Annotated in this window: 43 protein-coding genes (1 of these 43 cut by a window edge); 26 read left to right on the top strand and 17 right to left on the bottom strand. The window is 46.9% G+C overall.

Annotated elements, in window-relative coordinates; all coding sequences use genetic code 11:
• The first annotated feature begins 179 nt into the window (after positions 1-179).
• Positions 180-608 (top strand): OmpA family protein, encoded by a 429-nt coding sequence (locus GC130_RS19230; protein ID WP_151999977.1) that lies wholly within the window; start codon positions 180-182, stop codon positions 606-608.
• An 87-nt stretch (positions 609-695) separates the two neighbouring features.
• Here GC130_RS19230 and GC130_RS19225 read toward each other — a convergent pair whose 3' ends face one another.
• Both GC130_RS19225 and GC130_RS19220 read right to left on the bottom strand, forming a co-directional pair.
• Positions 696-1,229, bottom strand: coding sequence for a fungal transcription factor regulatory middle homology region domain-containing protein (locus GC130_RS19225; protein ID WP_151999976.1), 534 nt, complete (start codon positions 1,227-1,229; stop codon positions 696-698).
• A 336-nt stretch (positions 1,230-1,565) separates the two neighbouring features.
• Positions 1,566-2,357 carry a hypothetical protein gene (locus tag GC130_RS19220; RefSeq protein WP_151999975.1) on the bottom strand — a complete coding sequence of 264 codons (792 nt, stop codon included), beginning with the start codon at positions 2,355-2,357 and terminating at the stop codon, positions 1,566-1,568.
• Between the two features lie 1,190 nt (positions 2,358-3,547).
• On the opposite strand from GC130_RS19220, the gene GC130_RS19215 reads away from it, so the two are divergent.
• Positions 3,548-6,154, top strand: a complete 2,607-nt coding sequence (locus tag GC130_RS19215) for a glycoside hydrolase family 3 C-terminal domain-containing protein (protein ID WP_193217914.1) — start codon at positions 3,548-3,550, stop codon at positions 6,152-6,154.
• Between the two features lie 237 nt (positions 6,155-6,391).
• Here the strand turns inward: GC130_RS19215 and GC130_RS19210 are convergent, their stop codons facing one another.
• From GC130_RS19210 to GC130_RS19195, 4 genes are all read right to left on the bottom strand, one after another.
• The gene (locus tag GC130_RS19210; protein ID WP_151999973.1) at positions 6,392-7,429 is read right to left on the bottom strand and encodes an NAD(P)-dependent alcohol dehydrogenase; all 1,038 of its coding nucleotides are present in this window, start codon (positions 7,427-7,429) and stop codon (positions 6,392-6,394) included.
• Positions 7,430-7,524: 95 nt separating this feature from the next.
• Entirely contained in the window at positions 7,525-8,100 is a 576-nt protein-coding gene (locus GC130_RS19205; RefSeq protein ID WP_151999972.1) for a Crp/Fnr family transcriptional regulator, read from the bottom strand.
• A gap of 245 nt (positions 8,101-8,345) precedes the next feature.
• Positions 8,346-8,693: a hypothetical protein gene (locus GC130_RS19200; RefSeq protein ID WP_151999971.1), complete on the bottom strand. Its 348-nt coding sequence runs from the start codon at positions 8,691-8,693 to the stop codon at positions 8,346-8,348.
• Between the two features lie 271 nt (positions 8,694-8,964).
• Positions 8,965-9,276 (bottom strand): hypothetical protein, encoded by a 312-nt coding sequence (locus GC130_RS19195; protein WP_151999970.1) that lies wholly within the window; start codon positions 9,274-9,276, stop codon positions 8,965-8,967.
• Between the two features lie 330 nt (positions 9,277-9,606).
• Here GC130_RS19195 and GC130_RS19190 point away from each other — a divergent pair, with 330 nt between their 5' ends.
• A complete protein-coding gene (locus GC130_RS19190; protein WP_151999969.1) occupies positions 9,607-10,506 on the top strand; it encodes an AraC family transcriptional regulator in 900 nt (299 codons plus the stop codon).
• A 284-nt stretch (positions 10,507-10,790) separates the two neighbouring features.
• Positions 10,791-11,813: an aldo/keto reductase gene (locus GC130_RS19185; protein WP_151999968.1), complete on the top strand. Its 1,023-nt coding sequence runs from the start codon at positions 10,791-10,793 to the stop codon at positions 11,811-11,813.
• 157 nt (positions 11,814-11,970) lie between these two features.
• Here the strand turns inward: GC130_RS19185 and GC130_RS28655 are convergent, their stop codons facing one another.
• From GC130_RS28655 to GC130_RS19175, 3 genes are all read right to left on the bottom strand, one after another.
• On the bottom strand, positions 11,971-12,129 hold the full coding sequence (locus GC130_RS28655) for a hypothetical protein (protein WP_193217913.1): 159 nt from the start codon (positions 12,127-12,129) through the stop codon (positions 11,971-11,973).
• Positions 12,130-12,200: 71 nt separating this feature from the next.
• Positions 12,201-12,470 (bottom strand): type II toxin-antitoxin system RelE/ParE family toxin, encoded by a 270-nt coding sequence (locus tag GC130_RS19180; protein ID WP_193217912.1) that lies wholly within the window; start codon positions 12,468-12,470, stop codon positions 12,201-12,203.
• Positions 12,467-12,664: a hypothetical protein gene (locus GC130_RS19175; RefSeq protein WP_151999966.1), complete on the bottom strand. Its 198-nt coding sequence runs from the start codon at positions 12,662-12,664 to the stop codon at positions 12,467-12,469. The genes GC130_RS19180 and GC130_RS19175 overlap by 4 nt, the downstream gene beginning before the upstream one ends.
• A gap of 184 nt (positions 12,665-12,848) precedes the next feature.
• Here GC130_RS19175 and GC130_RS19170 point away from each other — a divergent pair, with 184 nt between their 5' ends.
• From GC130_RS19170 to rimK, 10 genes are all read left to right on the top strand, one after another.
• Complete coding sequence (locus GC130_RS19170; protein WP_151999965.1) at positions 12,849-13,925, top strand: sensor histidine kinase; 1,077 nt, start codon at positions 12,849-12,851, stop codon at positions 13,923-13,925.
• Positions 13,915-14,628, top strand: a complete 714-nt coding sequence (locus GC130_RS19165; protein ID WP_151999964.1) for a LytTR family DNA-binding domain-containing protein — start codon at positions 13,915-13,917, stop codon at positions 14,626-14,628. The genes GC130_RS19170 and GC130_RS19165 overlap by 11 nt, the downstream gene beginning before the upstream one ends.
• 101 nt (positions 14,629-14,729) lie before the next feature.
• Positions 14,730-15,236 (top strand): hypothetical protein, encoded by a 507-nt coding sequence (locus GC130_RS19160; protein WP_151999963.1) that lies wholly within the window; start codon positions 14,730-14,732, stop codon positions 15,234-15,236.
• Between the two features lie 87 nt (positions 15,237-15,323).
• Complete coding sequence (locus GC130_RS19155) at positions 15,324-16,460, top strand: outer membrane beta-barrel protein (RefSeq protein WP_151999962.1); 1,137 nt, start codon at positions 15,324-15,326, stop codon at positions 16,458-16,460.
• A gap of 64 nt (positions 16,461-16,524) precedes the next feature.
• Positions 16,525-16,857 (top strand): PadR family transcriptional regulator, encoded by a 333-nt coding sequence (locus GC130_RS19150; RefSeq protein WP_151999961.1) that lies wholly within the window; start codon positions 16,525-16,527, stop codon positions 16,855-16,857.
• A 3-nt stretch (positions 16,858-16,860) separates the two neighbouring features.
• The gene (locus GC130_RS19145) at positions 16,861-17,580 is read left to right on the top strand and encodes a M23 family metallopeptidase (RefSeq protein ID WP_151999960.1); all 720 of its coding nucleotides are present in this window, start codon (positions 16,861-16,863) and stop codon (positions 17,578-17,580) included.
• Between the two features lie 34 nt (positions 17,581-17,614).
• Positions 17,615-18,706, top strand: a complete 1,092-nt coding sequence (gene lepB / locus GC130_RS19140; protein ID WP_151999959.1) for a signal peptidase I — start codon at positions 17,615-17,617, stop codon at positions 18,704-18,706.
• Entirely contained in the window at positions 18,703-19,638 is a 936-nt protein-coding gene (locus GC130_RS19135; RefSeq protein ID WP_151999958.1) for a polysaccharide deacetylase family protein, read from the top strand. Before lepB ends, GC130_RS19135 begins: the two co-directional genes overlap by 4 nt.
• Positions 19,639-19,645: 7 nt before the next feature.
• Positions 19,646-20,086, top strand: a complete 441-nt coding sequence (locus tag GC130_RS19130; protein WP_151999957.1) for a DUF4440 domain-containing protein — start codon at positions 19,646-19,648, stop codon at positions 20,084-20,086.
• Positions 20,087-20,227: 141 nt separating this feature from the next.
• Entirely contained in the window at positions 20,228-21,136 is a 909-nt protein-coding gene (gene rimK / locus GC130_RS19125) for a 30S ribosomal protein S6--L-glutamate ligase (RefSeq protein WP_151999956.1), read from the top strand.
• Here rimK and GC130_RS19120 read toward each other — a convergent pair.
• The 4 genes from GC130_RS19120 to GC130_RS19105 are packed head-to-tail and all read right to left on the bottom strand — an operon-like array spanning position 21,133 to position 23,072.
• Positions 21,133-21,495, bottom strand: coding sequence for a phage holin family protein (locus GC130_RS19120; protein ID WP_151999955.1), 363 nt, complete (start codon positions 21,493-21,495; stop codon positions 21,133-21,135). The two genes, rimK and GC130_RS19120, sit on opposite strands and share 4 nt — an antisense overlap.
• 4 nt (positions 21,496-21,499) lie before the next feature.
• The gene (locus GC130_RS19115) at positions 21,500-22,009 is read right to left on the bottom strand and encodes a thioesterase family protein (protein ID WP_151999954.1); all 510 of its coding nucleotides are present in this window, start codon (positions 22,007-22,009) and stop codon (positions 21,500-21,502) included.
• A 3-nt stretch (positions 22,010-22,012) separates the two neighbouring features.
• The gene (locus GC130_RS19110; protein WP_151999953.1) at positions 22,013-22,555 is read right to left on the bottom strand and encodes a DinB family protein; all 543 of its coding nucleotides are present in this window, start codon (positions 22,553-22,555) and stop codon (positions 22,013-22,015) included.
• Positions 22,556-22,562: 7 nt separating this feature from the next.
• A complete protein-coding gene (locus GC130_RS19105) occupies positions 22,563-23,072 on the bottom strand; it encodes a gamma carbonic anhydrase family protein (protein ID WP_151999952.1) in 510 nt (169 codons plus the stop codon).
• 316 nt (positions 23,073-23,388) lie between these two features.
• On the opposite strand from GC130_RS19105, the gene miaB reads away from it, so the two are divergent.
• The 5 genes from miaB to secG are packed head-to-tail and all read left to right on the top strand — an operon-like array spanning position 23,389 to position 28,157.
• Positions 23,389-24,843, top strand: a complete 1,455-nt coding sequence (gene miaB / locus GC130_RS19100; protein ID WP_151999951.1) for a tRNA (N6-isopentenyl adenosine(37)-C2)-methylthiotransferase MiaB — start codon at positions 23,389-23,391, stop codon at positions 24,841-24,843.
• 30 nt (positions 24,844-24,873) lie between these two features.
• Positions 24,874-26,160, top strand: a complete 1,287-nt coding sequence (locus GC130_RS19095; RefSeq protein ID WP_151999950.1) for a sigma-54-dependent Fis family transcriptional regulator — start codon at positions 24,874-24,876, stop codon at positions 26,158-26,160.
• Complete coding sequence (gene lptE / locus GC130_RS19090; RefSeq protein WP_151999949.1) at positions 26,144-26,674, top strand: LPS assembly lipoprotein LptE; 531 nt, start codon at positions 26,144-26,146, stop codon at positions 26,672-26,674. The genes GC130_RS19095 and lptE overlap by 17 nt, the downstream gene beginning before the upstream one ends.
• A gap of 37 nt (positions 26,675-26,711) precedes the next feature.
• Positions 26,712-27,782: a hypothetical protein gene (locus GC130_RS19085; protein ID WP_151999948.1), complete on the top strand. Its 1,071-nt coding sequence runs from the start codon at positions 26,712-26,714 to the stop codon at positions 27,780-27,782.
• A gap of 6 nt (positions 27,783-27,788) precedes the next feature.
• Positions 27,789-28,157, top strand: coding sequence for a preprotein translocase subunit SecG (gene secG, locus GC130_RS19080; RefSeq protein ID WP_151999947.1), 369 nt, complete (start codon positions 27,789-27,791; stop codon positions 28,155-28,157).
• Between the two features lie 54 nt (positions 28,158-28,211).
• Here the strand turns inward: secG and GC130_RS19075 are convergent, their stop codons facing one another.
• The gene (locus tag GC130_RS19075; protein WP_151999946.1) at positions 28,212-28,925 is read right to left on the bottom strand and encodes a hypothetical protein; all 714 of its coding nucleotides are present in this window, start codon (positions 28,923-28,925) and stop codon (positions 28,212-28,214) included.
• Between the two features lie 288 nt (positions 28,926-29,213).
• Here GC130_RS19075 and groES point away from each other — a divergent pair, with 288 nt between their 5' ends.
• The 5 genes from groES (at position 29,214) to GC130_RS19050 (ending at position 37,736) form a co-directional block, all read left to right on the top strand.
• Positions 29,214-29,492 (top strand): co-chaperone GroES, encoded by a 279-nt coding sequence (gene groES, locus GC130_RS19070; protein WP_151999945.1) that lies wholly within the window; start codon positions 29,214-29,216, stop codon positions 29,490-29,492.
• Positions 29,493-29,538: 46 nt separating this feature from the next.
• On the top strand, positions 29,539-31,170 hold the full coding sequence (gene groL / locus GC130_RS19065; protein WP_151999944.1) for a chaperonin GroEL: 1,632 nt from the start codon (positions 29,539-29,541) through the stop codon (positions 31,168-31,170).
• Positions 31,171-31,327: 157 nt separating this feature from the next.
• Positions 31,328-33,685 (top strand): TonB-dependent receptor, encoded by a 2,358-nt coding sequence (locus GC130_RS19060; RefSeq protein ID WP_151999943.1) that lies wholly within the window; start codon positions 31,328-31,330, stop codon positions 33,683-33,685.
• Positions 33,686-33,688: 3 nt separating this feature from the next.
• Positions 33,689-34,594: a DUF4249 domain-containing protein gene (locus tag GC130_RS19055; protein ID WP_151999942.1), complete on the top strand. Its 906-nt coding sequence runs from the start codon at positions 33,689-33,691 to the stop codon at positions 34,592-34,594.
• Positions 34,595-34,727: 133 nt separating this feature from the next.
• Positions 34,728-37,736 (top strand): CHAT domain-containing protein, encoded by a 3,009-nt coding sequence (locus GC130_RS19050; RefSeq protein WP_151999941.1) that lies wholly within the window; start codon positions 34,728-34,730, stop codon positions 37,734-37,736.
• On the opposite strand, the gene GC130_RS19045 is transcribed toward GC130_RS19050, so the two are convergent.
• Positions 37,733-39,268, bottom strand: a complete 1,536-nt coding sequence (locus GC130_RS19045; RefSeq protein WP_151999940.1) for a peptide MFS transporter — start codon at positions 39,266-39,268, stop codon at positions 37,733-37,735. The genes GC130_RS19050 and GC130_RS19045 overlap by 4 nt on opposite strands.
• 254 nt (positions 39,269-39,522) lie before the next feature.
• Between GC130_RS19045 and pckA the strand changes: the two genes are divergently transcribed.
• Positions 39,523-41,094, top strand: a complete 1,572-nt coding sequence (gene pckA / locus GC130_RS19040; protein WP_151999980.1) for a phosphoenolpyruvate carboxykinase (ATP) — start codon at positions 39,523-39,525, stop codon at positions 41,092-41,094.
• 48 nt (positions 41,095-41,142) lie between these two features.
• Positions 41,143-41,811, top strand: a complete 669-nt coding sequence (locus GC130_RS19035) for a peptidoglycan DD-metalloendopeptidase family protein (protein WP_226940549.1) — start codon at positions 41,143-41,145, stop codon at positions 41,809-41,811.
• Here the strand turns inward: GC130_RS19035 and GC130_RS19030 are convergent.
• Both GC130_RS19030 and GC130_RS19025 read right to left on the bottom strand, forming a co-directional pair.
• Entirely contained in the window at positions 41,797-42,636 is an 840-nt protein-coding gene (locus GC130_RS19030) for a phosphoribosyltransferase family protein (protein WP_151999939.1), read from the bottom strand. The two genes, GC130_RS19035 and GC130_RS19030, sit on opposite strands and share 15 nt — an antisense overlap.
• A gap of 89 nt (positions 42,637-42,725) precedes the next feature.
• A protein-coding gene (locus tag GC130_RS19025) for a NupC/NupG family nucleoside CNT transporter (protein WP_151999938.1) crosses the window boundary here: on the bottom strand, positions 42,726-42,918 show its 3' end. Its footprint extends 1,097 nt past the window's final position; only the last 193 of its 1,290 coding nucleotides appear in the window; its start codon lies off the right edge, out of view; its stop codon occupies positions 42,726-42,728.

Below are 42,918 nucleotides of genomic sequence, written 5' to 3'. Positions count from 1 at the left end.
ACTAAACACACACCATATGAGACTTTGATAAGCCTCCTTGAGGCTTTGACCATTCTGTGCCCCGGGCCCCGAAAAATTCTTTTACCATTAGTCTCGTAATAATCAGTTTGAATGCGATTGCCCTGTTACATCATCTCCAATTGGGGAAACAAAACACTTTTCCTCGTATCTTTATCAATATGCGCTCCCTTCTGCTCATCGGCTTCGTCTTCCTCGGTTTGGCTGCCTCAGCCCAGGATACGCCTGCGCCCGCCCCACCCACCGGCCTGATCCAGAAAAGCATCTTCTTTGGCGGCGGCAGCTATTACGTAGACGAAGAACAAACACATGAGCTGCTACAACTGCTCGACACCATCCCCAATATTGAGCTTTACCAGATCAGCATCTACAGCCACACCGACAATATCGGCGGACAGCTCTACAACAAATGGCTCTCCGAAATGCGCAGTCAGGCAGCACTGCAAAAACTCATCATCATGGACATCCCCCTGGAAAACATCTCCATCAAAGCTTTCGGCCAGGAAAATCCCTACTTCGACAACAGAAAATGGGAAGGCAAACTCCTCAACCGGCGGGTTGATATTATTTTCTGGCCGATAGTGTTTTAGGACGCTAGTTCGAGCCTGCGGCTTTAGCAACTGGGCTAATGCCAGTCTGGCTTTACTGTCAGGACTAGCAGGACCTTAGTATACAGACTAGCGAGGGGCACTATCTTCTTGCTCTTCAGTATCGTCAATTGTGTAGACAATTTCCTCAGGGTCATCATGAACCTCTCTGTAGGGATTATGTATGCCTATCATGTAGGCAACTATCACTGCCCACACTTTTCTCTTTACATACATGGCGACCTGAACGTAGGTTGGTCTTGTCTCCGGGTGCAAATGATATAAAATGATTAAAATGACCAGTGTCTGAACAATCAGAACCAGAGCGTTCCACTCTCCTTTGGCAGCCAAAACAACTTGATTAACTAGCACAAGAGCAGAATAGGTGTACAGGCCCCATTTTTTGCTGCTCCATAGTCCTATCATACATATTAAATTGACTACGGCTACGAAGCAGGCATATGGGCCAAACCAGGAGCCTATTTGTCTCGCAATTTCTGACAAAATCATAGGAACCGATAAGCCCACACCAATGAACCCAAGTACACATATAACAGTGATGGCGGCGGGTCGCTTTACTATTTCGCTATTTGGCTGGCTTAAAACTCCTGTTTGTGCGGTCATTTATCTTCCTTTTATCAAGCGTCGAAATTAAGCATTAACATTTGGTAAAAATAGGAATAGTTTCTGCCGCAATATGCGTAAGTGACAGCCCCTGGAGGGAATCTGCGATGATCAGTCCGGAAAATTACCAGTTGGCAACATCACTCAGTGCCAGTTTCTGGCCTTGTGGCTTGGACTGGCACTTTCTGGCCGATTGTTTTTTAGGTACGAGCAGGGTGGTCTTTTTTGAAAGACAGCCTGGTATTTGTCACGACGCTGAAGTCCGCAAATAGCACTGACCGCCGTAGCTGTGATTCGTCGCTGAGGAACGACCAGGCCAGAAAAGTATCAACATCTTTATTTCAGGGAATATTCCTTGCGCAGCGCCAGCAATATGGCAGCGTTCACATCCATGTAGGTATTGAAAGGAATCATACGAGTAGATTTGAGATTATTGGTGTGGTAATAGCCCAAAGCATTGGTTATGTCGAGCCTGTCGATTTTTTCCGGCTGGGAGAGATGGAACGGAATATATTCGTCGCTGTTTTCATACTCGGCCATCCTGTCAAAAATACCGTTGCTAAGCAGTTGGTATTGAAAATCGTAATCCATGTGGTTGATCATAATAGGTTCGATGTATTCATGATAAACCGACGCTTCCAGGGCCTGCCTTTCCATGAGGTAATCAATGGCCACCGAGAGATCGCCCACCAGCTTTTGTAATTCCCTGCTCTTGAAGTACCTGAGGGAGCCCGAGCTTTTTAACTGCTCCAACACCACCGTTCTGGGTGTAAATATCACAGGTGTCCTCACCGTAGTGGCCCAAAGAAAATTGATTGAAAGATCCTTCGAGGTGGAGGTAAGGGCACTGTCCTTGAAAAACCTTACCATGTATTCAATCGCCTGCTCTTTTTTGATTCTGCCCGCCACTTTCGCTACCACCGTGACTGAGTCATTTTTTAGCTCCTCGTAAAAGCTCTTGGCCAGCTCGTTTGCCTGCTGACGTTCAAAGTATTCCTCCCGCAGATTGTCGGCAAGGAATCCGAAAAAGACAGCCAAAAACAATAAGACAAACTCGAAAACATATTTTTTCCAACGCTGGGGCCCATTGATTGGGTTGAGCGGATTGGCGATTTCAGAGGAGCTCATGAGGGTGTTAGGAAAGTGAGTTTAGAAAGGCTAATAAAGGAGGTTCGGGCACAGCTGGTTTGCTATCAAAGATAATAAGGCACCCAATAATATCTCACTGGCAGGACGTAATTTAAACTTCCCCGCCGTGGCTCGTGTCTTCACCAGCGACCTCCTGCGTTAGTCATCATTACCGCTCCGCCATCGGCGGGTAGACATTATCTTCTGGCCGATTGTGTTTTAAATATATCCTGCCCTCACCAAGCCCACAATTCTCCGCTGACCGAAAACGATAATTTCACAGGACTTTACTTTAACGTGAGTTCGACATAAGAATGTAACAAAACATCACCGAGGGGCGTCATTGCGGAAATTTTCTTCAAATATTTTTCTGATCTGAAGAAAATTATCCGTTCCACGTCGGCGCAATCTCCGCCTCAAGACATATGAGATTCCGGGCTGCCCGCCTGAGATAAATATTGCCCTTTCTGAATTTAGGACAATATTTTCCGAAATGACGACGATTATTAGTCGAGATGATGTTCTCTCTCCGAAACTACCCTATCTACTTCCCTCTTTTTTCTTTCTGACTCATGTTATCAGCTATCTGCTTCTCTTCGTTTGGTTTTCAGTTCGCCTTTAAAGGTATCTCAGTGCCCATTTTCTAGCAGTAGCTCATCTTTCCGACTACCTGGTTTACCTTCATCGTATTTCGGTTTGGCATTTGCCTTCATCATTTCCATTCTCTTGCTAACAAGAGCCAAAATTTTGGGTACTACATACAAAAATTCGGGTATTACATAGGAAATTTCGGATGTCAGTTGCGGATTTTTGGATATCACATAGGAAAATTCGGATGTCGGTTACCCATTTTTGGTTTCCAGATAAAGAAATTCGGATGTTGGTTACCAAATTTTGGTTTCCAGATAGGGAAATTCGGATGTTGGTTACCGATTTTTTTGAGTGAGATAAAAAATTTTTGGTATCATATACGAATTTTTGGATGTTAACTAACATTTTCAAAGCATGTGAAGACACATGCCTTAACCGTGGATGTTAACGAACATCTTTCAAGCATGTGACGACACGGGCCTTAACGCTAGGTGTGTTTAGGGTTGTGTCTTCACAACCCGTCCATGCCTTTGGCAGGCGAGTCCCACACATATCTCCAAAGGATTTACTATTTTCATTTTTTAACCTACTACCTACCTATGAAACTACTGCATCGTTTACCTCTATTTGTCAGCCTGTGCCTTGGCCTGTCGGCCTGCCAGGAAAAGTCTCCTGACGCCAGTCTGCCCCCCTATCAAAACCCCGCCCTGCCCATCAGCGAGCGGGTGGATGACCTGGTGGGCCGAATGACGCTGGCACAAAAGGTATCGCAAATGACCAATGCCTCCCCCGCTATTGATTTCCTGGGCATTCCGGCCTACAACTGGTGGTCGGAGGGCCTCCATGGCATGGCCCGGGCAGGAAAAGCCACGGTGTTTCCACAGGCCATTGGCATGGCGGCTACGTGGGACGATGACCTGATCTTTGATGTGGCCACGGTGATTTCGGATGAGACCAGGGCCAAGCACCACGACTTCGTGCGAAAAGGCAAGCGATTTCTTTACCAGGGCCTCACGCTGTGGTCGCCCAATATCAATATTTTCAGAGACCCCCGCTGGGGCCGTGGGCAGGAAACTTACGGTGAAGATCCCTTTCTCACGGGCTCCCTGGCTGTCCCCTTTATTAAAGGCCTGCAGGGCGACGACCCCGCTTACCTGAAGACGGTGGCCACCATCAAGCATTTTGCCGTGCACAACGGCCCCGAGCCCGAAAGGCATGAGTTTGATGCTATAGTGGGCCTGAAAGACCTCAGGGAAACCTACCTTCCTCAGTTCAGAATGGCCGTGCAGGAAGGCCACGCCTACTCAGCCATGTGTGCCTACAACCGCATCAACGGCGAGCCCTGCTGCGGCAGCAAAAGCCTGCTCACCTGCACACTGAAAGGCGAGCTGGGCTTCGACGGCTTTATCGTGTCGGACTGCTGGGCCATTACCGACATCTGGAAGTTCCATCAGGTGGTGGAAACCGAAGCAGAAGCGGCGGCCATGGCAGTAAAAGCGGGCACAGACTTGAGCTGCGGGGAGGAATACCTGTCGCTGGTGGAAGCTGTGGAGAAAGGGTATATCACCGAAGCGGAAATTGATGTGTCGGTGAAGCGCCTGTTCAAAGCCCGCTTTAAGCTGGGGATGTTCGATCCCATTGAGACGGTGAAATACGCTCAAATTCCCTACAACATTGTAGACCAACCAGCGAACCAGGCCCTGGCATTGAAAACAGCCCGGGAAAGCATGGTGCTGTTGAAAAACGACAACCAAACCCTGCCGCTCAAAAAGGACTTGAAGAAAGTGGCGGTGATTGGCCCCAACTCCGACCAGTGGCTGATGCTGCTGGGCAACTACAACGGCGTGCCCTCCAAAGCAGTCACGCCACTGGAGGGCATCACCAACAAGCTGGGAGCCAATACGGAAGTGGTGTTTGCCCAGGGCTCGGAATACGCTGAAGGCCTGCCCATGTTCTATACCGTGCCTGCCAATGCCATCAGCGGGCCCATCAAAGCCAGCTACTTCAACAACAGCAAGCTGGAAGGAGATGTGCTTTATACGGAAGAAATCGATGCGCTGGATGTGAACTGGAACGATGGGGCGCCCAGAGAAGACCTGGATGACGACAACTTTGGAGTGCGCTGGGAAGGACAAATCACGGCGCAAAAGACGGGCTACCACCAGCTGGGCGTGATCACTACCTGCAACACACAGCTTTACTTTGAAGGCAAAGAGGTAGCCAAAACGGTCTATCACTTTGGCGATGAATATGGCGATCCCCGGCTGCGGAAGTCGGAGCCGATCCATCTGGAAGCGGGAAAAACCTATAGCTTCAAGGTGGATGCGGGCGAAAACTACGCCGATGCCATGGTGCAGCTGGTGTGGGCCGAGCCCAAGCCCGACCTGATGAAGGATGCGTTGGCTGCTGCCAGGGGTGCCGATGCGGTGATCATGTGCATGGGCCTTACACCCCGCATGGAAGGCGAAGAAATGGATATTAAGGTGGATGGATTTAACGGTGGCGACCGTACCAAGCTGGGCCTGCCAGCGGCTCAGCTCGATTTGATCAAGGCCATCCATGCCCTGGGCAAGCCGGTGGTGCTGGTGCTGCTCAATGGCAGTGCGCTGTCTATTCCGTGGGAAAACGACCATATTCCGGCCATTCTGGAGGCCTGGTATCCGGGCCAGGCCGGAGGCACCGCCATAGCCGATGTTCTTTTTGGCGACTACAACCCCTCGGGCAAGCTGCCGGTTACCTTTTACAAGTCGGTGGCTGACCTGCCTGCCTTCATCGACTACCACATGACCACCCAAACCTACCGCTTCTTCAAGGGCGAGGCGCTGTATCCGTTTGGGCACGGCCTGAGCTACTCTACGTTCGGCTTTGCCGATTTGAGCCTTCCGGCCGAAAGCAAGCCTGGCGAAGCAGTGCCGGTGAAAGTTACCGTTACCAACACAGGGTCAGTAGATGGCGACGAGGTGGTGCAGCTGTACGTAGCGAACAAGAACCGACCAGCCGATGCGCCGATCAAGAACCTGGCGGCCTTCGAACGGGTGCACCTAAAGGCAGGCGAAAGCAAAACGGTGGAATTAACGATTAGAAAGGAGGCTTTTCAGACCTTCGATGCTGAGTTTAACCTGGTGAATGTGCCGGGAGAGTTTGCCATTTCGATAGGGAACTCTTCGGCGAAAGATGATTTGAGGATGGGGTTGGTGGTGCGGTGAGTGAGTGAAAAACCCTCCAAGGGGTTGTCCGTTGCAGGTCAGCAAGCTGTCAATGCGTACAGGGAGAAGCTGGCTGAAAAGAACCCTTGGAGGGTTTTATTACAAGCGTTCGCTAAATGCGGAACCCCTGCTTCCTTGGCCTGTCCCCTGACAGGCCAACTTTCAGGTCACTTATAAATAGCGCCTATATTATTCTTTTCGATAAGATGCTGTCGGGGGACAGCCCACGGGAAAAACCTACACTGATATTTTAAGATCGTTGACCGGGCGGCTCACATGGCCTCCCTGCTCATCGCCACACACCACCACAGCCACATTGCCCACCTTGCGCCCCGACGCCACATAGGCATGCGCCTCAGCGATGTCAGCCAACTCAAAGCACCTGTCGACCACCGGCTTGTAATGCCCTTGCTCAGCCAGCTGTTTTAAGAAGGCCAGGTCTTCCTTTTTCCAATAGAAGTTCGACGACGCTATCACTACCTTTTTGCGCCTGAAAAGGGAGGTGTACATGGCCGCCAGCATGTGCCGCAGGCCAAACTCGGTCAGCAGGTATTTGCCCTTTGGGGTCAGCAGGTTCATGCACTCTTTCATGGAAGTTTTGCCGACGGTGTCAAACACTATGTCGTACCGTTTGTTGGTGTCGACGAAGTTTTCTCTGGTGTAGTCAATCACTTCATTTGCGCCAATCGACTTCACCAACTCAAGGTTTTTGGTACTGCACACCCCCGTTACATGGGCGCCAAAGTACTTCGCCAGCTGAACGGCGGCAGTGCCCACCGAGCCCGATGCTCCGTAAATGAGCACCTGGTGGCCTTTTTCTATTTTGCCCTTTTTCTTCAAATACACCAGCGCCGACAATGGGCCATTCACCATGGTAGCCGCTTCTGCAAACGACAAATTTTGTGGTTTCAGGTACATCAAAGCATTTTCCGGAAGGCATTTGTATTCGGCATAGGCACCAAAGCTGAGGCCGGTGTAGCCAAACACCTGGTCGTTTATCTGGTAGTTTTTCACTTTGCTCCCCACGGCCTCCACCACCCCCGAAAATTCGATACCCAGGACTGGTTGCTTTGGTTTTCTGAACCCAAACATCAGGCCCACCGGCAGCTTCAGCAGCGGCGGATGATCGAAGGCTCTCATCTTGGGGTCTTCGGCGGTCACCGAGGTAGTGTATATTTTAACGAGTACCTCGTCGCTCTTTGGCACAGGCTTTTCAACCTCAGCCATTTGTAACACGTCAGGTTTTCCGTACTTTTTGAATACTACTGCTTTCATGCGAATGGTTATTTTGTTTTGAAAGCCACCTGCTCCGGGGCCCTTTTCAAAATAACGGGATTCGACAAGGCAGGAATTTGACTTAGGTCAAATAATCACTCGGACGAAACCTTTGCCCTGATGCGGGACAGCGTTTCCAGCGAGACGTTCAAATAAGAGGCAATAATGGTGACGGGGAGGAATTGAACGATCTGGGGTTCCTTTTCGAGCAGCTTCAGGTAGCGCTGGGAAGCATCCAGGGTTTGAAACTCCCTGAGCCGTTGTTCAAACCAGACGGCATAGTACTCGATAAACATTTTGTCGAGCATCATTACTTCGGGGTAGGTATTTTTCACTTTACCAAAGCGGCCGTAGTCAATAATAGTCACCTCCAGTTCAGTCAGTGCCTCCACATACACATCTCCCGGCTTTTGCATGATGTAGCTGTCAAGCGATACCGCCACGTCGTCATGAAAGTAGATCTCAGTCGTAATCTCCTTATGGTTGTGGAGATAAAACTTCCTCGCTATACCCTCCTTGATCAGCAAGTGAGCGGTGCATACCTGCCCGGGTCGCAGCAGGTGGGCGCCTTTTGAGAATTTTTTATCGACAAATACCTTTTCCAGCTCTGCATGAATCTCAAGATCGAGCTTGTAGGATAAGTCTTTGATCCGTTTGATGTATGGGTTCATTTGTCGCTCTCCGGTTTTATCAAAATAGCGTGGCTAACGAATATACGGAATCATCCTGACCTGGGGTGTCACATCTAAAGGACGGGTGGCAGGGCCAAAAGCCCCTCAGTTACCATTTAAATGTTAAAAAAACGTTGCAGACTCTTTGATGGGGCTTTTAAGCAAAACACACACTGTGGCGGGCTTCCAGTTTCTCCCTCCTCCGGTTGCAAACCAGAAAGAGCACAGCCCTTACTATGCATTGTTTAAATTGCTAAAATTAAATTGCCGAGAATGATACTGACAACGATCGCAAGCATCATATAACCAACCGGAGCCCACTTGGTTGGCTCATTCGATTCATCATAGCCTGGGTTGACTGACTTGATTTTTCTCCGAACAAATTCGACTAGCTCCACGTCCTTCAACCCATAAAAGTTGAAGGTCGCCAGTTGACTACTCCAGCTTGCCAGGGTGTAAAATTTTTTACGTTCACCAGTCTCTTCGTCAATGTATTTAATACCTATCATAGTTGGGCTGATAAGTGCGATCTGATAGATATAGAGAATGCTTTCATAGGGAATTGTTTCTTCATATGTAATTGTTTCAGTCAACAATTGGCTATTTGATGCTTTAACTCCTCTCAGCTTCCCAAATGTTCGAACGTACGCTACGGACAGAAGAAAAAGCAATACTATAGGAAATATCAGTTCGACTGTCGTTTGTTCTGCATTGAAAATTGCCAACAACAATGACGTACCAAAAATGATTGGAAAAAGGTACTTAACGAATAATGTCAGTGATGAACTTGAATGCATGACTCATGGTGTATATGTCAAGGCAAATATCTTTGGCCATTCAATACTATGATCCTGAACAACCCTCCTAGCTGTATTTCCTCTTCAAAAAGTTGGTTATCTTCCTTTCGAAGTCAGGCCAGGCTGTGAAGGGAAAAATCGTGCTGGCAGTGAGCAAACTCATGATAGCTGCGATAAAAACATTAGGGTAACAAGCATCAACAACTATCTCCCCCTTGCGGGACGTTATTTGTGCCCCAATCAAAGCTGACTTCCGAACGATAACACTTTTCTTTGGCTTTGAGCCAAAAGCCGTACATGAGCAATTGGAGAATTCGCTCTTTAGCGCCAGCACCAAGTCGTCGACGCCGGGGAGCACTTGTGTTGCCTGAACTATCATAGTAAGTTGTTTCTATTCTGCATGTTTAAGTTACAAATAAATAATGGAACTGCAGGGCCAGATTAGCAGAAAGGCTATTTGGTTAGGAGTTTCAGTGACCTAATTCAATTTGGCTGACTTTCAAATCCAATCACCCTCTGTTGCCGTGGCTCGTGTCTTCACTAGCGACTTTTTATGTTGGGCGTTACCGAGGAAAATGTAAAGATGAGCGTGTTGTAGGTGCATGGGACACGACCCAAGGCGGAGGTTTTCTAACTTCATCATCTGAAAAAAGCATCTTCAAATAGGAGCACCCCACTCAATCTTATTTGATTTTTATAACTTTGACAGATGATAAAGCCTCTAACTCTTGATGAACTCTACGAGAAGAAACTCCACCGCCAGCCCGGGACTATCCAGGGGGGCGTTGGTCAGTTCAATGTATTTAACTACGAGGACTTTATTGGCCCCGACCCCAAGCCGGTGCCCTATAGCAGGCGGGAGTATTACAAAATCAGCTTCCTGATCGGCAGCATCAGGTACTTCTATGCCGACAAAACGGTAGAGGTGAAAAACGCAGCACTGGCATTTGCCAACCCCATGATTCCCTACAACTGGGAGCGCCTGAGTGAGAATCAGTCGGGGCACTTTTGTGTGTTTACAGAGGAGTTTTTTACCAACTTTGGGGCCATCAGAGACTACCCCATTTTCCAACCCGGCAGCACGCCCATTTACGAAGTAGACCCGGGCAACATTGAAGAGATCAACAGGTTTTACCTTCAGATGATAGAGGAAATCAACTCTGATTATACCTACAAGTACGATCTCATCAAAACACTGGTGATCCAGCTAATCCACAAAGCGATCAAGCTCCAACCAGCTGAGGCCTCCCTCCACTCCCAGTCCAGTGCCAACGACAGGATCTCATCCCTTTTTTCTGAACTGCTTGAACGCCAGTTTCCGATTGAGTCTCCCATCCAGCGAATGAAGCTCCGGTCGCCCAACGATTTTGCCAATAACCTCTCGGTGCACATCAATCACCTGAACCGGGCATTGAAAGCAACGATGGGGCAAACCACTTCGCAGCTGATCTCCAGCCGCATTATGCAGGAAGCGAGGATTTTGCTGAGGCACACCAACTGGCAAATCTCAGAGATTGGTTACTGTCTGGGTTTTGAAGAGCCATCGCATTTCATCTCGTTCTTTAAGAAAACTGAAAACATTACCCCCCGACTCTACCGCACGCAGTAGCAATTGTTTGATTTTTGATACTTTTTGATTGAAGCGGGCTATAGCTAATCCACCTGCGCTGCGCACCTTTGTGAGGCTGCTTCATACTGCATGCGCACAATGTAGTTTTGTTAAGAGGTTCAGTTGCTCAATTCAATTTTTCACCCCAGCCCTAAAGGGAGACGAATCATAATTAGTAGGGCCCTTTAGGGAATAAAAGGGTAGAATGCTCTTAACAAAACTACATTGTGCGCACGGTAGCTGATAACGCAGTCAAACTAACTTTTAACACAAAACCAATTACAATGAAATACAACTATATCGGCGATACGGGACTAAGAGTATCGGAGCTCTGTTTTGGCACCATGACCTTCGGTGGGCAGGATGCGGGCATGTGGAGCAAGATAGGGCAGCTGCAGCAAAAAGAGGTGAACGACATGCTGGGCGCTGTCATTGAGTCTGGCATCAATTTTATCGACACGGCCAATGTCTATTCCTTTGGGCAGTCGGAGCATCTGCTGGGCAAGGGGTTAAAGGACGTGGGCGCCAAAAGAGATGAGGTAGTGCTGGCTACTAAGGTGCTGGGGCCTATGGGCTCACAGGCTAACAATGTGGGGCTGTCCCGCTACCATATATTCAATTCGGTAGAGGCCAGCCTGCAAAGGCTGCAGGTAGATCACGTCGACCTGCTGTATGTGCACGGCGTTGATCCAAGGACATCCATTGAAGAGATAGTAAGGTCGCTCAACGACGTGGTAGACAGTGGCAAGGTGCGCTACATCGCTATTTGTAACTGGCCTGCATGGATGGTCGCCAAAGCACAAGCGGTGGCTCACTATAACGGATGGCACAAGTTCATTGGCTTGCAATACCATTACTCGGCTGCGACCAGGGACATTGAGCACGAGCTGGTGCCGATGGCCGCTGACCACAAGCTGTCGATCTTTCCATGGAGTCCTCTGGCAGGCGGCTTCCTCTCCGGCAAATACACCAGAGAGGGCAGCAGTGATGCGAACGGAAGACGGGCCAATTTTGATTTTCCCCCACTGGACAAAGAAAAAGCTTATGATTTGGTAGAGGTTATGGACCGCATAGCAAAAGCACATGGAGTAACCACGGCGCAAATAGCCCTGGCATGGGTGCGGCATCAACCCGGCGTCACCAGCACCATTATTGGCGCCAAAACCCCTGACCAGCTAAAGGCCAATATCGACTCTACGGAGATAGTGCTCACAGCCGACGACCTGGCCAAAATAGAGGAGGTCAGTCCGCTGGCATCCCAGTATCCGGGCTGGATGGTGGAGCGGCAAGGTGAGTACAGGAAGTAGAAGTGCGGTTAGTGAGAGCGCTTTTGGTTAAAAACAGGAAGGCTGTCAATGTTGGCAGCCTTCATCTTTTCAGTGGGTGGGCGGCTGAGGCTTCGGATGTTACCGGGTTCCTGCTCTTCATGCTCCAAAAACCGCACATCCCCAGTTCTATGATATTTTATGAAGTATGCTGTGGAGACTTTCTTTCCTTCATATCCGACAGATAGGCCTTCATTTGTTCAAAGGTCATATCTTGCATATCGATATTCATTTTGTCTCGTATCTCCCGAAGTTTTTTGACGAGCCCTTTTTCAGTTTTCACTTTTGCTTTAGTCATATCTCAGAAACTAAGTAATGATCCTTTGCCAGCCTGACAATCCTCATTGCCAGTGCAGGTGCGTTAAATTGTTATGGAAAAAGCTTGTATATGTCTTTTCTGTGAGCAACAATTAGAAAGCGGAAAGTGTTTTCGTTGATCTTCTCGAGTCCAATCCGGTACTCACCAATTCTGATCCTGTAGTAGCTTTTAAAGCCTGTCAGCTTCTTTATGCTTGCCAAATCTTGTATCGAGTCTGACTTCTCGAGTTCGAGAATAAGCTTTTCTATTTTGGCATAGAGCGACTTGTTCTTGATTTTGTCAAGCGATTTCGCAAATGACTTATCAAATTCAATAGTCACCGAGCCCTCAATTTGGCTAAAATTGAATTACGGTCAACTGTTTCGCCTGTCTTGACAGCGTCCATAGCTGAGCCAATAGCAAAGTCCTCAAACTGCTCGTCGGCAAGGCTTATTACATTTCCGCCTAGTTTTTTGGCAAGGTCTGACAAGAGCTTGTTGCTTTTTTTGTCTGCCTTAATAATGATCGCTCCCATTTCGATAAGTTTCAATAAAGATATGAATAATTGCTGAAGGTTGGGCTTTTTGCGCTATCAACACCAGACCAAACCATCGATTTGCCATTATTTTGCGGAGACATCAATCTTGCTGTTTCACTCAAAACCTTACACTGGCGCAACCATTTCTGCAAAATCCGTTAAACACCGCATATAGCACATTATGCGTCGACTGGCACCCAATTTATTTGATGTTAACAATCGGTTGTATGCCCACCTGCTGTTTTGGGTGGCGTACTATTTCTACCGGGTATATATGTATATTGAGTACTATGAGTACTCCCCCATTACCCAATTTGTGGAGCTCCCTGTAAAAGTAGCCGTTGTTTACGTGCATATGTACTTCCTCATGCCGAGGTTACTTAGGCACAAAAAGTACTTTTACTACGGCATCAGCCTGATTTCCCTGGTATTTGTGGCCACGGTTTTGCAATCGGAAGTCGTCAGGGGAATGATCGCTTCAGGCATCTATCAGTTTAACCCCGAGTTCCTCTATTCGCCCCGAAAATTCAGTGCCACAGCCAGCCATATCACGATGATCCTCTTCGTGACTTCAGCCATCAAAATCATGAAGGACCAATACCTGCTACAGCAGAAACTGCAAAAAGTGGAAAGCCAGCGGCTGCGAAACGAGCTGACCTTTCTCAAGACCCAAATCAACCCTCACTTCTTTTTTAATACCCTCAACAACCTCTATTCTCTAGTATTGAACAAGTCGGACAAAGCAGCCGATGCAATACTAAAGCTCTCTTCGCTAATGGAATACGTTATTTATGAATCAGACAAGAAGAAGGTAAGCCTCCAATCGGAAGTGAAGCACCTGCAAGACTACGTGGAGCTGGAAAAGCTCAGGTTTGGTACCGAGTTAAAGCTGGAGATGGTGTTGCCGGAAGAGGTTGCGGGATATGATATTCCACCCATGTTGCTCATTCCCCTGGTAGAAAACTGCTTTAAGCATGGAAAGCCTGACAAAAACGGGCTCTTTACGATCAACATCGAGGCAACTATAAAAGGAAAGCACCTGTGTTTTAGCACCTACAACACCAAAGTATCCCACCCTATCGAAAGGGGAAAAGCCACCTCGCACTACGGAGTGGGCCTTCAGAATGTCATGCGTCGCATCGAGCTGATATATGGAAAAAGAGCGGATTTTAACATTAAAGAGCTCCCTGAGAGCTTTTCGCTGACGGTGCAGCTACCACTGGAAGACCAAAGAAAGGAGGTGCCCCTTGAAGCTTAACTGCCTGATAGTGGACGATGAGCCGCTAGCGATTGAGGTCATTCATAACTACCTGGAACGACTCGACAACCTACAACTTGTGGCCAAGTGCAGGCATGTAGCGGAGGCCAATACCTGGCTGAAAAATACGTCAGTCGATGTAGTATTTCTCGACATTAAAATGCCGGAAGTTACCGGGCTCGAGTTTGCCAGAACGCTGGGAAAGACCCCTCTGGTTATTTTCACGACAGCCTCCAGGGACCTGGCCGTGCAGAGCTACGACACCCACGCTGTCGACTACCTGATCAAGCCGATTAGCTTCGAAAAGTTTCTCAAAGCAGTAAACAAAGCGTTTGATAGAAAGAAGGAGCTCGATCTGCTGGCCGGCTCAGTGCAGCACAAGACGCTGCTTGTTAAAGCCGAAAACAAAACCTTCAGAATTGACGCTGACGAGATCCATTTTGTGGAAAGCATCCGTGACCACGTGGTTTTCCATCTGGCAAATGGGGCCTCGGTTATGTCTTATACCTCCATCACTGCCGTTGAAAAGGATTTGCCTGAGCTGGACTTCGTGCGAATCCACCGCTCCTATCTGGTGGCCATCAGGCACATAAAAGCCTTTAGCAATTCTCACATCGAACTACCCAACACTACCCTGCCCATTGGCCGCACCCACAAAGACGACGTGCTTCAGCGGCTAACCCTGCAACACATTCATTTGTAGGGTGAAACTTGTCGTTCTCCAGCGAAAACCCTCTCTTTAAAGGTGCGCTGAAGCAAATACTCGCCTGCCACGTTCATTGAGTATGGTCAACTCAGAACAACATGAACTGGATTTTTTCATCTTTAGCCGCAGCACTTATATGTAGCAGCGCAGCGGGCCGACAGCTAACCATCTACTCAACAGGCTTCGGCAACAATGCAGAGCAAATCATCGAACAAGCCAGGTTTTATGCCGATGAGCTAAACATTGCATCCGGGCAGCCTCTCATCGTTATGGTGATGCTTTCCGACAAGCTGCCGGACAATATCAGCGGCATGATGGTGCACGATGAAAATGAGGTGCTGCACCTGCGAAACGTAATGATCAAGCTGAATGCAGCACTGCCTGCCGACGACCTGAGCCGGGCGCTGGCCCACGAAATGGTGCATGTGGCGCAATACGCACGTGGAGATTTGATGCGGATAAACAACACCATGTTTCGCTGGCAGGGGCAGCTGATATTTGATTCGGCAAGCATCCCCTACCGACAGCGGAAATGGGAAAAGGAGGCTTTTGCCAAAGAAGAAGAATTGAGAAAGGCTTACAAAAAACTAATCTCTCGCCAATAGAAGCCTATTAACCGGAAATGACAATTTTTTTTGGTTGTTAGATGTGATGTGACATAGGTATATTCAGCGTTTAGTTGTTAATATACCATGTCACAATCACTGAAACCTATCCTGGCGCTATTGCTGCTCGCACTTCCTTACATGCTCACCGCTCAAAAGGAGGCTTACCTGAAAACAAAAGACATCCTCTACTACGGCGCTATTCACGGCCTGGAAAAGCCCAATCCCAACAAAGTAACCTTCGAGTTTAACAACGGCAATAAGAAAGATTTTACGCCGGAAGAAGCCCTCGAATTTGGCCTGGCTGATGGCAGAAAGTGGGTATCGAGAGAATTTCAGGGCAAAAAACAGTTTTTCGAGGAGCTTGAAAATGGGAAGGTGTCTTTGCTGCTTCAGGAGCAGGGCAAAAGCAAATCCTATCTGCTTGAAAAAGATGGGGAAATAATTGCCCTGGATGAAGAAAATGGCTCCGATAATTACTATAAAGACGTGCTTTCAACGCAATTGGAAGATTGCTACCTGACAGAGAAGACGATTCGGCTGGCCAAATACAAGTCGGCCAACCTTACATATTTCATTTCACAGTACAATGACTGTGTGCACAAGCCCTTCCCTAAGTTCAGGGTAGGCCCGGCCGTCGGCGTCCGAATGTACCAGAACGTGATTGAAAGCAAATTCTTTCCTAATGTTCCCGAAGAGCACATCGCTCCGTCAATTGGCGCTTATATTGAACTGCCGCTTTCCTATAGGCCTCAAATTTTCTTAGTCACCCAGCTAACTGTAGCCCATTATTCATTTAGTACCCAAAACCAGTTCAGCAATATTGAAACTGGTATCACCTCTCAAAACACGCACTACCTCAAACACACGGACCTCGACATCCCGCTGATGTTGAAGTACCGGTTTCCCTACTATAAAATCTCACCCTATATCCAGGCTGGTCCCGCCTTTCAAATGGGCCTTTCTACCAAAGCTTACTCTCTTACCGACCGTTACCAATTCCTCAATGGACAAAACACCCTTATTGAGGAAAATGGCTATGTCGACTCCGGGGCGCTCAACAACAAATATTTCGGAGCCATGGGTGGCGCAGGTGTTGAAATCCCCATCAACCCCTATATAACCTCCGTTATTGGTGTCAACTACTCTGTCTACACAGCCGATGTAAACACGGGAAGCAACAAAAAAACCTACCCTGAGTTCTTTGTAGCCATTACTTTTTAGGTAATACCTAATTTTCTTAGGCATTCACTTGACAATACATAAGACTTCTATATATATTTGCCTTATGTATTCGAAAGAACTATTAAAAGGAACACTTCAAACCATCGTTTTGAAGCTGCTGGCAGAGAACGGCAGGATGTACGGTTACGAAATCACTCAAAAAGTGAAAGAGCAAACTGAGGGTAAAATACAACTTACCGAAGGTGCTTTATATCCTTCTTTGCACAAACTGGAAGCCGAAGGGCTGCTGGTCACCGAAACCGTCAATATTGGCAAACGTATCAGAAAGTACTACTCTTTAACACCGAAAGGCGACGTACAAACTGCCAGTAAACTTGAGGAGTTTGCCAGCTTTATCAGCACCATGCAATTTTTGTTGAACCCTAAAACCTCTTAAGTCATGAGAGAACTCACAGAAGCACAAATCAAAACCGTAGAGCAGGCAATCGCTGCTCAGTGCGGTAAAACAGTCCTTGGCAACGAGCTGCTTGATCATACTTGCTGCGCCATTGAAGCATACATGGAGGAAGGGCATTCATTTGACTTCGCTATGAGTATTGCCATCAGCACATTTGGCACCAACGAAATGAAAAAAGTAAGCAAGCAGGTGAAGAGAACTCGCCGGTATTACCAGTTGAAGAAACAGCCGCTGGGTTGGATCACGCCTATGATGGCCATAGGGCTGCTTTTTATTGTAGTAAATGTTGGTGCCAAAGACAGGCCCGACAGAAAGCCTACTGATAAGGATTTCAGGGTTAGTTCAGCTTTTGGGCAAAGAAAGGACCCCTTTGATAAAAAGACCAAGATGCACCTTGGTATCGATATCGTAACGCCTACGGGCACTGCTATTGTAGCCACGGCAGAGGGTATGGTTGAAAAAGTGATCAACGACCCGGATGGCTATGGCATTATGGTCACCCTCAAGCACCACGAAGGCTATCAGACAGTATATGCCCAGCTTTCTGAAGCCAAAGTAAAAGTGGGCGACAGTGTGAAAAAAGGGCAGTTGATAGCTTTATCAGGCAGCTCTGGAAGATCCACAGCCCCCCACCTCCACTACGAAGTGATACACAACGGAAAAAGAGTTGACCCATCGCAATACTTCGGAGAAGCAAAATAAGCCGCATATTCTTCACTGATTAATCAAGTTTCCGATGATTGATACCATGCCTGCAAAAGCGGGTAAACAGAAGAAGTCTGCCCTTAGAGATTGGGGAGAGTCTATCCTGTTTGCCGTCGTGGTGGCCACGCTTTTCCGCTGGCTGCTGTTCGAGCAGTTCATTATTCCCACGCCCTCCATGGAAGGAACCATGCTGGTGGGGGACGTGATTGTAGTGAGCAAGCTGCATTACGGCACCCGCACCCTGGCCACTCCTATCCAGTTTCCGCTCACTCATCAAAAGTTCTGGGGCACCGAAGTCCCCTCCTACCTCAACTGGATACAACTGCCAATGTACCGGCTGCCCGGTTTGAGAGACGTGAAACGGATGGAGCCTGTGGTGTTCAACTATCCTTACGAAGACCAGCACCCCACCGACCTGAAGTCGCACTGGGTTAAGCGGTGCGCAGGCCTGCCGGGCGACTCGCTGAAAGTAATAGACGGCCTGCTTGTGGTAAACGACGGCGTCATGCCGTTGCCAGCTCACCTGCAGTCAAGCTATTTCATTGCGGGCAAGCAGCCACTGAAAGACCGTTTCTTTGAGGCCAACAACATAAGTGAGCATCAGGAAGTGAGGGGTGGCTACTATGTGCAGACCGAACCCGCCACCGCCGAAGCGATCAAAAAGCTCCCGTTCATTTCTAAAGTAGAGCATGTAGAAATGAACTACAGCTCAGGTGAGTCGGCCAGCTTTCCAAAGGCAGCACCACATGGCTGGACAACAGATAATTTTGGCCCGGTATGGGTGCCGGCAAAGGGAGACACGATTGAAATCAATGAACAAAGTCTGCCGGTGTATGGCGGAGTGATAGTCCGCTTCGAAGGTTGGAAAAATGCAGAAATCATAGACGGAAAGCTCTATATTAACGGCTACGAAACGAGCACTTACACTTTCCAGCAAAATTACTACTTCATGATGGGCGACAACCGGCACAACTCTGAGGATTCCCGCACCTGGGGCTTTGTTCCGGAAGACCACATCGTCGGCAAGCCTGTCATGGTATTGTTTTCTTCGGAGGAAGGTCCCTGGTACACATTGCCGGTGAGGATTCGCTGGAACCGACTATTTAACCTGATCAAAGAATGAAAAACAAACTGCTTGCCCTACTCCTTTTTGCCACCCTTGGTGCAGTAGCACAACCTAAGACAATGGCTATCACCATCGACGACCTTCCTGCACAAATGGGTGGTCATGATTCCGTTGCGTTGGTGGAATTGAACAAAAAACTCCTTGCTCAACTCACCGAAAGAAAGGTACCTGCCATTGGGTTCGTTAACGAGCAGAAGCTATACCGTGGCGGCAACATCATTGACTATCGCTACGAAATGCTGGCCGCCTGGCTCAGCAGCGGGCTCGAGCTGGGCAACCACACCTACAGCCACAAGGACTACAATCAGCTGACACCAGAGCAATTCTTCAAGATCATTGAAAAAGGTGAGCCCGTTACCAAAAAGTTAATGGCTGAGGCTGGAAAAACCTACCAATACTTCAGGCATCCCTACTTGCATCGGGGAAACACCGAAGACAAGGTAAAAGCTTTGGAGGAGTACCTGTCGGCACAAGGGTACATCGAAGCGCCCGTTACCATCGACAATTCAGAATGGATTTTCGCCAGCGCCTTCGACAAGGCATTCAAAGCGTTGGACAAGGCCATGATGGACAAGGTAGGCACTGCCTACATCAGCTATATGGCCGAAAAAGTAAAATACTATGAGCAACAAAGCCTGAAGCTTTTCGGCAGGCCCATTGCCCACACCTTGCTCATTCACGAAAACATGCTGAACGCTCACTACCTGGGAGAACTGCTGGACGCTTATCAGGCTTTAGGCTACAGGTTCGTCAGCCTTAGCGAGGCACTGAAAGACGATGCCTATACTACGTCAGATCATTTTGTAGGAAACGGCGGCATCTCCTGGATGGACAGATGGGCAGTTACACAAGGCAAAAAAGGCGACTTTTTTAAGGGTGAACCCCGCTGCCCCCAGTTTGTACTCGACTATTCCGGACTCTCAGAATAAGAAAAAAATGAAAACCATATTTCTTCTCTTTTTACTCTCCTACTCGGTAGCGGCCTACGCCCAAATCGATGACGAAACGATTATCAGGAAGAATATCGCCGCCTTTTCTGACGCCATAGTTCACAGGGACACAGAGGCCATTGCCAATGCCTACACTCCAGACGCATCGATCTTCCCAAACGGGTTTGACATCATCAAAGGAACCAAAGACATTAAGTCATATTGGACACCAAGGTCAGGCACTACTACAACCTTCCACAAAATATATCCGGTGGAAATTGTCGTCAATGGCAGCACTGCCTATGACCATGGCTACTATGAAGTAAGCGGCATCAATGATGGCAACCCGTTTCAGGGCGTGAGGGGAAAGTATGTGATTGTTTGGAAAAAGATGGATGGGCGATGGAAAATCTACCTGGACATTTGGAACCGGGCTGTTTCAAAATGATTTTTCCAGAGTGGCCCGCTGCTGCCTTCCTTCAGCGGCTGGCTCATATATTTTCATCAGCCTCTCCAACTTTTTTGGACTATTGGTGAATTAGCCTACCTTTCGGCGACATTAACCACATTAGAAAAAAGTCTCTGTTTGATGAAAATTGCCATCCTGTCTCGCAATGCAAAACTCTATTCTACCCAACGACTGGTCGAAGCTGCCCTACAACATGGGCACGAGGTGGACGTGATCGACCATCTGAAATGCATCATTATCACCGAGCAGAAAAAACCAGCCATTTACTACAATGGAAAATACCTGGAAAACTACGATGCCGTCATTCCAAGGATAGGTGCATCGGTGACCTTCTATGGGTCGGCGGTTGTCAGGCAATTCGAAATGAAAAAGGTGTTTTCAACTGTGGAATCTCAGGCGCTTATCCGATCCAGAGATAAACTGCGCAGCCTGCAGATACTCTCCAGAGACGGACTTGGCCTGCCTAAAACAGTCTTCACCAACTACAGCATGGATGTGGATGAGATCATCTCAGAGGTGGGAGGTGCGCCTGTCATTATCAAGCTTTTGGAAGGAACTCAGGGGCTTGGAGTAGTGCTGGCCGAAACAAAAAAGGCTGCTGCGTCGGTTATCCAGGCTTTTCACAACCTGAAAGCCCGGATCATTGTACAGGAGTTTATTAAAGAATCTAAAGGAGCTGATATCAGGGCGTTTGTGGTAGATGGCAAGGTGGTGGGCGCCATGAAAAGGCAGGGCAAAGAAGGTGAGTTTCGTTCCAATTTACACAGGGGCGGCAGCTCCGACATCATCAAACTGAGCAAGGCAGAAACTGCAGCAGCCATCAAAGCAGCCAAAGCACTTGGGCTTCAGGTAGCTGGTGTCGACATGCTGCAGTCATCCAGAGGACCATTGATTATTGAGGTGAATTCGTCACCTGGTCTCAAAGGCATTGAGTCTGCTACCGGGGTTGACGTCGCCGGCAAAATCATCCAGTACATCGAAAAGAATGCGCCTCTAAGCAAAATTCAGAAAGACAAAATCAACGCCTAACGACGACGGTCGGGGTTGTCTGATTTGGCGCTCAACTCATTCAGCATAGAATTGATGATGGAGAGAATAAGACTGAACGCAAGGGCCCACCAAAAGTTATCTATGTAGAAACCATCGATAAAGTAGTCGGCAATCATAATGATCAGTGCGTTGATCACCAAAAGAAACAGCCCCAGCGTTAAGAAAGTAATGGGAATAGTAAACAACACCAGAATTGGCTTTAGTGTGACGTTGAGCAACGAAAGAAACACAGCCACCAGAAATGCAACCCAAAATCCTTCGACAGTAACCCCCGGCAATAAGTAAGAGGTAAGGATTACTGAAATAGCTGAGAGTAGAAGCTTGACAAGGAAATTCATATGGCTATAGTCCGTCCTTTATTTGTTTAATTCTTTCGTTAAAAGTAATCAAATTATGGTCAAATCCTTCAATGGAAGCGGCTTTCAAATAGTTTTCGATCACTTCCGGATGATCCGCCGACCTACCTTTCATTACATCAATATAGCGAAGATGCGTCCATAGCACTGTCTTGAGCTGCGTCTTTTCCTTGTTGAGCATCACATATTCTACCAGCACATTCTGTTTGTCGTGCCATATAATCCTGGAGATCAGCGTTACCCACTCCCCCATCATCGCCGCCCTCACATAGGCGATCTGGTGATTGTACACCACCCACGATTGTTTGTATTTGATGAAGATTTCAGATGGTTCGATATCGTAAAGCTTCGGTACCTGGTCTTCCCTTGCATTGAAGAAATAGTCGAAGTATTTGGCATTATTCAAATGCTGTAGCGGGTCGCAGTCCTGAAAGCGAATCACCGCCTTCATTTCTGTCTCCTTAGGGTATTTCCTATCGGGGTCGTACTTAAACATAGGCTACAGGCCGTAACGCCCTTTCAATATGTTCATGTGGTGCTGCAAATGGCCCGCAGTAATGAATACGATCGCTGCCACACTGGCCGACTTCCCGTTTGAAATCCCCGTCCTTGCAATGGCCTCTCTCGTGAAGGAAGAATAAAGCAGAATGTTGCTCTTCCTCAAATGGCTAAACTGCAACAGCAGGCTTTCAGGGTTGACCTCGGCAAGGTCACTTTCTTCAACATAGCCGTTTTCATCAAATCCCGGAAGCTCGTTTTTATCACCTCTGGCAAACGTGGCCGCTCTGAAAGCAAACACTCTTTCGGCGTCGACAATATGGCCGAGCACCTCCTTTACCGACCACTTACCTTCGGCATAACGGTAATCCCATTGGCTCTTTTCAATTCTTTCCAGCATGAAAGTAAATGCATGCAGTTGATCCTCAAGAATATGAAACAAGTTGCCTGAAGGGAGAGCATCCACATACTTGTGATAGAATGATGGATACTCCTCATAAGCTGGTCTTTGATCCAGCACCTGCGAAACTAAATAATGACTCATAGCAACTCTATTTAAACCATTCTGAATACTTGATATAATTACCAGCCGTGCGTGTGAATATCTGACGAAGTTCTTCGCTTACAGGCTTTACTTTCCTGGCAGGCACGCCGGCATAAATAAAACCACTTTCCACTCTTGTTCCCTCCAGCACTACGGCCCCTGCGGCAATCAAAGCCTCCGACTCTACCACCACGCCATCCATCACTATCGCTCCCATGCCCACCAGTACATTGTCGTGTATTGTGCAACCGTGCACAATGGCGTTGTGCCCAATCGAAACATTGCTACCAATAGTGGTTCCAAACTTCTGGTAAGTACAGTGAATCACTGCACCGTCCTGGATATTCGTATTGTCACCTATTTTAATGACATTCACATCACCCCGAACCACCGCATTGAACCAAACCGTACAATTGTTACCCATTTCTACCTCACCCACAATGGTTGCATTCTCTGCAAACCAACAATTAACTCCGAAGCTGGGGTATTTGCCTTTTACGGCCTTGATTAATGCCATAGGAATGACTTTGATCTACTTTCTTTTACAAGTAATAACATAATAACGCAAACATAATTGCGCCCGGTTAGTTTACCAACCAAGCGGCTTTCTATTATAGGGAACATGCGATAAGAAATTGCTCTGTGGCTTTTTGCATAGCAAGCGAAACAGAGTTTTAGGTAGGTTTAATTATTTGATGTATGAAAATAAGAAGGAGGCTTTTTGTCTCCTTTTTATTTTACTGCCATTCTGTCATTTTCATGCCCAATTGTTAACTTTGCACACTTATTGAATGAGGTGCTGCTTTTGCGCTCCCAGTTTGTGTTTAAAGCATATGGATCAAATAATTAACGACATAGACATCATCTCTCCGGAGGAAGCCGCCTGCGAGACTGTCAAAATATCGAAGGAGTCGAATAACCCCACTGCAAGAAAAATGTACATCGAGTCGTACGGCTGTCAGATGAATTTTTCAGACAGTGAAATAGTGACTTCTATTCTAAAAAAGGACGGCTTTGACACCACTTCTTCTTATGAGGATGCTGACCTCATTTTGCTAAATACATGCTCTATCAGAGAAAAGGCGGAGCAAACTGTCAGACACCGCCTTGGTCAGTTTCAAACCGTAAAAAAACGCAAGCCGGAAGTGCTCATTGGGGTGTTGGGCTGTATGGCCGAGCGACTAAAGTCAAAGTTGCTGGAGGAAGAAAAGATCGTGGACCTGGTAGTGGGCCCGGATGCCTACAGAGACCTTCCTCTACTGGTGGGGCTGGCTGAAGAAGGCGAAAAAGGCGTTAACACATTTCTTTCGAGAGAAGAAACCTATGCCGACATCAGTCCGGTCAGGCTCAATTCCAACGGTGTAACGGCCTTCATCTCCATCATGAGGGGCTGCGACAACATGTGCTCATTCTGTGTGGTGCCGTTCACCCGTGGCCGAGAGCGCAGCCGTGACCCCTACTCTATAGTAGCTGAAGCTGCTCAACTGTTCAACGACGGCTACAGGGAAGTGACGCTGCTGGGCCAAAATGTAGACTCCTATAAGTGGTCACATCTAGAAAACAATAAGGCAAGGCTGGAGAAAGAGGGAATAGCCGACGTTGTCAACTTTGCACATCTGCTCGAAATGGTAGCGGAGGTGCACCCAGATTTGAGGATCAGGTTTTCGACCTCTCACCCAAAAGACATTACCGACGAGGTGTTGCATACAATGAAAAAGTATGACAACATCTGCAAATACATTCACTTGCCAGTTCAAAGCGGGAACTCAGCCGTACTCGACAGGATGAACCGCACCTACGACCGTGAGTGGTACATCAACCGGGTGGGTGCCATTCGCAGGATACTGGGTGAAGATTGTGGCATTTCGTCTGACATGATTGCAGGCTTTTGCCACGAAACCGAGGAAGAACATCAGGATACACTGTCGTTGATGGACTACGTGACCTACGACTTTGCCTACATGTTTTACTATTCAGAACGGCCTGGCACATTGGCAGCAAAAAAGTATGTAGACGACATAGCTCTGGAAGTGAAGAAACGCAGACTACAGGAGATCATCGATAAACAAAGGCTCCATGCACTGGAAAGAAATCGGCGGGAGTTGAACAAAGTACACACTGTACTGATTGAAGGAGCTTCCAAAAAGTCTGATTTACACCTTCAGGGTCGCAATTCAGCCAACAAAGTGATCGTTTTTCCAAAGGAGCATTTCAAAAAAGGACAGTATGTAGATGTGCTCGTAAAAGAATGCACAGGCGGAACACTTCTTGGCGAGGCAATTAAGTAATCACACTTTTATTTTTGTTCACAGACGTTGATGGCAGTGAGAGACGAGGAAATTCAAAGTATAAAACAGAGGTTTGGTATCGTTGGCAGTAGCCCTTCGCTCAATCATGCCATTCAGGTAGCCTCGCAGGTGGCCCCCACCGACATGAGTGTGCTCATCACCGGAGAAAGCGGCAGCGGCAAGGAGTCGTTCTCGAAAATCATTCATTCGCTCAGCCACCGCAAGCACGGCCAGTTCATCGCCATTAACTGCGGCGCCATTCCGGAAGGCACCATCGACTCTGAGCTTTTTGGGCACGAAAAAGGCTCATTTACTGGGGCGCACGAAGCCAGAAAGGGATATTTCGAAGTAACCAACGGCGGAACAATATTCCTCGATGAAATCGGCGAAATGCCCATGAGCACGCAAGCCCGACTCCTCAGGGTGTTGGAATATGGCGAGTTTATTAAGGTGGGGTCTTCGAAGGTGCAAAAAGGCGATGTGCGGGTGATAGCGGCCACCAACGTTAACCTGCTTGAAGCCGTAGAAAACAAAAAATTCAGGGAAGACCTGTACTACAGACTAAACACCGTCCCGATTTACGTGCCAGCGCTTAGAGAGCGAGGCGAAGACGTCGACCTGCTTTTCAGAAAGTTTGCTGCTGATTTCTCCGAAAAGTACAGGGTCACCCCTATTAAGTTAACCCCAGAGGCTAAAATCGTTCTACTCAAATTCAGGTTTCCCGGCAACATCAGGCAGCTCAAAAACCTGGTAGAGCAAATGTCGGTGCTGGAAATGGAGCGGGAAGTAACCGCAGAAAGGCTGGCCACTTACCTGCCACAAAATGAGTCGAGGCTTCCGGCATTACTGAGGTCGCAGGTGAATGGCGAAAGCTCATTTTCCGAAAGAGACATCCTCTACAAAGTGCTTTTCGACATGAAGAAAGACATGTCGGAGCTCAAAAAACTTGTTTTCAGGTTACTTGATGACAGCGAAGGCAGCAAGAATGACATCTTAAGAGATCATCAGAATCTATTCGAAGATATGGACCAGGAGGTTGAGGAAATAACCGACGAGCCCTCTACACCCTATCTTATTCAACCATCTCAATCTTCTTCGGGCCATTCGGGCAAGTATGACCCCAACAGGATCGAAGACATTACCCACGAGGCAGAGGAGACGGAAAATGAGTCACTTTCTTTAGAGAAGAAAGAAAAGGAAATGATCATTCGGGCGTTGTTGAAAAACAACAATAAGAGAAAATATGCAGCACAGGACCTTGGCATTTCGGAAAGAACACTCTACCGCAAGATCAAACAGTATGAGATTGAAGAATAGTCACCTGCTCTGTTTGCTGCTATTGCTTGGTGGTCTGTCAGGCTGTGGTGTCTATTCATTCACCGGTGCCAACATTTCACCTGACGTAAAAACGGCGTCCATCCAAACCTTCTACAACAACTCACCACTTGGGCCATCCAACATGAGCGTGTTGTTTACCGAAAAACTGAAAGATTACTTCACCAAGAACACAAGCCTTACCCTCGTGCAGGACGAAGGAGATTTGCAGTTTGAAGGCACTATCGAAAATTACACATTAACGCCGGTTGCACCGCAAGCCAACAATACGTCCGGGCTGAGCTACTCTGCCTTGACCAGGATCACAATTTCAGTGAAAGTTTCCTACACGAACACCAAAGACGAAACCTTCAACTACCAAAGTAGAAACTTCTCTTTCTACAGGGATTTTGACCAGAATAGCACCAACCTCTCATCCGAAGAGCAGTCATTCGTTGAAGAGATATTTGACCAGATCGTTCTCGATATATTTAATAGTTCTGTGGCTAATTGGTAATTTTTCATAACTTTCAATTGCCATAAACCTATTTACTGTGAACAAAAAAGAGGTACTGCAAATCATTCGCAATCCTAAAGCCATCACGATCGGTCAATTGAAAGACATTGAGGAGATGGCTGCAGACTACCCCTATTTTCAGGGAGCCCACACCCTCGTTGCGATTGGCAACAAGAGCCAATCATCCCCCGACACTCAAAAAAGCGTTGTGAAAGCTGCGCTGTACGCAACCGACAGGCTGTACCTGAAAGAGCTTCTTGCAGGCAACATCAGCCAACCGGAGACCGCCGTTGTAGAGTCTCCCCCGGTCGAGGCTTCGCAGGAGGAGGCACCTGCCGAAGTAGTTAAAGAGCCTGCCGCAGAAGCACAGCAGGCTCCTCCAGAGGCAGCGCCAACAGCAACACAAAAAGAGGAAGTTGAGGAACCGCCTTTCGAGCCAGACCCTGCACCATCCGACACCGACTACAGTTCACATGAGCACCTAAGCGACTCCGAGCACGACGATCTTCTGAAGCAAGTGTTTGCCAACCTCGAGGCATTAAAAAAGACCAAGTCGCACTACCTTGAAGTGGAAAGAAAGCTTGAAGATGCAGAGTTTGAAGAGGCCCAGGCCAAAGCAGTAAAAAAAGCAACCAGCAATCAGGCGAAACCTAAACCCAATCAAAAAAAAACGGTTAAAACTTCCGCCAGGGACGCTTCGGCTGCCAAAAAAAAAATAGCTAAAACTGCCACATCAGGGCAGGCAAAGCAAAAACCAACGGGAGCTGCTAAGACTAAGGCAGCGGGCTCATCAACTTCAAAAACAGCAACGGCCGATGCGGTTGCTAATCCAATAAAAAAAAACGATCAGGCAAGCATCATTGACGCTTTCATAAAGACCAACCCATCGATCAAGCCACAAACACAGGAAAGCCAGAAGGTAGATGCGAAAGACCTCTCGGAGCCTTCACAGAAGCTGAAAGACGAGTTGGTAACGGAAAACCTGGCGCTCATTCTTACCAAGCAAGGGAAAAATGAAAGAGCCGTTGAGGTTTATGAGAAATTAATTTTGAAAATTCCTGAGAAAAAGGCGTACTTTGCGGCTCGTATTGCAGATTTACAAAAATAACCCTTCATGTTAGCAGTAATAATAGGTTTAACAATACTCGCAGCACTATTGCTTGTATTAGTAGTATTGGCACAAAATTCTAAAGGTGGCGGTCTTTCCAGTCAGTTTGGCGGAGCAGGTGCCAGCCAGGTAATGGGTGTGAAGAAGACTGGTGACATTCTTGAAAAAGCAACATGGGGACTGGCTATAGCTATTATGGTTTTGAGCCTATCTACCAACTTTTTCCTTGACACAACGGCCAGAGATTCTGGAGTAAATAGTCCAAACATTAACAGGGCACAGGAGAAAACGATCATACCTGGTATGCCAACGGACGGTGGCGCTGAGGAAGAGGCTCTTCCTTTGAACCTGGACACTGACACTACCCAGCAGTAAAAAACACCAAAAAAAATAGAAGCCCAGTCGACTTGCGTTGGCTGGGCTTTCTTTTTAAGAGACACTGATATTTCGCACAAGTAGTCTTTTGGCTATTGGAAGTAGTGTTTCCGGCAACGGGAAGAATTGTTTGCTGACTATGGCGTAAGTGGCCGGATTGGGCAAGTTGGCAAACTTCTTCACAAGCTTGAGCTTGATGTGTTCGAAGGTATTTGAAAGAGTTCTTTCTTCTCTCTTCAGAAAATGAGTATTGATTCCCCTGAACTTCTCATTCGACTGTTCAAAGAAAGTGAGCTGATACTGGTATATGTTCACGTCGCTGCTCACATCCTGACTCAAAAACAAATAACCTTCGTTGGTGTAAATGGGCGTAACACCCACTGGCAGAAACTCCAGGTTATTCTCCACAAACTCATAAATCTCCTTCCCAACCTCCAGGGCATTCTGAAACTTTGGCATCGCAAACTCCACAATGCTCTCTATTTCAAGCATCAGGTCGTCGTCCTCCACCAGCTTTTTGTAGGTAAGCTTCAGCTTGCTAAAATCAGCTTTGGAGATGGATTTAGGGAAGTTCTCATACAGTAATGACTTGTTGCTCTTTATGGTCATCAGGTTTTGGTAGTGAAAAACCATGTCTGACATAAACGGATAGAGCTTTTTGTCATCGAAATGCGCCTTTACGTTTTTGAGATACGCCAAAAGCACGTACTTTTTGTACTCAAAATCAATCAATCCATCGGTTAACCAATCCACTTTCAATTGTTCCATATTCGTTGATTTTTTTGTCACACATCAAAATATAAAAAGCTTGAAGCAACGAGTCAAGTAGATGCAGAAATGAAGCCAACTTTTCCGCTTCCTGGCTGACACGGTAGACGGGATTATGTCAGGCAATGAAAATTTGTCAGGCATCCTGTCATCTTTTCAAACCAACACTGACAGTTGACGGCCAAAATGGTGCAATTTGGCATGACTTGGCAGTCAAAACGTGAGTGGCACAAGATGTGCAAGCGGTGGTACATAGAATTTAAATAACCACTAAAATTCAAAACCAATATGTCAAAAGTAAATTTCAAACCATTAGCAGACAGAGTGCTGGTGGAGCCAGCACCTGCAGAAGAAAAAACAGCTTCTGGTATCATCATTCCCGACACTGCTAAAGAAAAGCCACAAAAAGGTCAGATCGTGGCTATTGGCACTGGCAAGAAAGATGAGCCTATCAACGTAAAAGTTGGTGATCAGGTACTATATGGCAAATACTCTGGCACTGAGATCGCCATTGATGGCAAAGACTACCTTATCATGAGAGAGTCTGACATTTTTGGCATTATCTAATTAGACAACAAAAAATTATCTGTAAAGAGTAAAAACACAGAAAACTATGGCAAAGGAAATTTTCTTTAATACCGACGCAAGAAACAAACTGAAGAAGGGCGTTGACACACTTGCAAATGCAGTGAAGGTAACGCTTGGACCTAAAGGTCGGAACGTCATTCTTGACAAGAAATTTGGTGCTCCTACCGTAACAAAAGACGGTGTGTCAGTAGCCAAAGAAATCGAATTGAAAGACCCTATCGAAAACATGGGTGCTCAGTTGGTGAAGGAAGTGGCTTCCAAAACTGCTGACGCTGCTGGTGACGGTACTACCACTGCGACTGTTCTTACACAGGCGATATTCACAGTAGGTATCAAAAACGTAGCCGCTGGTGCTAACCCAATGGATCTTAAGCGTGGCATCGACAAAGCAGTATCTGCGGTTGTTACACACCTTAGAGGCCAGTCAAAAACTATCAATAACTCTAGCGAAATTGCTCAGGTAGCTGGTATCTCTGCTAATGGAGATGCTGAGATCGGTAAAATGATTGCCGATGCAATGGACAAAGTAGGTAAAGACGGTGTGATCACTGTTGAAGAAGCCAAAGGAACGGAAACTGAAGTAAGAACTGTAGAAGGTATGCAGTTTGACCGTGGTTACCTTTCTCCATACTTCGTAACCAACACGGAGAAAATGGAAGCTGACCTTGAGAACCCTTACATCCTGATCTACGACAAAAAGATCAGCAGCATGAAAGAGTTGCTTCCAGTACTTGAAGCAACTGCTCAAACAGGCAAGCCTCTTGTGATCATCTCTGAAGATGTAGACGGCGAAGCATTGGCTACACTTGTAGTAAACAAAATCCGTGGTGCACTAAAAGTGGCCGCTGTCAAAGCCCCTGGCTTCGGTGACCGTAGAAAAGCGATGTTGGAAGACATTGCTATCCTTACTGGTGGCACCGTAATCTCTGAAGAAAGAGGCTACAAACTTGAAAACGCTACACTTGACTCACTTGGAAGAGCAGAAAAAATCAACATCGACAAAGACAATACTACTATTGTTAATGGTGCTGGTACTGCTGCCGACATCAAAGGTCGTGTGAACCAGATCAAGGCGCAGATTGAAGCTACTACTTCTGACTACGACAAAGAGAAACTTCAGGAAAGACTTGCTAAGCTTTCTGGTGGTGTAGCTATCCTTTACATTGGTGCTGCCACTGAAGTGGAAATGAAAGAGAAGAAAGACAGAGTAGATGACGCTCTTCACGCTACAAGAGCCGCCGTTCAGGAAGGCGTAGTAGCTGGTGGTGGCGTTGCACTTATCCGTGCCATCGAATCTCTTGACAAACTGAAGACAGACAACGAAGACCAGGCGATTGGTGTGAACATCATCCGTGTAGCTTTGGAGTCTCCTTTGAGAACCATCGTTGAAAACGCTGGTGGCGAAGGTTCAGTGATCGTTCAGAAAATCAGAGAAGGCAAAAATGACTTCGGTTACAATGCTGCCACTGACACGTTCGAAAACATGTTCAAGGCTGGTGTAATTGACCCAACCAAGGTAACTCGCCTTGCCCTTGAAAATGCTGCTTCTATCGCTGCTCTTCTGCTTACTACCGAAGCTGTAGTAGCTGAAAACCCAGAGGACGAGAAGGGAATGCCTCCAATGCCAGGCGGCGGCGGAATGGGCGGAATGATGTAATCATTCATCAACATTCATATATTTGCAAAGGCGCTGAAATTCAGCGCCTTTCTTTTTTTCCCCTGACCAAAACGTCAACGGCATAGGTTTTCACAACTTATCTGGTATAATTTGTGTCATTTTTCAACGTTACCTAACGTCAACCTACTTTTTTACCATGAGATACCTGCTGCTTTTTAGCCTTTTTTGCGTTACAAGTATCGCCTTTGCTCAATCGAACACTATTTCAGGTTACGTAAGAGACCGTGAAACAGGCGAAAGCCTGATTGGTGCCAATGTGTTTGACAAAAGCACTTTGAAGGGTACCACCACCAATCATTTCGGCTACTACACGCTGCCACTCTCCTACTCAGAAGTTCACCTGGTTTTTTCATACGTCGGCTATTTGCCGATAGATACGCTCATCACTCTCAAGGGCAATGTGGAGCTCTCCATCCGGCTGATCCCACAAAGCATGCTTGATGAGATAGTGGTGACTGCCGAAGAAGACCTCGTCGACATGCCTCAAATGAGTAAAATTGGCATCCCGGTAGACCAGATCAAATCGCTTCCCGCCCTGGCTGGCGAGGTCGACATTTTTAAAGCATTGCAGCTCATGCCCGGCATTCAGTCCGGTTCCGAAGGCAGCAGTGGCCTGTATGTGCGGGGTGGCGGACCTGACCAAAACCTCATCCTCCTCGACGGAGTGCCGGTTTACAACGCCTCCCACCTCTTCGGTTTCTTCTCCGTTTTTAATGCGGATGCCATCAATAACGTGGAAGTAATAAAAGGTGGGTTTCCTGCCAGATATGGAGGCAGGCTATCCTCTGTGATTGACATTTCGATGAAAGAGGGTAACAACAGAGAATTAAAAGGAACCGGCTCTATTGGTCTTATTTCGTCAAAGCTTACGCTGGAAGGCCCGCTGAAAAAAGAAAAATCCTCATTCATCGTTTCGGCCCGAAGAACCTATATCGACATTCTGGCAAGGCCCCTTATTAAAGCGAACACTGATGGCGATGAAACGGCTGGCTACTTTTTTTACGACCTCAACGCCAAGGTCAACTACACCTTCTCCGACCGTGACAGGATTTACCTCAGCACCTACACAGGTGACGATAAAGCCTACGCCAGAAGCAAAGACTTTTATGTATCGGACAATACGAGGTACGACTACAAAGATGAGTTTGGCCTCAAGTGGGGCAATATCACTTCGGCCTTCAGATGGAACCATGTTTTCAGTCCCAAGATATTCAGTAATGTGACGGCCACCTACAGCAAGTACCAGTTCGACATCTTCCAGGAATACTATAACAAAACAACCACCCCCACCGAAACTACCGAAGACAGCGGTGCTACCCGGTATTTTTCAGGCATCCAAGACCTGGCCCTTAAAACAGACTTTGAGTTCACCCCTCACGTCGATCATCAGTTGAGAGCGGGAGCCAGCGCTATTCATCACACCTTTAATCCCGGTATTCTGGCCTATACTGCCTCCAACGATGCAGACACAACGCTGGGCTCCACCAAAACCAGAGGACTTGAGCTGGCCACCTATTTTGAAGATGACTGGACTATCTCCAAAGCGATCAGGGTCAATGCGGGAGTTCATTTCTCAGCCTTCAATGTCAATAATATTTGGTACCAAAAAGTGCAACCCCGGATCAATGCCCGTTATTTGTTCGGCAACGGCCTGGCTATTAAAGCTTCTTATGCCACCATGGCACAGTTCATTCACCTGCTCACCAACAGCAGCATAGGGCTGCCCACAGACCTGTGGGTGCCTGCCACCAAAAACATCAAGCCTCAATACTCTTCCCAGGTGGCAATAGGTGTAGCCAAGAACATCACCAAAACCTATGAGGTGAGTATAGAGGCATACTACAAGGACATGACCAACCTGATCGAGTACAGTGAAGGGGCCAGTTACATCGATCCTCAGAAAGACTGGCAAAGCAAGGTCTCGACAGGCAATGGGGTAAGTTACGGGACGGAATTGCTTATCCAGAAAAAGACTGGGAGATTCTCGGGCTGGATCGGTTACACATTGTCTCGAACGGAAAGAACGTTCCCCGACTTGAATTTTGGAAAAACCTACCCCTACAAATACGACCGGCGGCACGATGTAAGCCTTGTTGGTATTTATAAAGTTCGGGACGACTTTGAGTTCAGTGCTACCTGGGTATATGGCACTGGCAATGCAGTGAGTTTACCTGAGGAAAGATATGCCGGGCAGGGGCATTCGTATAGCACCGGGCCAGGTGGCCAAACCTATTATTACTACAATGAGCTTCTGGACTATCCATCCCGCAATAATTATAGGATGCGTGCCTACCATCGGCTGGATATAAGTGTGAGTAAGACAAAGAAAAAGAAGTGGGGCCAGCAGACCTGGTCATTTGGCGCTTACAATGCTTATAGCCGATCCAACCCGTTTTTTATGGACATTGGGTATGATAGAAGTGGCAACAAAAAGTTCAAGCAGTACAGCTTATTCCCAATTATCCCGTCTGTTCGTTACAACTTTGAATTCTAAGCTATGAGATATTTATTCGTCCTACTCGCAGTTTGTGCGATATCGTGTGAAGTTGTGGTTGATGTGGATATTCCTATTAAACCCGCTTCCATCACAGTTCATAGCACTATCAACCCCGACAGCACTTTTCAGGTGCAACTTACTGCTAGCCAAAATATCCTGAGCAACAATCAGTTTTCGACAATACCGGAAGCAACTGTCAATATCTATGACGGTGAGATCCTTGTGGAAACCCTCGTGCAGAATAGCGAAGATGGCTACAAGGGCACATTAAAACCTTTAAAGGGGCACACATATACCATTGAAGCATCGAAAACCAACTACAAAACTGTAACTGCCACTGACGTCGTTCCCAGCCAAAATGTGAAGCTCAACAAAGTAACATTCGCCAAAAACGCTAATGACGAGTATAACCAGCAGCAATACAGCATGACGATTGAATTCGACGATCCAAAAGGCGAAAATTATTATGAAATCGGCTTGTACGGACCGGAGTTGCATTATGAACGGGACGAAGATACCGGAGAGTATGTTGTTGTTGATACTGTGATGATTCAATACCCTATTGATAGCGAAGATGGAATCTTCACGGTTGAGCAATATTACTCGGATCGATTCTGGTCTTTTTCCGATGATGTTGTAGACGGCAAAACAGTTAAAATCAATTTCAACACCTATATCTACCCGTTTTGGAATGAGACAGTTGATGAAGTGGAAGTTTTGGTTGCCGTGCGGGAGATATCCTATTCTATGTTCAAGTACAAGCAAACGGCCAATCTTCAACGATCATTGGACGGAGACCCCTTCGCCGAGCCAGTACCTGTCTACAATAATGTTAAGAATGGCTACGGCATCTTTGGCGCCTATCAACAGACAACAAGCACAGTTACAGTTCGCAAAGAAGAGTAGTCCGACCCGAAACGGCACTTATTCAGTATCCAGTCAGGGGGCAAACCTCCTGCTTGCTGCAATACCTGATTTAGAACTAGTCTTACTTGCTCACCTTCGCTATTCTGGCTACCTTTCTACCTGAATTCTTCTTATGAGAGCCAAGTTAATCACCCTCATTGCAATAGCATTTACCTGCTTTCAGGCAAAGGCTGCCGACGACCCCGAAAAGGATACCACCGAAGTGCTAACTGAAATAGAACTTCAGATGCTAAAGGCAGATTCGTTGAAGCAGATGAATCAGTTTGAGCTGGCGCTGGAGTATTGGGAATTTGTGTTGACCGACTTCACCAGCAGCCATATGAATCGGCTGAGAGCCCTTAACGAGAGTGCAGACTTGTATAGGGAACTTGACTTAAAAACTAAAAGCAAAGACCGGTTAACGGAGGCCAGGGCGCAACTTCCCTCCAATACAGAACATAAAAACCTCAGAAGTGAAAACCTGCTCTTTTGGGGAAGGTATTACAGTGACACTAACCAAAAAGACTCTGCGCTGCAAAGCTTTAGGAATGCTGCATTTTTGGCGGAAGAAATAAACGATAATAGACTCAAATTCCTCAGTTGGGTTGAGCTTGGTAATTTTTACAGAAACACCGTCAACAACGACTTAGCGGCTGTCTATTACTACAACAAAGCCGTCTCCCTATCGGAAGAAGGTAAAGTTAACATGCCAATCATTGAAGCTCGTACGAGCTTTGCAATGGCGGAGACTGCCAATGAATTGAATGAAAAAGAAAAGGCCATTGATTACAGTCAGGAAGCCCTTCATCTCATGGACTCGTTGGAAGCGTCTGTACATTATGATTTTATTGCCAATCTGAATTACCTGATGGCGACCCTCTATATTGGGTTGAACGAGCCGGAAGATGCCATCAAGCGCCTAACCCGGGCTATTGATCTCCGTAAAACCTATAGCCCCGAAGACCAAACTTACAATAAGACCTACTACTACCCCACTCTGTCGATGGCCTATGAGGCTACACACTCGTTCGATTCGGCAATTTTGATAGAAGAACGCTTAAGCTCGCTAACGTCATCAGACGACATCAATACCAGGCTGGAAACGCAATACAGGCTTGCCATTCTTTACCTCAAGCAAGGAGACCTATTACAGGCTAACAAGCTTAGCTCTGCGTACCTCAAATATCATATAGCAAATTCTGCGCCTTCAAGTCCGGAAGTTTTCAAAGCACTTATAGCCAGGGCCGACTACTTTTTCGCCGCCAATTTGCCCGATTCGGCTTTCCACTTTTACACCCGAAGTTTGAAAACAATTGATGGAGGTCTTACCATTGACAATTTGGCTGAAAAAGTAAGCGAAGCACAAATATCAGCACATTTACTACCACGAGTTATGGCTGCTATGGAAAAAATTGCCATTGCCATCGTGAGTGAGGAGTATGTTTCGACAGAAAGACTGACCAATGGCTTGAGCATGCTGGAAGCGACACTGGAATATACGAGATACAACTCACCCTACGGCCTCCCTGATGAGCAGGTAGTTCTAGACAGAATAGCTAGCTTTCATCTCTTGACTGAATATGCACTTGGTGCGTCGTATCAGCTCTACGAGCGAACCAGAGAGAAATTATACTGGACAAAAGCGTTGCAGCTCATAGAAAATGACAAGCTCATACGCATTCGAAAAGAAGCTGCGGAGGCTATGTTCCTCAACAAAGCAGGACTTCCCGATTCACTGGAGTCAACTTTCGCCGATCTCAACAAAGAAATATTGGATCGTATTGACGAACTGGAGCTCGCCATCAACGACGTTGAAAGAGTAACCAGAGAGGATTTATTGATTGAAAGCTTTGGCAAAATGGTGAGTTGGAGGGCAAAAGCGCAAAATTATATGAAGAACAGTAGCACCGAGTATTCACTGTTCGATGATGTTACCTTCATGGACTTCCACAACCATTCTAACATTCACCTAATCGAATATTTTTATGGAGTTCGTCACGTGTATGGACTCAGCGTAAGTGACTCATCCAGCATGTTCATTGAAAATGAAGTAAATCCTGAGTTTGAAGCCAAAATACAACGATTCCTGTCGCATTTTTGGATCACACCATCCGAATTTTCCCAGGATGAAATGGTTGACTTTATTGAAAGCTCGAACATTCTATATAATGAGATCGTAGCGCCATTGCTTCCAAACCTACCAAGCGAAAAAACGATTGTTTTGGCCCCTGACGGACTCATTAAATTGATCCCCTTCGAGACGCTGCTAGTAGAAGTGCCTTCCAATCCAACAGGCTATAACACTTTGCCCTACCTCGTCAAATATACCTCGATCTCGTATATTACTTCGGCTGAAATGCTTCTCGATCACCCTCCGGTATTGCCAAAACACAATTCCCAATTGACCTCTTTTGCATTGAAAAGCAGGTACAACACCAGCGACACAACCTCCAGCTACATCATGCAGGAAATCAAAAACTCCAGGCTCTATTTTGAGGGCTTGACGTTTCGGGGTGAGCAGGCAACAAAAGATGCCTTCATCAGAATAGCTCCCCGATTTGAAATTCTCTATCTGTTGATTCACGGTGATGCGATTGACTATCCCAAGCTAATATTCAACCCGGGAAAAACCACTAATATCGAACGAAACCTTTATAGCCACGAGATTTATAATCTTGACCTGTCAGGCAATGTCATTGTATTAACTTCGACAGAGACAGGCATGGGGCTGATACCGCACGGCGAGGCGGTTATTAGTATGGTGAGAGCTTTCCTGTCTGCCGGCAGTGGCACGGTGGTTTTAGGCCTCTGGGAAGCCCACGACGAGCACAGCAAAAATATTATAGGCAGCTTTTTCAAAAAGCTGTCTCTGGGAAACAACACACTTCAAGCGCTGAGGGATGCCAAACTTGAGTACTTGTCTACCGCTGACAAGCTGTCGGCCCACCCTCACAACTGGGCGGAACTTATTTCGTATGGAGAACCCGTGCAGGTAACCACGGAGAAGGACAACGCATACCTTATCTGGGTGCTTCTTTTTTTCTTTATCCTCCCAATTCTCGTCACTATCTCATCTGTAAGAGAGAAATACATCGACAAAATAGAAGCTGAAGACAATACCCGGCAACAGGTTCACCACTAGTGAACTTCCTTCATCCATTTCTTCAGCCAGGGACTCAGCACCACCACCAGCAGCGCAAAGCCAAATGACACGTAGGCGATCTTTTCGAAGCCGTTGAGGTACACATCAAGCGTGTCCCAACCGCCTACCTGATCGGCCGACTGGCTCGATTCAATGGCAAGATACTCTCCAACAATCCCGCCGATCTGGAAGGCAAAAGCGGATGACATAAACCAAACACCCATCATAAACGACTTGATTTTAAGAGGTGAAAGGCTGGTTATTTTTGAAAGACCAACGGGCGACATGAAGAGTTCGCCTGTAGAAATGAACAGGTACATGACGACAAGAAAAATAAAGGGAACGAATCCATTGTCATCCGCAAAACTCTTACTCAAGCTGATAATCAAAAAACCGACGCCCAGCTGGGCAAGCCCCATGGCAAATTTATAGGGTGTTCTTGGGTTCTTTCCTTTTTTCGAAAGCCACATCCACACAACCGGCATCACCATTGAAAACACAACTATAAAGAATGGATTCAGTGAGTTGGTGCCGGCTGCATCCATCCACACCAGGTTCACATTTCTGGCGGCAAACAATGTAATGATGCTGCCCGATAATTCATGAAAACCCCAAAAGAAAGACATAAACATGGTGAGGAAAACAGCCACGACCAGCTTCTGCCATTCCTCCTTTGGAAGCTTAATACTTACCCAAACCAGGTACCCGATGATCACAATCAACAGAACATAGAAGAAGAGTCTTACTATTGATCCTTCAAAAATGTTCCCAATGGTGTAAATAGTGTAGTCGGAGATCATTAGTGTGATCACAGGAACGGCAGCAAATGACAAAAGAGGCACCCAAACACCGACCTTCAACCCTGCCCACTTTTTTTCTAGTTTTTCTGGTTGCAAGGGATATCCCTTATCACCGAACACTCCGCTTCGGGAGCCATAGACAAATGTAACAAGCCCTAACACCATCCCCACGCCTGCCGCACCAAAACCGTAGTGCCAGCCATAGGCGCTTGCAAGCCACGCACACAGCAGCGGCGCTGTGAAGGCGCCGATATTGATCCCCATGTAGAAGATGGTAAAACCGCCATCCTGTCTGGGGTCATTTTTTTCATAAAGCGTGCCTACAAAAGTTGAGATGTTTGACTTGAAATATCCCGTGCCGATGATGATTAAAGCAAGGCCAGCAAAAAAAGTTGCCTGATTGTCGATAGCCAAAACGAAATGGCCGATTGACATCATGACCCCGCCAAGAATAATCGACTTTCTGTTACCTAAAAGAGCATCTGACACCCTACCGCCAAGCACGGTACTTGCATAGACCAGACTTCCGTAGGAAGCATAAATAATAATCGAACGGGTATCTCTGTCTGCAAACGCTTCAAACAACTTATTGACCATGTAGAGCGTCAGCAACGCCCGCATGCCATAGAAGCTAAAACGCTCCCATAGCTCAGCAAAAAACAGATAAAATAACCCTTTAGGATGGCCAAACATTTGTGGCGTTGCGGTACTCGCAGAATCATTATTTGACATATGCTTCTTCTTTTTCTCGAGGTAAAAAACCTAAATTGCAATCGTTTTCGGTGGATAAAATTAACGCAAGTAATGAAAATATTGCCTACATACAAAACCTGCAAATAATCTGTTGCCGAGCTGACAATCGTCAACATTTTTGACTGAAGAGCTAGTTACATTGAATACAACATATAACCCAAAAATTCCTTATGCAAGATGTAATCTCAAAAGCCCCCGAAGTTTTTACATGGGAGCCACATTCCGGGTCGCCGATGGAAAAACTCCAACGCACGGCTAAAGAACTGAAATGGAACCTCAGCCCGGCCGAGTTGATTGAGGAAGCACTGTCGAATCAGGAAGGTCACCTCACCAGTACTGGAGCGTTTATGTGCGACACAGGCCAGTTTACAGGTAGGTCTCCGAAGGATAGGTTTATTGTGAAAGACGAAAAAACGGAGAAGACCGTCTGGTGGGGAGACATCAACATCCCTATCTCAGAAGCCTATTTCGACAAGCTATATTATAAGATGGTCACCTTTTTGGAAGGAAAGAAGGTTTACATAAGGGACGCTTACGCAGGAGCCGACAAAGACTACCAACTAAATCTGCGAATCGTGAATACCCTTGCTTGGCAAAATCTATTCTGCCACAACATGTTCCTTCGCCCAACAAAGGATGAACTCAAAAACTTTGCTCCCAATTTCACCATCATTTGTATCCCGGAATTCAAAGCCGACCCCAAAACTGATGGTGTCAGGCAGGAAAACTTTGCCATCCTCAACATGAGCAAAAAAGTGATTCTTATAGGAGGTACAGGCTACGCCGGGGAAATGAAAAAAGGTGTTTTCTCAGTTTTGAATTACCTGCTGCCACACGACCACCACGTGCTGTCGATGCACTGTAGCGCCAATATTGGCAAAGAAGGAGACACAGCTATCTTTTTCGGCCTGTCCGGCACAGGCAAAACCACACTCTCAGCTGATCCTGAAAGGATGTTGATTGGCGATGACGAGCATGGCTGGACAGACAAGAAAGTTTTCAATTTTGAAGGCGGATGCTACGCTAAAGTCATTAATTTAACCCGGGACGAAGAGCCCGAGATATGGGATGCCATATCGTTTGGTGCCATTGTGGAGAATACCAGATTTTTTCCAGGAACACACGAAGTTGACTACACAGACAAATCAGTCACGCAAAATACCCGCACAGCCTATCCGATCAGCCACATAAAAAGTGCTGTCTCCCCTTCTATTGGAGGTATTCCTAAGAACATATTTTTCTTAACAGCGGATGCTTTCGGTGTGTTGCCTCCTATTTCGAAGCTAACAAAGGGTCAGGCCATGTATCATTTCATCTCAGGATACACCGCCAAAGTTGCCGGTACTGAGGCAGACGTCACCGAACCACAAATGGTGTTCTCGGCATGTTTTGGTGCCCCTTTCATGCCATTGCACCCAACAACCTACGCAGAAATGCTCGGGGAAAAAATGGATAAGCACCAGGTCAATATTTGGCTGGTAAACACAGGATGGACAGGTGGCCCCTACGGCGTTGGCGAACGCATGAAGCTAAAGTACACGAGGGCAATGATTTCGGCGGCACTTGAAGGCAACCTGGAGCATGTGGCCTACAAGCCACACAGCATCTTTGGCACCCTCATTCCTTTGGAATGCGCTGGCGTGCCCTATCACGTGCTTAGCCCAAGGCAGACCTGGAATGATGATGAGAGGTATTATAAAAAGGCCAATGAGCTGGCAAGAGCCTTTGTCGATAATTTCAAAAAGTATGAGAGCTTTGCCAATAAGGAAATCCTCGAAGGGGCTCCTAAACCCAACGATAGTTAACACTAAAAAATGTAATTTGAAGCCCTTTTGAAATCAAAAGGGCTTTTTATGCAACTCAAAGAAATTCTTTCAAAATATCAATCCAGCTTTCATGAGGTAATGAAAGGTGTACACGACACCTCCAACCTGATAAAGGTAGACATGTCCAGGTACAACAAGGAGTTGATGGCTGTCGATGTCAACAACACAGTGGCGTTCACCGAATGGATGGAAGAACAGCTGGATGGAAAAATCGGTTGGGGTGGATATATGGAGCACCGGGAAATCTACAGGAGAAGTAAACACTTCGACGGGCAGGGTGAGCCCAGGAGCCTTCATCTGGGCATTGACCTTTGGGTACCTGCTGGCACCGCTCTTTATTGCCCGCTGGACGGCTTCGTTGAGAGCTTTGCTGACAATATCGGCTTCGCCAATTACGGACCCACGATCATTTTGAAACACCTGCTGGATGGCCAAGTCTTCTACACACTCTATGGCCATTTGAGCCGGTCGTCATTAATCAGCTTATCTATCGGTGAACAAATCCAGCGAGGATCAAAATTTGCTACACTGGGCGACAACGAAGAAAATGGCAACTGGCCGCCTCACCTGCACTTTCAACTAATCACAGACTTGATGGGAAAGGTTGGAGATTACCCGGGGGTCGCCGCTCTGTCTGACAGAAGTCTCTTTGAAAAGGTTTGCCCCGACCCCAACCTTGTGCTAAACTGCCAATGAAAGCAGGGCGGGCTTGCCATCCAACACCTCTCTTAGCAGAAGATAATTTGTTTCGTACTCTGGCATCACATGGTAGCCATCGCCGCAGATACAGTCATCCAGACGAGTCAAAACCGCTGGCGGTATCTCAAGAAGAAAACTCCTTAGTTCACCAAGGTTTTGGTACGACAGCACATATTTGCAAACCCGGGCGTTGACGTGGAAAAGGCCTTTCTCAATAATTGCAAGAATATCATTCACTGAAGTAATTGCAGTGTTGTTAATATCAAACTCCACCGATGGAAGGAAGTCGCCTTGCAGGAAACCCACATATGCAAAAACTACTTCGTCTACCACCCCGGCTATTGTGTCAGTCAACTTTCTTTCGTGGGCGCCTGTTACCCGCAGGTCGTCTACCAAAATCAACTTTTTATGTCTGAATAGGTGATCATCGATAGTAAGAATATTTCTATCCATGAGTGAAAACCTGTCAGCCGTCGGCATCGACCCATAGTCATTAGCAAACACAGTTTCTCTTCCAACCTTGGCTTTTTGAAGCAAAGGAAAATAGCCCTGAAGCGACTCATAAACCAACTGAGCAATCGCTTCCGCTGCCGTGGGCGCTACTTTGTAAGCCGAGGCACACACAATCACCTGCTCATTTCGCCAATGCCCATAGTCACGCAGAAGCCTCTCAGTGATTTGGTCAGCATAGATCCGGGCACTCACATGGCAGCCGTATTTGAATAGGCTATATTGTCGGGTATCGAACAAAAATCCCTCCTGATCATAGAACGTATCAGATCTGTATGAAAGTTGATAGAGTGAAAAACTGTTCACGGTCATTTCAGCGAACGATGATTGTTAAATTTTCCGTGAAGTACCGGAAAATTTCGATCAGCCAACAGCCCTCAATATGAAATAAGTTTTACGGATTAATAAACCACCAGGGCACCGGCGATAGTGCCGGTCATCATGCAGGCCAGCGTGGCCGCAAGAAGTGCTCTCATTCCTAGTTTGGATAAGTTACCCTGCTGGTTAGGGGCCATTCCACCTATGCCCCCCACCTGGATAGCAATACTTGAAAAGTTAGAAAAACCGCAGAGCGCATAGGTGGAAATGACAATC

Source organism: Imperialibacter sp. EC-SDR9 (assembly GCF_902498805.1).
Taxonomy (GTDB): domain Bacteria; phylum Bacteroidota; class Bacteroidia; order Cytophagales; family Cyclobacteriaceae; genus Imperialibacter.
Note: the sequence above shows the minus strand (reverse complement) of the source record. Positions and strands in the feature narration are given on the sequence as shown.

Bases quoted from the DNA above. Each gene is read 5' to 3' on its own strand.
- GC130_RS19230 (WP_151999977.1), top strand. From the start codon at position 180: ATGCGCTCCCTTCTGCTCATCGGCTTCGTCTTCCTCGGTTTGGCTGCC.
- GC130_RS19225 (WP_151999976.1), bottom strand. From the start codon at position 1,229: ATGACCGCACAAACAGGAGTTTTAAGCCAGCCAAATAGCGAAATAGTA.
- GC130_RS19220 (WP_151999975.1), bottom strand. From the start codon at position 2,357: ATGAGCTCCTCTGAAATCGCCAATCCGCTCAACCCAATCAATGGGCCC.
- GC130_RS19215 (WP_193217914.1), top strand. From the start codon at position 3,548: ATGAAACTACTGCATCGTTTACCTCTATTTGTCAGCCTGTGCCTTGGC.
- GC130_RS19210 (WP_151999973.1), bottom strand. From the start codon at position 7,429: ATGAAAGCAGTAGTATTCAAAAAGTACGGAAAACCTGACGTGTTACAA.
- GC130_RS19205 (WP_151999972.1), bottom strand. From the start codon at position 8,100: ATGAACCCATACATCAAACGGATCAAAGACTTATCCTACAAGCTCGAT.
- GC130_RS19195 (WP_151999970.1), bottom strand. From the start codon at position 9,276: ATGATAGTTCAGGCAACACAAGTGCTCCCCGGCGTCGACGACTTGGTG.
- GC130_RS19190 (WP_151999969.1), top strand. From the start codon at position 9,607: ATGATAAAGCCTCTAACTCTTGATGAACTCTACGAGAAGAAACTCCAC.
- GC130_RS19185 (WP_151999968.1), top strand. From the start codon at position 10,791: ATGAAATACAACTATATCGGCGATACGGGACTAAGAGTATCGGAGCTC.
- GC130_RS28655 (WP_193217913.1), bottom strand. From the start codon at position 12,129: ATGACTAAAGCAAAAGTGAAAACTGAAAAAGGGCTCGTCAAAAAACTT.
- GC130_RS19175 (WP_151999966.1), bottom strand. From the start codon at position 12,664: ATGGGAGCGATCATTATTAAGGCAGACAAAAAAAGCAACAAGCTCTTG.
- GC130_RS19170 (WP_151999965.1), top strand. From the start codon at position 12,849: ATGCGTCGACTGGCACCCAATTTATTTGATGTTAACAATCGGTTGTAT.
- GC130_RS19160 (WP_151999963.1), top strand. From the start codon at position 14,730: ATGAACTGGATTTTTTCATCTTTAGCCGCAGCACTTATATGTAGCAGC.
- GC130_RS19155 (WP_151999962.1), top strand. From the start codon at position 15,324: ATGTCACAATCACTGAAACCTATCCTGGCGCTATTGCTGCTCGCACTT.
- GC130_RS19150 (WP_151999961.1), top strand. From the start codon at position 16,525: ATGTATTCGAAAGAACTATTAAAAGGAACACTTCAAACCATCGTTTTG.
- GC130_RS19145 (WP_151999960.1), top strand. From the start codon at position 16,861: ATGAGAGAACTCACAGAAGCACAAATCAAAACCGTAGAGCAGGCAATC.
- lepB (WP_151999959.1), top strand. From the start codon at position 17,615: ATGATTGATACCATGCCTGCAAAAGCGGGTAAACAGAAGAAGTCTGCC.
- GC130_RS19135 (WP_151999958.1), top strand. From the start codon at position 18,703: ATGAAAAACAAACTGCTTGCCCTACTCCTTTTTGCCACCCTTGGTGCA.
- GC130_RS19130 (WP_151999957.1), top strand. From the start codon at position 19,646: ATGAAAACCATATTTCTTCTCTTTTTACTCTCCTACTCGGTAGCGGCC.
- rimK (WP_151999956.1), top strand. From the start codon at position 20,228: ATGAAAATTGCCATCCTGTCTCGCAATGCAAAACTCTATTCTACCCAA.
- GC130_RS19120 (WP_151999955.1), bottom strand. From the start codon at position 21,495: ATGAATTTCCTTGTCAAGCTTCTACTCTCAGCTATTTCAGTAATCCTT.
- GC130_RS19115 (WP_151999954.1), bottom strand. From the start codon at position 22,009: ATGTTTAAGTACGACCCCGATAGGAAATACCCTAAGGAGACAGAAATG.
- GC130_RS19110 (WP_151999953.1), bottom strand. From the start codon at position 22,555: ATGAGTCATTATTTAGTTTCGCAGGTGCTGGATCAAAGACCAGCTTAT.
- GC130_RS19105 (WP_151999952.1), bottom strand. From the start codon at position 23,072: ATGGCATTAATCAAGGCCGTAAAAGGCAAATACCCCAGCTTCGGAGTT.
- miaB (WP_151999951.1), top strand. From the start codon at position 23,389: ATGGATCAAATAATTAACGACATAGACATCATCTCTCCGGAGGAAGCC.
- GC130_RS19095 (WP_151999950.1), top strand. From the start codon at position 24,874: ATGGCAGTGAGAGACGAGGAAATTCAAAGTATAAAACAGAGGTTTGGT.
- lptE (WP_151999949.1), top strand. From the start codon at position 26,144: ATGAGATTGAAGAATAGTCACCTGCTCTGTTTGCTGCTATTGCTTGGT.
- secG (WP_151999947.1), top strand. From the start codon at position 27,789: ATGTTAGCAGTAATAATAGGTTTAACAATACTCGCAGCACTATTGCTT.
- GC130_RS19075 (WP_151999946.1), bottom strand. From the start codon at position 28,925: ATGGAACAATTGAAAGTGGATTGGTTAACCGATGGATTGATTGATTTT.
- groES (WP_151999945.1), top strand. From the start codon at position 29,214: ATGTCAAAAGTAAATTTCAAACCATTAGCAGACAGAGTGCTGGTGGAG.
- groL (WP_151999944.1), top strand. From the start codon at position 29,539: ATGGCAAAGGAAATTTTCTTTAATACCGACGCAAGAAACAAACTGAAG.
- GC130_RS19060 (WP_151999943.1), top strand. From the start codon at position 31,328: ATGAGATACCTGCTGCTTTTTAGCCTTTTTTGCGTTACAAGTATCGCC.
- GC130_RS19055 (WP_151999942.1), top strand. From the start codon at position 33,689: ATGAGATATTTATTCGTCCTACTCGCAGTTTGTGCGATATCGTGTGAA.
- GC130_RS19050 (WP_151999941.1), top strand. From the start codon at position 34,728: ATGAGAGCCAAGTTAATCACCCTCATTGCAATAGCATTTACCTGCTTT.
- GC130_RS19045 (WP_151999940.1), bottom strand. From the start codon at position 39,268: ATGTCAAATAATGATTCTGCGAGTACCGCAACGCCACAAATGTTTGGC.
- pckA (WP_151999980.1), top strand. From the start codon at position 39,523: ATGGAAAAACTCCAACGCACGGCTAAAGAACTGAAATGGAACCTCAGC.
- GC130_RS19035 (WP_226940549.1), top strand. From the start codon at position 41,143: ATGCAACTCAAAGAAATTCTTTCAAAATATCAATCCAGCTTTCATGAG.
- GC130_RS19030 (WP_151999939.1), bottom strand. From the start codon at position 42,636: ATGACCGTGAACAGTTTTTCACTCTATCAACTTTCATACAGATCTGAT.